Raw genomic sequence first — 57,671 nt, forward strand, 5'->3', positions numbered from 1 at the left:
CCACAGGCGGCAGAGAGCGTAAAAACCGAACTTGTTTTGGAAGCAGCGGCCAAAGCAGAAGGAATTCAGGTGAGTGAAGACGAACTAAATGAAGAACTGAAGAAATTAGGGGAACTTTATAAGCAGGATTCTGAAGCACTCAAGCAAAGTCTCGTCGCGCGCGGTGAGTTGGATTATTACAGGCAAAGCCTTATTAATGATAAAACAGTTAAATTTTTAGTAGAACAAAACGCATAAGACGGCGCGCGAAGGGAAATTCTGTGGTAGAGAGGTGAGAGGATGGCAAAATACAGTGATGAAAAAAATCAATTAAAATGTTCATTTTGCGGAAAGACTCAGGATCAAGTCAAAAAACTGGTTGCCGGCCCAGGCGTCTATATTTGTGATGAATGCATTGAGCTTTGTAACGAAATTATCGAAGAAGAGCTTAATGAAGACTTGGGCCTGGAAATCGGGGACATCCCCAAACCTAAAGAAATCCGGACTATTTTGGACCAGTATGTGATTGGTCAGGATGATGCCAAAAAGGCCTTGTCCGTGGCAGTGTACAATCACTACAAACGGATAAACCTAGGCATGAAAATTGACGATGTGGAATTGCAGAAGTCCAATATCGTCATGTTAGGCCCAACCGGGTCTGGCAAAACGCTGCTGGCCTCTACTTTAGCTAAGGTGCTGAATGTTCCCTTCGCGATCGCCGATGCTACTTCTCTCACTGAGGCGGGGTATGTCGGTGAGGATGTAGAGAATATTCTCCTTAAGCTGATCCAGGCGGCTGACTATGATGTAGAAAAGGCTGAAAAAGGAATTGTCTATATTGATGAAATAGACAAGATCGCGCGCAAGTCGGAAAATCCTTCAATCACGAGGGATGTCTCGGGTGAGGGCGTGCAGCAGGCCTTGCTCAAGATTTTGGAAGGAACAATCGCCAGCGTACCCCCGCAAGGAGGACGCAAACATCCGCACCAGGAGTTTATTCAGCTTGACACCACCAACATTTTGTTTATCGTAGGCGGAGCTTTTGATGGCATCGATAAGCTTATCCAAACCCGGATCGGGAAAAAGGTCATGGGTTTTGGCGCTGAGATCCAGAAGAAGAGCGATGTTAAGATCGGTGAGATTTTAAATCAAATCCTCCCGATGGATCTTTTAAAATATGGCCTGATTCCGGAGTTCGTGGGCAGGTTGCCCGTGATCGTAACCCTGGATGCTCTTGATGAAGATGCCTTAGTCCGGATTCTGACCGAGCCTAAGAACGCCCTGGTGAAACAGTACCAGAAGCTCTTAGAGCTTGACGGGATCGCGCTTGAGTTCAAAGACGATGCCCTGATCGCTATCTCTGAGGAGGCTATCCGGCGTAACACCGGTGCACGCGGCTTGAGAGCGATCGTTGAAGAAGTCCTGATGAATGCCATGTACGATCTCCCTTCGCGGACAGATGTGACCAAGTGTGTTGTAACCAAGGATGTCATCCTTAAGAAAGAAGAGCCCTTGTTAGTTACAGCAGATAAAGTTAAGAAAAGCAAAAAAGAGGAGTCAGCGTAAAGCCGGGTTAAACCCCGGCTTTTTTCCTTTAGATTGTTTCTCCCTTTTCCTGGCAATACTAATAAGTGGACATTGCCATGGGAGGGAAAAAGGTTTGAGTAGTTTAAGCGGAGTTGTCATGATCGTCCAACTGATCTTTGCAGTTGTGATCGGGTTGTATTTTTGGGGCATGCTCAAATCCCAGCAAGGAACGAAGGTAGCAGTTGAGCGGGAGTCCCGCAAGGAATTAGAGAAACTGGAAAAGATGCGCAAGATTTCTTTAACGACCCCGCTGGCTGAGAAAACGAGGCCGCTGCATTTTGAAGAGATTGTCGGGCAAAGAGAAGGGGTAAAAGCCCTGCGGGCAGCTTTATGCGGCCCTAATCCCCAGCATGTGATAATCTACGGCCCGCCCGGGGTAGGGAAAACTGCGGCCGCACGTTTGGTGTTGGAAGAGGCGAAGAAAAACTCCCTGTCCCCGTTCAAAGAGCATGCTCGCTTTACGGAAATTGACGGGGCTACAGCCCGCTTTGATGAGCGCGGGATTGCCGACCCCCTGATTGGTTCAGTGCACGACCCGATTTACCAGGGTGCAGGGGCAATGGGGATGGCCGGAATTCCCCAGCCAAAGCCAGGGGCAGTAACCAAAGCCCACGGCGGAATCTTGTTCATTGATGAGATTGGGGAATTGCACCCAATTCAGATCAACAAGCTCTTAAAAGTGCTCGAAGACCGCAAGGTTATCCTGGAGAGCTCCTACTACAGCTCCGAAGACCCGAACATTCCAGCCCATATTCACGATATATTCCAGCACGGACTGCCGGCGGATTTCCGCTTGGTCGGTGCTACCACCCGCAGTCCGGAGGATATTCCGCCGGCGATTCGCTCCCGCTGTATGGAAATCTATTTTCGGGCTTTGCTGCCCGCGGAAATCAGCGAGATCGCCCGTGGGGCTGCGGGTAAGATCGAAGTTCCCATCAGCGAAGCAGCGGTGGAAATTGTCAAGCGTTATGCGACGAACGGTCGGGATGCTGTTAACATGGTGCAGCTTGCGGCTGGCGTAGCTCAAACAGAAGGAAAAACGGAAATTGACTCCGCGATCGTGGAGTGGGTGGCCTCGTCTGGGCATTATGTACCGCGGCCGGATAAAAAAATTCCGCCCGAATCGCAAATCGGAGTGGTCAACGGACTGGCAGTGTACGGTCCGGATTTGGGTGTTCTCACTGAACTGGAGGTTACAGCTCAGCCGGTGGTAGCATCTGGCAGCGGCCAACTCCTGGTTACAGGGATTGTGGAGGAAGAGGAGCAAGGGAGTGGGGGCCACAAATTCCGGCGCAAGAGTATGGCTAAGAGCTCAATCGAGAACGTCCTAACTGTAATTAGGAGGCAAATAGGGATTGAACCTAAAAATTATGATATCCACGTCAATTTCCCTGGCGGCACCCCTTTAGACGGACCTTCAGCAGGGATAGCCATAGCTGTCGCCGTTGTGTCCGCTATCAGGCGGCAGCGGGTGGATCATCATGTGGCCATGACGGGCGAGCTTTCAATCCGGGGCAGGGTGAAACCGGTAGGGGGAGTCAGCGCGAAAATCGAAGCAGCTCGTCAGGCCGGCTGCCGCAAAGTGTTTATTCCCAAGGAAAACTGGGAAGAACGCTTTGTGGAGCTAGCAGGGGAAATGGAGATTCTCCCTGTCGAGGAATTGGCACAAGTTTTGGCCGAAGTCTTATTGGATGAGCCGTCAGCTGAGCGGCTTGAGCTTAGGCCGCCGCTGGAAGAAGTTCTCTCCCGTCTTGACTTTGCCAGGGGCAGTTTGCCTGAGCAAGGGAAAACATGTTAGAATAGTAAAAGATATAGAATGGCACACTAGTTTTAGTGTGCTTTTTTGATTACAGGGGGGATAGGCCTATGACCAAAAGACGCGAATTGCCGCTGCTCCCGCTCAGGGGAATTCTGGTTTTTCCTTATATGGTCATTCATCTTGACGTGGGCAGAGAGAGGTCAATCGCAGCCATAGACGAAGCGATGCTAGGAGACAGAATTGTGCTCTTGGCTTCGCAAAAGGAGACGGAGATTGACTCTCCGAATTCTGAAGACATCCATGGAATCGGAACTTTAGCCGAGATTAAACAGTTATTGAAACTCCCTGGAGGAACCATGCGGGTTCTGGTCGAAGGGATTTCCCGCGGACAGATTCATGAATATTTGCAGGAAGAACCGTTTTTCAAGGTGGAAATTGAGGAATATGAAGAGCAAGAGCCAGGCCGGACTCCGGATTTAGAGGCCTTAAGGCGCGGGGTGACCCACCAATTCGAAGAGTACGCCAAACTGAGCAAAAAGGTACCGACTGAAACGCTTGGGACTGTCCTGGCTGTGGAAGAACCCGGAAGACTGGCTGATATCGTTGCTTCCCATCTTAATTTGAAAGTTGTTGACAAACAGACAATCCTGGAAGCGGTAGATGTAGAAGAACGCCTTGAGCGTTTGACTGAACTGATTATGCGCGAGATCGAGATTTTGGAGCTGGAGCGCCGGATTGGCTTAAGAGTGCGCAAGCAAATGGAGAAGGCGCAAAAGGAATACTATTTGCGCGAGCAGATGAAGGCTATCCAAAAGGAGCTGGGAGATAAAGACGAGCGGCAGGCTGAGGCTGAAGAATACCGGGACAAGATCGCCAAGGCCAAGCTGCCCAAAGAAGCTGAAGAGAAATCTTTAAAAGAAGTTGACCGTCTTGAAAAGATGCCTCAGGCTTCGGCGGAAGGGACAGTCGTCAGAACCTATCTTGACTGGATCATTGCCTTGCCCTGGAGCAAAATGAGCAAGGATAAGATTGACTTAAACCGGGCGGAAGAGATTCTGAATGAAGACCATTATGGGCTTGAAAAAGTAAAAGAACGCATTCTGGAGTTCTTGGCAATCCGTAAGCTTACCCCGAAAATGAAAAGTCCGATCCTCTGTTTTGTCGGCCCTCCGGGTGTGGGCAAAACTTCTCTGGCTAAATCTGTGGCCCGCGCTTTAGAACGCAAGTTTGTGCGCATGTCTTTGGGCGGAGTGAGGGACGAAGCAGAAATTCGCGGACACCGTCGTACTTACATAGGGGCTTTGCCGGGGCGGATCATTCAGGGTATTCGTACTGCCGGTACCCGTAATTCGGTGTTCCTGCTTGATGAGATTGACAAGCTCGCTTCAGATTTCAGAGGGGATCCTGCTTCAGCCTTGCTGGAGGTTCTGGACCCTGAACAAAACCATACCTTTTCCGATCATTACCTTGAGGTGCCGTTTGACCTCTCACACACGCTATTTATTATGACGGCCAATACCCTGCATTCTATTCCCCGGCCTCTGCTCGACCGGATGGAAGTTATTTCCTTAAGCGGATACACGGAGGATGAAAAAGTAAATATTGCTAAGCGCTATTTAGTGCCGAAGCAGCTTAAGGCCCATGGTCTCAGCGCAGAGATTCTTTCCATGCCTGACGAAACTCTGGTTAAGCTGGTCCAGGGTTATACCCGTGAGTCCGGCGTGCGTAATTTAGAAAGGGAAGTGGCTGCTCTCTGCCGCAAGGTGGCAACACGGCTGGTGAGGAAAGAGTGGGCTCCGCATCCGCTGATGGAAAGTGATTTGGAAAGTTTGCTGGGCGCACCGCGCTTTCAATATCAGATGGCGGCCAATAATCCGGAAATTGGGGCTGTTACCGGCCTGGCTTATACGGAAGTCGGGGGAGATGTGCTGACAATTGAAGTAACGCCGTTGCCCGGTAAAGGAGCATTGACCCTTACCGGTAAGCTCGGGGATGTCATGAAGGAATCGGCCCAGGCGGGCTGGACATTTGTACGCGCTCATGCGCGTGAGCTGGGAATTCCGGAAGACTTCTATGACAAAGTTGACTTGCATATCCATGTTCCGGAGGGGGCTATTCCTAAGGACGGTCCGTCTGCGGGTATCACTATGGCTACAGCCATCGCTTCCGCTCTGGCCAAGCGGGCCGTGCGCTCCGATTTGGCGATGACCGGAGAGATCACTTTAAGGGGAAACGTCCTCCCTATCGGCGGGGTTAAGGAAAAGGTTCTGGCAGCCCACCGCGCCGGGATTAAAATCGTGCTTTTGCCGGAGAAGAACCGCAAAGATTATGAGGAGATACCGGAGAATGTGCGGGAACAGCTGAACTTCCATTTTGTCAAGCGCATGGAAGAGGTGTTGGATTTAGCTTTGCTTCCGGTAGCTGAGTCAGAGAAATACGTCAAGGGGCTTCCCCTTAACCCAGTCTTGGGACAGAGCGCACTCCCGAGTGGAGAACCTCGGATTCAAAAGCCGGAAGAGGATCAGGGTGTGCGTACATTTGAAGCGGATGGGATGGATGTCTGGTAAAATTAGACCTGAGTTCAGGTAGAAGATTTTGCGGCAACAGTGTAGTATATTGGGGAGAGAAAAAATGATTATTCGCAAGGCGGAGTATATTGCCTCAGCGGTCAACCCAGCCCAATACCCGGCCGGAGATGCGGTAGAAATTGCTCTGGCCGGGCGCTCCAATGTGGGCAAGTCTTCTCTTATTAACCGCTTCCTCGGTCGTCGCAATTTGGCGCGTACGGGTAACACTCCAGGCAAGACTCAGACGTTGAACTTTTATCTTATCAATGACAGCTGGTATCTCGTGGATTTGCCCGGATATGGGTATGCCAAGGTTGCCAAAGAAGTAAAGCAAACCTGGGGCCCAATGATGGAGAGTTATCTCGGGCAGAGAGAGAGGCTGGTGGCGGTGATTCAAATAGTGGACATCCGCCACGAGCCCAGCCGCGAGGATCGGGAGATGCATGCGTGGCTTCGGCAAAAGGGCTTGCCTACTTTGGTAGTGGCTACGAAGGCCGACAAAATTGCGCGGGGCAAGAGGCCTCAATACTTAAGCCTGATTGCAAAAGCGTTTGAACTGCCGGATTGGCACCTGATTATTCCTTTCTCGGCAGAAACGGGAGACGGGTTAGAAGAAGTTCACGAGGCGATCGAGGAGATCCTGACCTTTCAGGTGACAAAAGATAAAGGGGTACTGGATGAGGATGCGGAGGGCACGCACGAGGATTAGGAAGCAAGCCTGAGGGTTAGGAAGGCTTGCTGAGGGCGCAGATATCCCGACTTTAGTAAAAGGAGCAGGAGACTTTTGGAAGATGTAGCAATTCTCATACTCAGTTTGGGCATTATTCTCATCGGGGCTGAAGGGTTTACCAACGGCGTGGAATGGCTGGGACAGCGTCTCAACTTGGGAGCAGGTGCGGTCGGCAGCATCCTGGCCGCAGTAGGGACAGCACTCCCGGAAACGATGGTCCCGGTTATTGCTTTTCTTGGTGGGGGAGGGGAACAGAAGGCAGAGGTTGGGATAGGTGCAATTCTGGGAGCGCCTTTTATGCTCTCCACGCTGGCCTTTTTTATCGCAGGGCTGTCAGTCTTGATTTTCCGGAGGCATAACCGGCCACTTTTACTTGACCGCTCAGTTCTGCAAAGAGATTTGAGCTTTTTCCTTATTGTTTATTCAGTTGCTATTTTAGCATCCTTTTTGCCTAATCACTTTTTAAAAACATTAGCCGCTTTGGCTTTAGTGATTTTTTACGCAGTTTATGTATTTAGGACTTTGAGAGAGAGTAAGGGTGGAGGAGAGGAACACGAGAACCTGCCTCCTTTATATTTGGCACGCCGTTCGCACCATCCTGCAATGGGTGTGATCCTGGGCCAGATAGGTTTGGCTTTGCTCGCTATTGTCGCCGGGGCTCACGGCTTTGTGGGCGCAGTCCAGGAAGTTGCTGTTGTGACCGGCATTCCGGCCTTTGTGCTTTCTTTGATTATCACTCCCATCGCTACGGAACTTCCTGAGAAGTTTAACAGTGTGCTCTGGCTTCGAAGAGGCAAAGATACTCTGGCTTTAGGCAATATCACCGGGGCCATGGTTTTTCAAAGTTCAGTCATTCCGGCATTGGGGCTGCTATTTACCCCGTGGGTGCTTGATTCCCTGGCTCTTTTAAGCGCCGTGCTTGCTTTGGGTGCCGCTTTCATGCCTTATTTGGCTCTTAGGCGCAAAGGGGTTATCTTTCCCGCTTATTTGCTAATCGGAGGTGGGTTTTACCTGGTTTTTCTGGTGAGCGCCGTGCGCTTTCAGATCCACTGAGTTCGGCTAACAGCATGCCTATGAGGACGAGCGCCGCTCCGGCTAAGCCGCGGCTTGAAAGAACTTCCCCGGCCAGGAAAAAGGCAAAGATAGCGGAAAAAACCGGTTCAGAGGAAAAGATGATAGCGGTATGAGTAGGAGTGGTAAACTGCTGCATTTTGGTCTGGAGGAAAAAGGCTATGGAAGTGGCAGGAACAGCAGTGAGCAGGAGCCCGAACCAGGCGTAAGGTGTGAACTGCAGTGGTCCTTGGGGGTAGATTAGGCTGGCTCCCGTGCTTAAGATAGTTACGGCGAGAATCTGGGCTGCCGCCAAGACTGTGGCGTTGGTTCCGGGCGCGTAGCGCCCGACCAGGAATATATGCAGGGCAAAGCTCAAGGCACACAAGACTACCATGACATCTCCACGGTTAAGGGAAAATCCTTCTCCGAGGGAGAGCAGAGCAAGCCCGACGGCGGCACTGACGATGCCGAGAATGATTCCAGGTTGGGGGAGACTTCTAGTGGATGCAGTAACCAGCGCGGGCACGAGCACCACAGACATCCCGGTTATAAAACCGGCGTTGGAGGCAGTTGTGTACTGGAGCCCGATCGTTTGCCAGGCATACCCGGCAAAGAGGAAGATCCCGAGAGCCAGGCCCTGAAGGACAGCTTGCTTTTTTAGATGCTGACGCTGATACCAGACAAATGGGAGCAGGCTGAGAAAGGCCAGCCCGAAACGAATAGCGAGAAAAGGAAAAGGAGGCAGATCGGCAATCGCCTTTTTTACGACCACGAAAGTGGCTCCCCAGACTAAGGTCACCCCGATTAAAGACAAGTCGGCCAACTGCCGCCGGTAACGTTGCATTCGTTTGCTCCTTCCGATTAAGGTTGTTGGCTGCACAGCCCGAATCCTTCACCGCAAAGTGATTCTTTAGGGTTACGCGGCTTCGGCGTTTGTCTCCACCGGAGACAAACGTACCACGCGCCGGATGCTCGAACAGCGTGAAGCTGTTCGCCGAAGGATCGAGCTTGTCGGCTTCGCTAACGCATCCGAAACCCTTTTGTATTACTGCATGTGAACCGTCGGTGCGTCTTGACGCTACGCCGACTACGCTCGCTTAACGATTCCTCAGCCGTATAGCGGTCATTGAGAGTCAGCGGCTTCGGCGTCATTCTCCACTGGAGAGTGACGTCTCTGCTCAGACGGTTCGCTAAGCTTGTGCAGCCTTCCAACATTTCTATCTTTGTCTGTAGTGGCATTATTGGTTGACAAATTGGAAGCCGTTGCTTAAACGCAACGGCTTTGTTGATTGCGATGCTTATTTTAGTATACCTAATCTGGCGCTGGCTGAAAAGAGTTTGAACAGGTTTGTGGACGAAGTTGGGGTAAAGCTTTGCAGGAATCAGCCTGCTCCTCCTTCCGGCGGAGGGCCTTCGGGCATTTCGGGGACAGGGGGCATTTCAGGCATCATAGGCATTTCAGAGATTGGCGGGGCGTACTCCGGGCCGCAGAATTGCGCTTTGGCATCAGCCAGGCATTGGCAGTGGCGGGCTTCATCCGCTGCCATTTGGGTCAGAATCCCCTGGATTTCAGGAATCGGGATTTTCTGGGCCAACTCCAGATAATGGTGGTGGGCTTTGGCTTCGTCCTGGATGTCGAGCTCAAGGAGGGAACAGAGTTCAGTGGTGTAATTAATGTACTTAGCCCTCCAGTCTACCCAATGACCCCGGCTAAAGGCACCATAACGCGGGTCGACACCAAGATGGCACAGAGCAGTCCCGATTTGATCCAAGTGGTGTATCTCATCGTACGCGATTGGGCGGAGCAAGGAGTCGAATTCGGGACGGTCGAGGACGACAGCTTGGTAGAGGTAAGTAGTGATGGCAGTGAGTTCAGAGTCTTGGCCGGCGTAGATCTCGTACAGCCAGGCAGCGTAAGTAAAGTTTGGTTCAGGGATTTCGCCGGGCAGCGGTCCGTCCAGGTCTGCTAGCGGGAGCAAGAGCACCTGTCCGGGATAGATACGGTCAGGGTGTTTGAGATGGTTGAGCTTGATGATTTCTGTCATTTCCACATTGTAGGCCCTGGCGATCTTGTAGATTGTGTCTCCTGGTTGTACGACATAGCGTGCGTAGTTCATAATGATCCTCCTCGTTTGCTTTTTCACTTTACTATATTCGGAATCTAAAAGGGTGGCGAATGGATAATTGTGGCATATATTGGACAACTCCGCCGTAAATATTAGGGAATAGTTGCGGAGAGGAGGATTGTTTATGGGTACAGCAATTCTGCGGGGGATTAGTACGGCCTTGCTGGTGACGCTCCTTACGCTGCTGGGGGGAGTGCTGTGGGAAACAATGGGGCTTGGCGGGATCAGTGTTTCAAGTCTCGTAGACATTGGGTTATTTTTGAGTTGTTTAATTGGGGGCTACCGGGCGGGGAGAGACAGCGGGCATTGGGTTCTGGGCGGAGCGGCCGGCGCGGGCTATGTCGGGGTTAGCACCCTCCTGCTGGCATTGTTCGCTCCGGTAAGCGCAAGTGGGGTGGTGCAGGTTGTAGCAGAGGGGGCTTTACTTGGTGCCCTGGGTGGGGTCATCGGCGGGGGGATGGGATCTCCCCGAAGTGGACGCCGAGGTTGGCAAACCGGGCAAGAGTATGGGACTGATTATAGGCAAACCGGCAAGGAGCTTGATTACAGATACGATAGTAAGCAAGAGAGTTACAGCCACGAGGACCTGGAACGAAAATACAGGTACGAGGCCGCAGAACGTGATTACAGGTATGGTGACACCGAAGGTGATTACGGATACGACCCCTCGGAACGTGATAACAGGTACGATGAAGCAGAACGGGACGGAAACCGCGAAAGAGCGGACAGTGAGCACGGTTACAGGAATCAGGACAGCGATGTCCATCCGTGGTGGGAAGAGGAAATGGGCGGTATCAAGAGAACAGGCTAAGCATAATGCCGATAGCAGTACATACATGAATCGAACAATTGTTAGATATGCGTAAAGCCCGCTATTGCGGGCTTTACGCATATTATGGCAGGCAGGGTCACACACTAGAGACGACAGAGATAAATGAGAAAAAGTATTAAAGTAAACCTAGGGGGTGAGCTAAATAGACACAGCCCTCTTTATCATACTGTTTGCGGCAGCGGGTTCATTTGTTGGCGGGACTGTTCTAATAACAATCTTATTTTTTGGAGGTAAAGCCTTTTTCCGCACCATCGTCCAAAGAATCTTCTCATTAATAATTGGGAGGATTTTGCAAGACGAATACTCTGAAAATCTGACGGAACTCTGGACTGCCCTTGAGCGGGCTTCTCTGCGCAATGTTATCGAATTAAGTTTACGCGCCGAGGAGGGGAAAATAATTAAACGCCCGCTTGGTTCGCCCAAACCTTACTCCGGATATGATCAGCTTATGTTTATCCCGGCCCAGATGGCACGTTTGCCTATTGAAGGCGAAGTTCCGGTAGACATGAAAGTGACTCTGGGGCCGAAAGCTGCTAAACCGCTTGCTCTGGATATTCCGCTGATGATCTCAGGTATGGGCTACGGTGTGGCTCTGTCTGAGGAGGCGAAAATAGCTTTAGCCAGAGCTGCCAAACAGCTGGGCACGGTGATTAACTCGGGGGAAGGACCGTTTTTGCCTGAGGAACGGCAGGAGGCTGGCAAGTATATCTGGCAGATCGCGCGCGCCCCGTGGAGTAGAAATACGCAGGGGATTGCAGCCGCAGATATGATAGAGGTGCAAATGGGTCAAGGGGCCAGGATCGGCACACATTACCTTGATCCGGCGACGATTAAAGGAAAGGCACAAAAGCTGATGGGGATTTCCCCGGTCGAATCCGGTCGGGGAGGCTCGGTGATTGCCGGGATTACAAATCCTTGGGATTGGCCTAAGTATGTGGCAGACCTGCGGCAGGAAGCAGGAGGCAAACCGATAGCGCTTAAGATCATGGCTGGAGGGCATTTGGAACGGGACTTAGCTGTTGCCATCGAGGCGGGCTTTGACACCCTGGTGATTGGGGGGGCGCAGGGAGGTACGCATGGTTCATCACCCACGATGGAAGATGACTTTGGTATTCCTTCACTCGTGGCCTTGACCAAGGCGGTGCGGTATTTGCGCGAGCAAGGGGTCAGGCATGAAGTTAGTGTGGTAGCAGCCGGTGGATACTTTACACCGGGGGAGTGTCTTAAAGCCCTCGCTTTGGGTGCTGATGCCGTATATATGGGAACTGTGCCTTTATTTGCCTTGGTTCATAAGCAAATTGGCAAGGTGATGCCCTGGGAGCCTTTGACTCAGCTTGTTTACTATGATTCAAAATATAAAAGCCGCCTTGATCTTGATCTGGCGGCTAAGAGCGTTGTCAATGTGCTCAAGTCTATTGTCATGGAAATGGAAGAGGCAGTCAGAGGGCTGGGCAAAACATCTCTGGCTGAAGTCGGGCCCAATGATTTAGTTGCGCTGGATGCCTGGACAGCAGAGATTACGGGAGTAGAGCGCGTTAAATAAGCCTGAATTTGCGGGAGGCCGCTTGCAAATCCTGGGCGGCGTTGGAGAGTTCTTCGGTGGAGGCGTTAATTTCCTGCATCGAACTTAGCTGCTCAGTGCTGTTGGAAGCCACTTCCTGAGTCTGAGCAGTTGTCTGTTGACTGACAGCAGCAACTTGCGAGATTTCCTTGGTAATATGATCAGATCCGGCGGCGATTTGCTTGCTGAACCCGGAAACTTCTCCGATGTGGCGGTTTACGGTCTGGGTGCTTTCCACAATGCGGGTAAAGGCTTTCTGTGCCTCTTCAATAACTTGGGCACCGCTGAGGACGACTTCTTTTTCCTCATCCATACTGGAGATTGCCCGACCGACATTAAGGGTAATATCATGAATAATCTGTTCAATTTGGGCACTCGAATGGGTGGATTGCTCGGCCAGTTTGCGGACTTCTTCAGCGACCACGCTGAAACCGCGTCCATGTTCCCCGGCCCTGGCCGCTTCAATCGCAGCGTTTAAGGCTAAGAGGTTCGTCTGGTCGGAAATGGTCTTGATTGTTTCTACGATCGAGCCGATCGAAGCGGACTTTTCTCCTAATTCAGTAATGATGTTACCGGTTTCGGCTACCGTTTGATGGATATGGTTCATCTGGGCGCTGGTTTTAGCGATAGAGTTATTCCCGTCATTAGCAACATGCAGAGCCTGACTCGAAGCTTCGTCTGCAAGCAGGATGCTCTGTTCGATTTTTTGGATCAAAGCGGACATTTCCGTTATCGCTTCTAAAATCGCCTGCACGCTGTTGGCCTGGGCCTGGGAACCCAGTGCTACCTGGTTGATTGCCAAGGCTACTTGCTGGGCCGCCTGCGCGGTGGCTTCCGCCCGTTCGGAGAGAACAGAAGAAGAATCTGCAAAAATGTCGGCACTGTGGGAAATATTTCCGACCAGGGAGCGGAAACTTTCAAGCATTTTGTTTAGAGCTTGGCAGAGGTGGCCCACTTCATCTTGCTCGGTCATACAGTAGAGGTTGGGCGTAAGGTTCCCTTCCGCCACCACGGTCGCAAAGTCCACTCCGCGTCGAAGGGGTGTGACGGTTAAATACGCGATGTAGAGTCCGTAGAGAATAATGAAGCCACTGGCCACTGCGGTGAGAATTAATACGATTCCAATGTGGTGCTCAAGACTTGTGCCTTTTTTAACTAAATAGTAAACAGTTGACCCGGCAGCAAGCGTGATGAACGCATTAATCGTAAAGGCGATAATCAGTTTGGTAGCCAGACTCAGGTTGAACCACCAACGAACTATGCGTGAATGTCTGAAAAAGAATTGACCGAATCGTTCAAGGAAATCTTCCATGATGTACTCCTCCTATGTAGGTTACAGGATAATTTGAGATTAACTGGTGGATAATGTTCGGATACTCACTTATGTATACCATATAACGTTGCTTTATTTTACCATAACTATGTCCACGGGTCTTTGACACTTGCATTAAAAGAGAAATCCCTACAAGCCTTGAAAACAGGGCTTTTTTTATTGATAATCTGTCAAATTTGTCCTGGATAGTAGTGCGTAATGTTGCGTAATGTGGTATAATGTAAGGGATTGGAGGGATCCCTTATCATGAGGCTGAGCGTATCAAAGTCCAAAAATGCCATCTCGCTTTATGTCATACAATCTGTTTATGAGAACGGTAGGCGTTCTACTAAAGTTGTTGAGAAGTTAGGTACGATTGCCGAGTTACAAAAGAAACTAAATGGGCATGACCCCATTGAATGGGCCAAGTCATACATCGAGGAGCTTAATAAAAAAGAAAAAGAGCAGTCGCGTGAAATCATAGTCAAATATTCACCTTCTAAAGTAATTTCTAAAGACCATCAGCACCTGTTTAACGGCGGTTATCTTTTTCTGCAGCAGGTCTATCATGAACTTAATCTCCATAAGGTTTCTGCTGAGATATCAAAAAGACATAAGTTTTCCTTTGATCTGAATGCTATTTTGTCACGGCTCCTATACGGACGGATCCTTTTCCCTTCCTCCAAGCTCTCTACATATCTGCATTCCTCAAGGTTCATTGAGCAACCCGGTTTTGAACTACAGCATGTTTATAGGGCGCTTGAGGTCATTTCTAAGGAAATGGATTTTATACAGTCTTCTCTTTACCACAACAGTCTTAGGATCTCTAAAAGAAATACAAGCATCCTCTATTATGACTGCACTAATTATTTCTTTGAGATCGAACAGGAGGACGGCCTTAAACAGTATGGTGCCTCAAAAGAACACCGGCCTAACCCCATCATTCAAATGGGTCTGTTCATGGATGGGGACGGCATTCCCCTTGCTTTTAGCTTAAATAGTGGCAATACTAATGAGCAAGTAACACTTAAACCTCTGGAAGAAAAAATTCTTACCGATTTTAAACTTTCTAAATTTGTTGTTTGCACGGACGCCGGCCTGGCTTCCGTGAGGAATAGAAAATTTAACGACGAGGGCCAGCGAGCATTTATCACAACCCAATCGATTAAAAAACTGAAAAAACATTTAAGGGAATGGGCACTCGATCCAGAGGGTTGGCATCTTACGGATCATGATAAAACTTACGATATCACTAAACTTGATGAAGAAAGCTGCTGGGACAAATACTTTTACAAAGAACGCTGGATTAAAGAAGGTGATCTGGAACAAAAGCTCATTGTCACTTATTCCGTTAAGTACAAAAATTACCAACGTCAAATTCGCAACTCGCAAATCGAACGCGCTCAAAAGGTAATCGATACTAATCCCACCAAAATCTCAAAGAATAATCAGAATGACTATAAACGCTTCATCAAGAAAACCAGTTGCACATCTGACGGCGAAGTAGCAAGCAATGAAATTTATGCACTAAACACCGAATCTATTTCTGCCGAAGAGGTCTATGATGGATTTTATGCCGTTTGCACGAACCTTGAAGGCTGTGCGCAGGAGATTATCCGGATTAATCAACAGCGCTGGGAGATTGAAGAATGCTTCCGGATTATGAAAAGCGAATTCAGAGCGCGACCCGTATATTTGAGTCGCGAAGATAGAATTAAGGCCCATTTTACTACCTGCTTCATTTCGCTTATTATCTACCGATTACTGGAAAAGAAACTGAATAGTAAATTTACCTGCAGTGAGATCATTAACGGGCTAAGGGACATGAATTTCTACAAGGTCAAGGATGAGGGATATATACCCGTTTATACGAGAACCGATTTTACCGATGCCTTACATGGAACTTTTGGCTTCAGAACTGACTACGAGATAATAAAAAATAAACAGATGAAAAATATTTTTCGTGCGACAAAAGGATAGAAAATATTACTCACTTTTTTAAATCGCAAAAAAGCTTGGAAGTGCCGTGGGTACAACGTTTCCAAGCTTTTTGTAATCTTTAACTGTCAAAGATGAGATTTTACCATAACTATGTCCATTTGAGGAGGGGTAATGACGTAGATTTTGACAATGAATTAGACCCTGAGTATAATGTTAGTGTATTTAGGCAAAGAATTTAAGCAAGTAAACCTGATGAGCGTGAGGAATAGCGCACAAAGGCTGTTGCAGAGAGAAGGACCATATAGCTGGAAGGTTGTTCACAGTCGGCGCCAGGGTCGCACAGGAGGGGCAGAGGGGAATGGAGTACTCTCTGACGGGCAGCCCGTTAACGCGTAAGAGTGCCAGGAGGGTTTCTCTCTTGGTAAAAAAGGTGGTACCGCGGAGCTTTTCGCCCTTTTGGAGGGGAGGAGCTCCTTTTGATGTGTGTCAAATTAGGGATCGATCTTCAAAAAATAAACGCTTAGAACTTGTGAACAAGATTTAGGTGGTTGAAAGGAGTTCGGAAATAATGTCAGATGCAAAGAATTCGCCAGAGTTAGCTTCAGTGTATGATCCCGGCTCAGTGGAAGGGAAATGGTACCGTTTCTGGGAAGAAAGCGGTTTTTTCCGGGCGGAAGTTGAAGAGGACAAGAAACCTTTCAGCATTGTGATGCCCCCGCCCAATGTTACCGGTTCTTTGCACCTGGGACACGCGATGGACAGCACGATTCAAGATATCTTAACCCGCTTTCGGCGGATGCAGGGATACAGTACTTTATGGCTGCCGGGCACGGATCACGCCGGGATTGCCACTCAGGCTAAAGTGGAAGAACAGCTGGTTAAAGAAGGATTAAGCCGTCATGCTCTGGGACGGGAAAAGTTTCTGGAGCGGGTATGGGCCTGGAAAGAGCAGTACGGAGGCAGGATAACGCAGCAACTGCGCCGTCTTGGGGCTTCCTGTGACTGGTCGCGGGAGCGCTTTACCATGGATGAAGGGTGCTCACAGGCCGTGCGGGAGGTTTTTGTCGATCTCTATCACAAAGGTCTTATTTACCGGGGCAATTATATTGTTAACTGGTGCCCACGGTGCCACACCACGATTTCGGATATTGAAGTCGAGCATGTTGACCGGGAAGGGCAGCTTTCACACTTGCGTTATCCGGTTAAAGACAGTGACGAGGCCTTGGTGGTAGCGACCACCCGCCCGGAAACCATGCTTGGGGATACGGCGGTGGCGGTGCATCCCGAGGACGAGCGCTATCAGCACTTGATCGGGAAAACAGTTATTCTTCCCCTGGTTCAGCGGGAGATTCCCGTGATCGCGGACGAATATGTGGACAGGGAGTTTGGTACAGGGGCGGTGAAAATTACCCCGGCCCATGACCCTAACGACTTTGAGATTGGGCTACGTCATAATTTGCCGGAAGTAAAAGTGTTGGACAAAGAAGCGCGCATGAATGAGAATGCCGGCAAGTACCAGGGTCTTGACCGGTATGAAGCCCGCACCCGGATTTTGGCCGACCTGGAAGCCGAAGGGGCTTTGGTCAAGGTGGAAAAGCACGATCATGCCGTTGGGGAATGTTACCGCTGTTCTACAGTGATTGAGCCTATGGTGAGCAAGCAATGGTTTGTGAAGATGGAGCCTTTGGCTAAGCCGGCCATGGAAGTGGTGCGGGACGGCAGCCTTGAGTTTGTTCCCGAACGGTTTGCCAAGATTTATCTGGGGTGGCTGGAAAATATCCGTGATTGGTGTATCTCCCGCCAGCTTTGGTGGGGGCATAGGATTCCGGTCTGGTACTGTGAGGAATGCGGAGCGGAAATCTGTGCCAAAGATGATCCTGTCACTTGTCCCACTTGCGGGTCGCACAAGCTGGAGCAGGATCCGGATGTGCTTGACACCTGGTTTTCCTCTGCTTTGTGGCCGTTTTCGACCTTGGGCTGGCCTCAGTCAACTCCTGAACTGAAGCATTTTTATCCGACGTCTGTGCTCGTGACCGGTCGGGATATTATCTTTTTCTGGGTGGCGCGTATGATTTTTACGGCCTTGGAATTCCAGCACGAAGTTCCTTTCAGGCAAGTGATGATCCACGGGCTGGTGCTCGATGCCCAAGGCCGCAAGATGAGCAAGTCTCTGGGCAATGGAGTGGACCCGATTGAAGTCATTGAAAAATACGGGGCAGACACCCTCAGATTCATGCTGGTTACCGGAAATACCCCGGGCAATGACCTGCGCTTCCATCCGGAAAGGCTTGAAGCCACCCGTAATTTCGCCAATAAGATTTGGAATGCGTCCCGCTTTGTGCTCATGAACTTAGAAGATTATGAGGAAGGACCGCGCGGGGAACTCACCCTGGCTGACCGCTGGATTCTGTCGCGCTATCAGGCGACAGCCGAGGATGTCAGCAAAGCTTTGGAACGTTATGATCTGGGGGAGGCAGCCCGCTTGCTCTATGAATTTATCTGGAGCGAGTTCTGTGACTGGTATATTGAAGCAAGTAAAATTCGCTTGTATGACCGTACCGACACATCGCCCAGACACATAGCCCAGTCCGTGCTCTTCGAAGTCCTCGAAGGGACGATGCGTCTGCTCCATCCGTTTATGCCTTTCCTCACGGAAGAGATCTGGCAGCATCTTCCTCACAACGGGGAAAGTATTATGCTGCAACAGTGGCCTGAGGTTAGAAACTACTGGGATGCAACGGCGGAAAAAGAGATGGTTCTTAATATGGAGATTATTAAAGCAGTGCGCAACATCCGGGCGGAGATGAACGTAGCACCCGGGAAAAAAGCGGAGATCATCGTGGTGACTCAGGCTGAGCCGGAGGTTGTGCGCGCAGGAGCAGATATGATCAGGCATTTGGCAGGCGGATCTAAAATAGAGGTTGTGGCCAGCCTTGAACAAAAGCCCGCGCAAGCGGGGAGTGCCGTACTCCCGGGAGTGGAGATTTTCGTGCCGTTAAGAGGGCTTTTGGACTTGGAGAAAGAAACAGCCCGCCTCGAAAAGGAAATAGCTCAAGCTCTCAAAGAGAAGGAGCGCCTTGAGGATAAGCTTAACAACCCTGGCTTCGTGAGCAAAGCCCCGGCCGAGGTGGTAGACAAAGAGCGCGCGAAGCTGGAAAATGTGGCTCAGCGTAAAGCTTCTTTAGAAAAGCGGCTTGCAGAACTAAATAAGTAATATGTGTGAGTACTCAGGAGACAGGAACGTAAGTCTCCGGTGACGAGAATCTCCGGTGGAGATTCTCGCCGAAGGCGAAACTTGAGAGCAAGCTTTGCGTCTGAGGATGACTTACGCCGTTCGGCCAAACCCAAGAGAAATTCTTCCGGCCGAACGGAGCAGGAGACAGAATGAGTGAGCATATTCTTGAAGCATTCTGAATTCTGACTACTGAATTCTGAATACCTGAATAGTAACTAATATTTTAGCAAGGAGAAGGGTTTTGAAGATGGACGAGCGGGAGAGACAGATCGAGGAAAAATACCGGGCAGCCTTGGAGTATTTGGTAAGCCTTACGAAATTCGGCATGAACTTCGGTTTAGGCAGAATAAAAGAGTTGCTTAAGCGTTTAGGGAATCCGGAACGAGACTTACGGGTCATTCATGTGGGCGGGACCAATGGTAAAGGCTCGACCACAGCCATGATTGCCGAGATTCTGAGGGAGTCAGGCTATAGGGCCGGAGTGTTTACTTCCCCCCATCTTCACGATTATCGCGAGCGCATGGTGATTAACGGTCAGATGATTGCGCAAGAGAGAATTTCTGCCTTAGTTGAACGGTTACGTCCCCATTTAGAAGAGCTAGTGGCTAGCGGAGTCGAGCACCCCACGGAATTTGAGGTCAGCACGGCGATGGCCCTGCTCTATTTCGCTGAAGAAAGAGTAGATTTTGCCGTGATCGAGGTAGGCCTGGGCGGGGAGATTGACTCCACCAATGTGGTCTCTCCCCTTGTCTCTGTCATTACCAATGTCGGGATGGACCACATGGATTATCTGGGACCTACGCTTACGGATATTGCCAAGATCAAGGCCGGAATAATTAAACCTAATTCCGTGGCGGTGACTGCTTCCGACCGTCCTGAGGTTTTAGAAGTACTGCGCGCACAGGCCCGGGAAGCGGGTGTGCATCTCTGGCAGGTTGGGGAGGATGTGCGCTGGGAAAGCCGCTGGAGCGGGGAACTGGAACAGGAGTTTGACCTTTACGCTCTCCATGCTACCTATCCCAAACTTAGGCTAGGCCTAATCGGTCGCCATCAGCTTCAAAACGCAGCGACTGCGGTCACGGTGTGTGAGGTCTTAAACTCAGAATACGGTGCTGGGATTACCAGGGAAGCGATCTATGCAGCTTTGCGTAAAGTCGAGTGGCCGGGACGTCTGGAATTAATCTCGCTCAAGCCTAAGGTACTGCTGGATGGCGCGCACAATGTTGATGGAGCCACAGTCCTGGCAGAAGCCCTGCCTCTGTACAAGCGCACCCGCCTCATTCTCTGTCTTGGCATGTTGGCGGACAAAGAGAGAGAAAAGGTAGTGGACATGCTGGCGCCCCTGGCAGATGAAGTGATCATCACCAAGCCTGATTCCCCCCGGGCCGGTGACTGGGAAGCCTTGGCTCTGATCGCGCGCAACCACGGGTGTCCGGTCGAGTGCATCGAAAATCCCCGGGAAGCAGTGCTTGTGGGCCTGGCACGACTGGGGCCGGGGGATATGCTGTGTGTCACCGGTTCTCTCTATATGCTTGCTGACGCACGTGCATCCTTGCTGGAGGAGTTAAAACGCAAATACCTATAGAACTTAGATGAAAAAAAGATGGATTGAAATTATTAATACAAAACAGTTAAAACTATGTTAAAAAATTAACATGTTTTTAACACTGCCTGCGCTGCTTTCTGATAAAATACTGTCTGGATCAGTATTTACAGTAAACGGGTGGAGGTTTTTTATGTTTGGATTGGGAGGCAAGGAAGATAAATTCTATCAGCTGTTTCGCCAAAGCACAGAAGTCGTATGCTCAACCCTAAAAAAGCTGGAATCCCTCATGGATCAAAGCGGCGTTTCGGCTCAGGAAGCTGAGGAAGTCCATCGCCTTGAACACGAGGCTGACGGAATCACTACCCAGATCATCGACCGCTTGAATTCAACTTTTATCACCCCTTTGGACAGAGAGGACATTTATACTTTGGCCCAAAGCCTGGATGATGTCGTGGACTTTACCCAGGGCACGGTGGAGAGGATGATGCTTTACCGCACAGGCAAACCATCTCCAGCCACTCAAGAATTGGTCCACTTAGCTGTTGCTGCTACTGAGCAAATAACTCTCGCCTTCAGTGCCCTTAACAGCATCCATGCCAAAAAAGCTGATATTCTGGCTGCCACAGAAGAGATTTACAATTTGGAAAGCGCCGGGGACAAGCTCTATCGTCTGGAAATGGCCAGGCTCTTTGAGTATGAAAAAGATCCGATTGAGATCATTAAGTGGAAAGACATTCTCGAACATATCGAGACTATTCTGGACCATTGTGAGTTAGTTGCCGATCTCCTTAAAGGCGTGGTACTGAAATATGATTGACAGTGGTCTGGTTATCCTGGGAGTAGTAGTGTTAAGTGCACTGGCGTTTGACTATATCAACGGCTTTCATGATACTGCCAATGCCATTGCCACCAGTGTTTCCACGCGTGCGCTCACGCCTAGACGCGCGGTTTTGCTCGCTGCTGTCCTAAACTTGGTAGGGGCTTTATACAGTACAGGGGTTGCCCAGACTATTGCCAAAGATATCGTATCCCCAACAATAGCCACTCAGGAAGTGGTAGTGGCCGGTTTGTTTGCGGCTATCACCTGGAACCTGATCACCTGGTACTTCGGGATTCCCAGCAGTTCTTCCCACGCTATCATCGGCGGTTTAGCCGGGTCTGCCGCTGCTAAAGCAGGGTTTGGGGTTCTGCATTGGCAGGGGTTAGCCAAAATTATTTCCGCCTTGGTTTTCTCCCCGATTACAGGAATCATCCTTGGTTTTGTAATTATGAAAGGCTTGCAGCTGGCGGTGCAGCACGTGTCTCCGTCCCGGGTCAATCGCGGCTTTCGCAAACTCCAGGTGTTGTCGGCAGCCTTGCTTGCTTTTAATCACGGTTCTAATGATGCTCAGAAGTCCATGGGCATAATCACGATGGCTCTAATTGCCGCCGGAGTCCAGGCTCCGACCGTGCTGGCACCTCCTCTGTGGGTAAAACTGGCATGTGCTGTAGCCATGGCTGCCGGCACTGCTGTTGGGGGCTGGAAAATAATCCGTACGATGGGCGGAAAGATTTTCAAGCTTGAGCCGATTAATGGGTTTGCCGCCGATTTAAGCTCGTCGATCGTGATTTGGGGTGCGACCGTGTTCCCGGGATTACATCTCCCGGTGTCAACCACGCATGTTGTATCTGGCTCAATCATGGGAGTGGGCAGCGCTAAAAGGGTCTCAGCCGTGCGCTGGGGCGTGGCGCAGCAAATGCTCATGGCCTGGCTGGTGACAATTCCGAGCACGGGACTCATGGCAGCCCTGTTTTACTTTGTGATTTCGGCTGTGTTTTAGTTCACATAGGTATGGTGAGTGCAGACCGTTTTGCTTGGATGATAGCCTTATAAGGCTATCATCCAAGCATTTTTTATATGCCCTGGGCCAAAGTGGTCTAAATTATTGCCCGGTCACATATTTTTCAGTAAAGGTTGTCCTAGTGGAAGGAAAGGGGAATGGGAAAGTGAGACGGGCACCGCGCTTAGCAACGCTCTTCCTCGGAGGTTTGCTCTTGATTGTCCTGGGTCTGGCTGTGTGGGAAATGGGAGTGCTTTATGTCAAACTCGTGGCCCGTTCTACTCCTGTATCCGCACAAACAAGGAGTGAAGCAGGGGTTTTGTCTTTACCGGAAATCAGTTTTTGGACCTGTCAGACAGGGGTGTTCCAGCAGGAGGAAAATGCTCGTCGTCAGGTGCAAGCCCTGGCCCAGCAGGGGTGGAAAGCAGAGGTTGTATCAGCTAACCCTTGGAGTGTCGGGATCGGGTTTTCTTTAAAGCCGGAGGAGTTGCAGGGTTTACGCCGTGAGCTGAGTCGATTAGGTACAGAAACTGTGATGAAGCAGGTTGTGGTACCGGAACGTTCTTTTCGCATCAGTGGCAAGGGGGCTCAGGAAACGGCTGTAGTCCTTACCGGAGTCAATGCCCTTTTGCGTTCAGGGTATGCCCAGGGTTCCTGGGAAAAAAATATTCAAGCTATAGAACAGGGGATTTTCGGTAATACTATAAAAGAGTTTCAAACGTTGCAGCAGGCAATCTTAGAGGCGCAGGCATCAACGGGCACTAATGGGCCTCAGCAGGAGCTGTTACCTGTCTTTGTGCAATATGAGAATTTGCTTAATAATATGAGCGAACGCCGTAAATAATTGCTCAAAGATTAAAACCGGGCAAATTTCCGCCTGAGGGCTCGTGAGAAACTTAGTTCCAAAATTTATCTCCTAAAAATGGCAAAATAGATTGCGTTTTCGATAGATAGTGATATAATGAACAATAAAAAACTTGACTATTATCGGTGAGAAATGGGGGATCTTGTTGAAGACGCTGAAGATACCTGAGGCAACGATCATCCGCCTGTCTGTATATTCGCGCTACCTAACAGAAGTTGACCGTAAGGGAATTGTCACGATCTCTTCCGGAGAGATAGCAGAGGGAGTCGGCGTCAGCCCTGCCCAGGTGCGAAAAGATCTTGCTTACTTTGGAGAGTTCGGCACCAGGGGTGTTGGCTACAATGTCAAAGATCTCCGCAGGCATATCCTGAAAATTTTAGGATTGAGTGTTGACTGGAGCGTTACTCTGGTCGGGCTTGGCAATCTGGGCTTAGCTTTGAGCACATATAAAGGATTCCGCGAACGGGGATTTATTATCACAAGTATTTTTGACACTGATCCGGGAAAAATCGCAACCAAAATCAACGGAGTTGATGTAATGCCGTTAGAGCGCTTGGTTGAGGTGGTAAAGCAGAACCGGACGCAGATCGGTATTATTACTGTACCCTCCGCCGCCGCCCAAGATATCGCGGACATGATGGTTAAAGCAGGGGTTCAGGCAATCTTGAATTTTGCTCCGGTGGTTTTAAACGTACCTGCTGAAATTGAACTAAGGAATGTGGATTTGGCAGTTAACCTTGAGGTTCTAACTTTCAACATCGGGGCTCAGCGTTTCTAAAAGGCTTCTGCAAAGCCTTTTAGAAATGCTAAAAGGCGGATTAGTTCAGGGCAGCTCTGAATTTTCCAGTATTTTTCTTGAGCCAAAACTGTTGTATATAACATTAAGCTGTATTAGAATAAGCTTAATTGAGCCCGTGGAAGTTCAAAAGAACGGCCAGGGGCTTTTTAACTACATTTTTAATAGGTGTACCTTGATAAGTACGTATAGAGCTGTCCGAGGTTCAGCCGGGCAAGCTCTTATGCCTATGGTAAAAAAAGATCCGCTTGGAAATAGCGTGCGATTTAGGCTTGCAGAAGAGGGGAAGAGAGAAAATGACGCGGACAAAAGTTGTAGTATATGACACAACTTTAAGAGATGGAGCCCAAGGAGAAGGAGTGCATTTCTCAGTTAAGGACAAACTGCTCTATGTGCAGAAAATGGCTGAAGTGGGTATTCCCTACTTAGAAGCCGGGTGGCCCGGTGCTAATCCCCGCGATGAAGAGTTCTTTCAAGAAGTGAGCAAGATGTCTTTTTCCCAGACTAAGATCGCGGCTTTTGGCAGTACCTGTCGTGTTATGGAAGCGCCTGAGGAGAGTGATATCTTGGCTAAGCTTTTGGCTTCCGGAGCCTCCACGATCACGATCTTTGGCAAGGCGTGGGATCTGCATGTTCGCGATGTTCTGCGCGGCTCTCTTGTAGACAACCTGCGGATTATTAAAGAGTCGATCGCTTTTTTAAAAGCAGCCGGGCGCGACGTGTTTTTTGATGCAGAACATTACTTCGACGGGTTCAAAGAGAATCAAGGATATGCCTTAAAATGTGTAGAAGCCGCTATTGCAGGAGGAGCTTCCGTCATTATTCTCTGTGATACCAATGGCGGTGCTTTGCCCGAGGAAATAAAGGGGGCGGTCAGTGCTGCCAAAGTCCTGCCCGTGCCGGAACTTGGTATTCATGTCCACAATGACGGCGGCCTGGCCGTGGCCAACAGTATTGCTGCTGTTGAAGCAGGAGTTACGCAGGTGCAAGGGTGCTGGAACGGGTTCGGAGAGAGGTGCGGTAATGCTAACTTAAGTGTACTTGTCCCTCTGCTCCAGCTTAAAAAGGGGTATGAGGTCGTGGATGAGTCAGTGCTCCCTCAGATTACCCACCTGTCCCGGTATGTGGCAGACCTGGCTAATTACCCGTTTGACGAAAAACAGCCGTTTGTCGGGCGCAGCGCCTTTGCTCATAAAGCAGGAATGCATGTGGACGCTATTCTTAAAAACAGGCGCACTTTTGAGCATATTGAGCCGAGCCAGGTGGGGAATGAGCGCCGTATCCTGGTATCTGACCAAGCGGGTAAGGCTAATATCTGGGAAAGAATGCGCCGCGTTGAGCCGGAAATCCGCAAAGAGGACCCGCGGGTGGAAGTGGCCATGACTCAGATCAAGGAACTGGAGAATCAGGGATTCCAGTTTGAGACGGCTGATGGCAGCCTTGACCTCTTGTTTATGCGTGTCCTTGACAAGTTTGAGCCTCCTTTTCAGCTCCTGGAGTACCACGTCTGGAGTGACCCGTTGCGCGGGGAATTAGACTCGGTAGCTGTGGTCAAAGTCCAGGTAGGCTCGGATATTGTGCATATTGCCGCTGAAGGAAACGGACCGGTTCATGCCCTTGACCAGGCTTTACGCCAGGCTTTGCGCGGTTTCTTCCCGGTGATTGAGGCGTGCGAGCTTGTCGACTATAAAGTGCGGGTTTTAGATGGTGCCAGTGGCACGGAAGCGGTGGTCAGAGTGATCGTGCAAACGCACCTGGGGCATTCAGATTGGGGCACAATCGGAGTGTCTTCCAATATCTTGCGCGCAAGTGCCCAAGCTCTGCTCGATTCCCTCTACCTGGCGATCGGCAACGGGAATTAACTTATAAAAATTACAGAGGCAGGCCTAGCCGTACTTTACGGCTGGTTCTGTTTTTTTTCATATGAGCAATATTAATGTATAATCCTGCAAAAACTTTGATAAGAAGTGTTGCGCACTAGTTATTGAACATTGTATCATGTATACAAGAAGCCTTCACCACAAGTATTAAATTGAGAGCACTTAAAGTGGACGTGGTAATCCATAGGATTAGCAGTATTGCAGAGGGAGAAGGGGCATTTTGATGAGATTAGAAAAAGATTTGCTTGGGGTTCATGAGGTTCCGGATGATGTTTATTACGGAATTCAAACCGTACGGGCTAAGGGAAACTTCCCCATTACAGGGTATAGGCCGCATCATGAGCTAATCAAGACTCTGGCACTGGTCAAAGGAGCCGCGGCCGAAGCCAATACGCGCATCGGAGCACTTAGTAAAGAGATTGGGGAAGCAATCGTCCTGGCTGCCCGGGAAATTGTCGCCGGAAAATTGCACGATCAGTTCGTAGTCGATGTGATCCAGGGTGGTGCCGGAACATCCATGAATATGAATACCAACGAAGTGATTGCCAATCGGGCAATTGAACTTCTGGGCGGCTGCAAGGGTGAATACTCCAAGGTTCATCCTAATTCGCATGTGAATATGGCCCAAAGTACGAATGATGTGTTCCCGACCGCGATTCGAATAGCGTGTTTGACTGTAGCCCACGAGTTGCTTACAGCATTGGAAGAGCTACGGCAAGAGTTTGCAGACAAAGCCCGGGAATTCGACGGTGTGATCAAAATGGGGCGCACGCATTTGCAGGATGCGGTCCCAATTCGCTTGGGCCAGGAATTCTCTGCGTATGCCAAGATGCTGAGCCGGGATCTTAAGAGAATTGAGCAGGCAATCCAAGCCCTGCAGGTAATTAACATGGGGGCAACTGCTGTTGGTACCGGTCTTAACGCTGATCCGGAGTATATAGAGAGTGTGACCGAAATTTTAAGGCAGTGGAGCGGATTGCCCTTAAGCAGGGCTGAGGACTTGGTGGATGCCACTCAGAATACGGATGCTTTTCTTGAAGTTTCCGGGGCGTTGAAGACCTTAGCCGTAAACTTAAGTAAAATTGCCAACGACTTAAGGCTGATGGCCTCCGGACCGCGCACAGGGCTTAAAGAGATTAATCTCCCTCCTGTTCAGCCCGGCTCATCGATCATGCCAGGCAAGGTAAATCCTGTGATCGCGGAAGTTGTAAACCAAGTTGCGTTCCAGGTTCAAGGAAATGATTTTACGATTGCCTTAGCTTGCGGTGCCGGGCAATTGGAACTTAATGTGATGGAACCTGTAATTGTGTTCAATCTCCTGCAATCCCTCGATATTTTGCGTAGTGTCATCCGGGTGTTTCGGGAGAAGTGTGTGAGCGGGATCAGTGCGAATGTGGAGCGCTGCCGTGAACTGGTGGAAAACAGTGTGGGGGTAGTTACGGCTATCAATCCTCACGTTGGGTATGAAGTTGCTTCCGCAATCGCCAAAGAAGCGATCAACAGCGGTCGCCCGGTAAGAGAGATTGTGCTCGAAAAAGGGATGCTTTCTGAAGTAGAGCTGGATGTTATTCTTAATCCGTTTGAAATGACCGAGCCGGGGATTGCCGGAGCCAAGCTTTTGCACGAGCAAAAATAGCCCCGGGTAGCTGTCTAAAACTTGCGATTCAAGTCTAAAGATGTTAAACTGATGTTAGTTCAGCCAGGTGCGTACGGCCCTGGCTGCATTTCTATGGGTAAGGGGGTCGGAAAATGGCTGTTGGACGCAATTCCTCGGGAACTGGCAGAACGATTCTCCTTATTTTGACAGGAGCAGCTCTCGGGACGCTGTTTGGTTTTGGCCTGGAGAAATACGGCATTTTTGCGCCGTTTTTACGTCCTGCAGTTATCGACATCCCTTCGCACACTTACTTAGATTTTTTCTTTATGTCGTTTTCCTTTGGTTTTCGGTTGAATATCACTGCGGCTACTCTCTTGGGGGCATTGGGTGGGTATTACCTGTCAAGGAAGTGGTGACTGAATGTTCGTTCTCGCTTCATCTTCGCCCCGGAGGGCGATGTTACTAAGCGAGTGGGGATACAAGCCTGAAGTCATTGAAGTAAATGTGGACGAAACGCTCCCTCCCGGATTCGACCCGTATGAAGGTGTGGGGATTTTGGCCGCGCGGAAAGCTTTGGTCGGCCTCAAATTCTGGCAAGAATCCGGTGGCAACGAGGCAGATGTGGTCATAGGAGCAGATACAATGGTCGTACTGGAAAGACAAGCTCTAGGCAAGCCTAAGACCTCATACGAGGCTGAGCTTATGCTTGAATCTTTAAGTGGACGAGAGCATTTAGTCCTTACCGGCCTCGCTTTAGCCCGGGGAGATGGAGAAACAGTTGTAGCTGTGGCTGAGACTAAGGTTCGTTTTCGCCCGCTTTCCCACGATGAGATCAGAGTTTATGTCGAAAGCGGGGAGCCTTTGGATAAAGCCGGGGCTTATGGAATTCAGGGGAGAGCCCGTGAGTTCGTAGAGTCTTACCACGGATCTCTTAGCAATGTGATTGGACTGCCGATGGAACTCCTCTCGGACAAGCTCAAGGCGTGGGGGATTGATCAGACAGTTTGAGCCCTGCGCGAGGTGATGTATGAATTACAGGCTTAAAGATCTGCCTGCGGAACTCCTGCCGCGTGAGCGGCTGTATGCGCTAGGGCCGGAAGCACTCTCGAACAGGGAGGTGTTGGCAATCCTGTTGCGCACAGGGGTAAAAGGGGAAAATGTCCTCGATTTGGCTGAACGCCTGCTTGCTGACTCCGGGGGCTTATCCGGGCTCGCAAGGCTGACAGTGCACGAACTGGCTCAACTGCACGGTTTAGGCAAGGCCAAGGCCTCCGGACTCAAGGCCGCCTTGGAATTAGGAAGGCGCTTGGTCAGTAGTGATCCTGCAAGCAGACCGGTGATTAACTCGCCGCAGGATGTTGCCCACTTAGTGATGGAGGAAATGAGGCACTTCGACCGTGAGCATTTCCGGGTTGTGACGCTTAATACTAAGAACCATGTGCTCGGAATCTCGCCAATTTCGGTGGGATCCTTAAATTCATCCCTGGTGCACCCGCGGGAGTGCTTCAAGGAAGCGATTCGCCGCAATTCCAATGCGATTATCCTGCTGCACAATCATCCGAGCGGGGACCCCACTCCCAGCCGTGAAGACATTGAAGTGACCAAGCGGCTTGCTGACGGCGGCAAGATCCTGGGGATAGAAGTATTGGATCATGTAATTATCGGAGATAATCGGTATATAAGCCTTAAAGAACGTGGAATAGTATGAGAAGCACTTGAACTTAGAAAGGAGCCCATAACAATTATGTTCTTTACGAGAGATTTAGGAATCGATTTAGGGACAGCTAACACCCTCGTATATATGAAGGGGAAAGGGATTGTGGTAAGGGAGCCCTCAGTGGTGGCCATTGATGTCGAGAAGAAGACTCCCCTGGCAGTAGGAGATAAAGCCAAAGAGATGATCGGACGTACTCCCAGCAACATCGTAGCGATCCGGCCGCTTAAGGACGGAGTGATTTCGGATTTTAATGTAACGCAAAAGATGCTTAAATACTTTATTTCCCGGGCTCAGGGTTCAGAATCTCCTTTTGTGCGACCGCGGGTCGTGATTTGCGTGCCCTCCGGGGTAACTCCGGTGGAAGAAAGGGCGGTCAAGGAAGCTGCGCTGGCAGCCGGAGCCAAGGATCCCATCATCATGGAAGAGCCGATGGCTGCCGCTATCGGAGCCGGACTACCTGTGAGTGAGCCAACTGGAAATATGATCGTAGATATCGGGGGTGGAACCACGGAAGTCGCGGTAATCTCCCTGGGCGGGATCGTTACCAGCCGTTCAATTCGTGTAGCCGGGGATGAAATGGACGATTCTATCGTTGCTCACATCAAACGGCGGTATAACCTTATGGTCGGTTATCGCACGGCTGAAGATATCAAGACGGAGATCGGGTCAGCTTACCAGGCCGAAAAAGGAGTTAGCTACTCTGTACGCGGACGGGACTTATTGACAGGTCTGCCTAAGACTGTAGAAGTTACGGCGATAGAGATTGAAGAAGCGCTGCAGGAACCAGTGATGGCTATTGTGGAGGCAGTAAAATCCTGTCTGGAAAAAACTCCGCCCGAATTGGCCGCAGATATCATGGACAGGGGAATTGTCATGGCTGGGGGCGGATCGCTCCTGCGTAATCTGGACAAGCTCCTGGCTGATGAGACCGGAATGCCGGTGCATTTGGCTGAAGATCCGCTTTCTTGTGTGGCCCTCGGAACCGGGCGTGTGTTAGAGGACTCAGAAATCCTTAGAAAAGTGGCAGCTCTCCAAAAGAGCTAAGCTGAATCAAGGGACTTTTTTCAGGGGCCACTAAGCAGGGCGGGGAGGAAAGTCTGTGGGGAAAAGAGTGAATGCAACGGGAATCGCGGTTCTCGTTTTCTTTCTCTTGTTAGGTGTTCTCATCAGCATTCGCTTAACCGGTTTGGGCAGCCATTTTCCCAATCCCATTGGCGGGGCCTTGCAGCGGGTGTTCAGCCCGATCGAAAAGACCCTGCTCGGGGTGGGGAGCGGAATCAGGGACAACACACGGGCCTTATGGAGTTTTCGTGCAGTGGAGCAGGAAAACAAGGCGCTGCGTGCAAAAGTGGATCAGTTGACAGGGGACAATCTTAAACTTAAACAGGAGGTCCTGGCCGGGCTCAGGTTCCAGGCTTTGGACGAAGGGACGTTCCGTAGTCCGACTCTTGACAAATATAAAAAAGTAGGGGCAAGTATTATCAACCGTAATCCGACCTCCTGGTATCAGACCTTGACCGTAAACAGGGGGAGCAATGACGGGGCAAAACCTAACGACCCCGTAATAGCCCAACTAGGCCTAGTCGGCAAGGTTGTCTCGGTAACGCCGACCACAGCCGATGTCCTTCTGATTCTCGACGGGGAAGGCCAGGTGAGCGCCGTGGTACGCGGGAGCACCGGGGAAGGTACTTTTGGGATTGTGCAGGGAACGTACAAGCGGGGTTCCCGCCTCACGTCCGACGGCAATTTGCAGATGATGCTGCGTCGCGATGATAATGTTAATGTCGGAGATTTGGTTTTATCTTCAGGTCTGGGCGGGGTTTATCCCAAAGACATGCCCATTGGTAAGATTAAACAGGTGCAGTTGGACCGTACCGGACTTCTAAAGAGTGCTTTCATTGAACCGTTAGTTAACTTTGATTCCCTGGAAGAGGTTTATATTGTGACCGGAGGGAAGTGAATATTATGCGCTATGTGATCATTGCCCTCTTGTTCCTGCTTAGTCTTATCTTACCCGGCACAGTCTTTTATTTCTGGGACTGGTCAGGGATTAAACCGGATTTAATCATGCTCCTGGTTATTTACTTAGCCCTTCATCACCGTCTGCTTACAGGGGTGTTCTGGGGCATCGGTGCCGGACTTGTGCAAGACCTTTATTTAGGAAGATATATAGGAATGTATACCCTGACCTTGGCAGTGGTGGCTTTGTTCAGTGGTTGGCTATCCCAGCGCTGGTACAGGGACAATTTTCCACTTATGACCTTGCTTGTTTTCTTGGCTACCGCTCTGGGCCAGCTTTTGATCGGATTTTTGACCCTTGCAGCCGGTCTGGCTTGGTCCTTACAAGACATTCTGCGCCTCGTGCTGGGGATTGGGATTTATAACGCGGTTTTGGTTCCTATGACCTATCCCTGGATTCACCGTTCCTTTATGTATGGGTGGCTGCGTTACCGCCCGAAATACGAGCAATAGCTGTCTTAGATTAGGGAGTTGTATTGATGGAGGAGCAAGAACGGAAACTTTTTAGGTTGCGTCTGCGCGGACTTACGGTCGTAGTTATTCTCGTCTTTTTGATCCTGGGCTTTAACCTTTGGCGGTTGCAGATTGCTAAGGGTTCCTATTATAGTGAGATGGCGCGCACGAATTACACCCAGACTGTGCCTTTGCCAGCTACACGCGGGGATATCAGGGACAGCAAAGGCAAGCTTCTGGCTACGAGTGTGCCTAAGCTGGCTTTGACGCTGGACTGGCTTGAACTGCAAACTGCCAAAGGTTCGAAGTGGAAAGATGTTGTTAAAAGTCTGGCGCTATATATTAAAGAGGAATGGCCTAATCAGAACCAGTCTGTGAATTCGATCACAGAAGATATTCTGGTTATGATTCAAAACCACCAGTGGGAACGCTATCGTCCGGTTACAATTCTGACCGATGTGAGTGACAAGTTAAGAGCTGTGATTGCCGAACATCAGGAAGAACTGCCGGGCGTAAGTGTGGCAGCTTTGCCTGTGCGCTCCTATCCGGATAAGACAATGGCCGGCCAGATTCTCGGGTATGTGCGTGAAATCAGTGACGATGAGATCGCCCAGTTTAATAAAAACGCTCTGGCCCAAAAGGACGGGTTCAAGTACAGCCAGGGGGATTTAGTCGGCAAGATGGGCGTGGAAAAGACGTATGACTATTGGCTGCGGGGCCGTGAAGGGGTTCAGGTGGCTGAGGTCGATAGCAACAATCGTCCCATTGCCAAAAAGGTGCTTGAGCCGGCTGAAGTCGGCAAGACCGTGCAACTTACGATTGACGCTGATCTGCAGAAGGTCGTGGAGGATACCTTGGATGAGGTGATTAAGACTCAGGTGCAAAAGGAACATCCGGATGCCCAGGCGGGGGCAGCAGTGGTGATTGACGTCAATACCGGCAAGATCCTGGCAATGGCATCCCGGCCTTATATGGACCCCAATGACCTTATTGGAACGATTTCCGATGATATGGCTGACAAATATTTCACCAGCAAAGACGCAGCTTCGTTTAACCGCGCCCTGACCGGGCTGTATCCGCCAGGTTCTACCTATAAAATGATCACTGCGATGTCGGCCCTCCAGTCAAAAGTCACAACTCCTAACGAGTATGTGTACGATGATATCAGTTCTTTAGGCAGCAGAGATGCCCAGATCCAGGGGTTTGGGGAATGGGGCGGCATGAAATTCGGCAATGTTAATATGTATCAGGCCTTAGCCAAATCCTCAAACATTTACTTTCAAGTGATGGGACGGCGGGTCTTTGATGCTCAGCCGGAACTGATGCGCCAGATCTCGTATGAATTCGGCCTCGGTGTGACCTCAGGGGTGGATCTTCCCGGGGAAGCTAAGGGAATTGCTCCCTCTGAAGAGTGGAAAAAAGCCAATTACCAGCCTTCTTATGACAAGTTGCGTGAGCAGAAGCTGGCGGCGATTGACAGCGACTACAGTGTGCGCATAGCCCAAGCGCCGGATGATGAAAGTAAGAGCAAGCTGGGAAAAGAGCGCGACCGGAAAAAGACAGAGGTGGAAACCTGGTATAAACAAGTAATCCGGGAAAAGGTAGATTGGCATCTCTATGACAGTTTCAATAACTCTATCGGGCAGGGGTATAATGCCTATACTCCTTTGCAATTGGCCAATTATGTGGCAACGCTCGTCAATGGCGGGAAGCATTTCAGTCCGTATATCGTTGATAAGATTATTGATCCTGTTAACGGCTCAGTGGTTTTCGAAAATAAACCTAAAATCTTGAACACGGTCTCAGTTTCCCCGGATAATCTGGAAATCGTTAAAGCGGGGATGCGTGAGGTTACGCGTGGAGGCGGAACTGCCAATTTTATGTCTCTTGAAGTGCCGGAGTTCACCGGCGGAGGTAAGACGGGTACGGCGCAGATCGGGTCTAAGGATACCGTGGCAGAGAACCTTTATAACGGGATGTTTGTGGCTTTTGCCCCGTATGATAATCCGCAGATTGCTTTTGCGGGAGTGGTGGAATATGGCGGTCACGGTGGTAGTACGGCAGGTCTTGTCGCGAAAGCGGCTTTCATGCAGTATTTTGGTTGGAAGTCAACGAATGGGGGTTAAAAAACGAGGAAATTGGTCCTCGTTTTTTTCTTAAGTAAAAAGGGAAATTCCCTTAGTTTGTAGAATCTATTATGACGTTCGGAATTATGAAGAGCACTGGAGGATTTGATTTTTGACGCGGACGGAACATGTAGCCCTTAAAGGAACCCGTGACGGACTTATACTATATTTAGATCCAAGTGCAGCTATTGATGTACTAATGGACGAACTTGACCAACATTTGGGAGAATCAGCCGAGTTCTGGCGCGGAGCAGCAGTGCGCTGTTATGCGGGGGGCAGGGAGTACTCTTCTGAGGAGAAGGAAGGACTGGCCAGCCTCTTACAGAAGCACGCCTTGGAATTGAGCGGCTGGCTTAGCGTACCCGGTAAAGGCCCGGAAAGACAGGCTGTGGTCGCCCTCGAGCATGACCAGCGCGCTCAGGATGAGGGGCAGGCTGAGGGGAAGGCTCTTTTTGTAAAAAGGACGCTCCGTTCAGGGACAAGCATTCAATTCGAAGGACATGTGGTCATCATGGGAGATGTTAATCCTGGAGCGGAAGTGATTGCCACAGGCAACATCATTGTGATGGGAGCCTTGCGGGGAGTCGCGCATGCCGGTGCTACTGGAGACCGCAAAGCGATGGTAAGTGCTTATAACTTGGCTCCGACCCAGCTTAGAATAGCTGATTTGGTCACTCGGGCACCGAAAGATGAAGCGGGATCGGAGGGGCCTGAAGTTGCCCGGATTAAGGACAACCATCTAATCGTAGAAGGGGTTTAATCTAATCGATTACGTTTGAAAGGCAGGTCTAGGTATGGGAGAAGTAATAGTGGTGACATCCGGTAAAGGGGGCGTGGGCAAGACGACAACGTCTGCCAATTTAGGAACAGGGTTGGCATCTGCCGGGCATAAAGTGGTCCTGGTAGACACTGATATCGGCCTGCGCAATTTAGATGTGGTGATGGGACTGGAAAACCGCATCGTTTATGACATTGTGGACGTAACCAGCGGAAACTGCCGCTTAAAGCAGGCTTTAATAAAAGACAAGCGCTTTGAAAATCTGTACCTTCTTCCGGCAGCGCAAACCAAAGACAAAACGGCAGTGAGCCCGGAACAAATGCGGACTCTGGCAGCGGAGCTGAAGGAGGAATTTGATTTCGCGGTTATAGATTGTCCCGCAGGTATCGAGCAGGGCTTCCGCAACGCGATCGCCGGTGCGGATCGGGCCGTTGTGGTGACAACGCCTGAAGTGAGCGCAGTCAGGGACGCTGACCGCATCATCGGTCTTTTAGAAGCTAATGAGCTGCGCAACCCCAAGCTTATCATTAACCGCATCAGACCCCAGATGGTCAAGCGCGGGGATATGATGGACATCTCAGATATTCTTGATATCCTGGCAATTGAGCTTTTAGGTGTGGTGCCTGAAGATGAGAGCATTGTCATCTCAACCAATAGGGGCGAACCCGCAGTGACGGATCATTCCTCAAAGGCAGGGGAGGCGTACCGGAGAATCACCCGCAGGATTCGGGGGGAAGAAGTTCCCTTGATGAACCTCGATGTGCCTGATGGGCTTATGGATAGACTGAAAAGGCTTATAGGAATTAGGTAGCCATGGGCGCAGAGAGGAGGAATCCCCCTTGTTAGAATTCATCAGCCGGATGCTCGGCAGGGAAAACAGTTCCAGCAAAAATGTTGCCAAAGAGCGGTTGCGCCTAGTTCTCGTGCATGATCGGGCCACTATCTCTCCCCACATGTTAAATCAATTAAAAGAGGATTTAATCAAAGTTATTTCAAACTACATGGAAATTGACGAGGTTAATCTCGAAGTTAACTTAAACCAGGATGACCGGGAAGTTGCCTTGGTGGCTAATATTCCCGTCGTTAAAATGAAACGGGATTACGCTACCAAAGGGTAAAAAAGTATGAACATCTAAAGAAACCGGGCGGTACCCGGTTTCTTGGTCTTTAGAGCAAGCAATGTGGTATAATTAAAATGCTCTAATTAAGATAGATGAGGTATGGCTATGATCGATAGAAGGACATTGCGCAATATAGATTTTTTGCTGGTGCTGATTGTATTTTTGCTTTTAGGGGCCAGTCTCCTGATCTTAAGCACGGCTTCCATTAATGTTGTTAAGAACGAGCCTTACCATTATGTGGTATTGCAGGGTGTCTGGATTGGCAGCGGTCTGGTTTTGGCCTTGATGATGGCAGTGATCGATTACCAAAAGTGGCGGCGTTTTAGCTGGTGGATTTATGCTTTTAATTTGGGGTTGCTGCTCGCCGTGTTTTTTGTTGGCTCGGAAGCTAAGGGTGCTACCCGCTGGATTCCGGTTACTTCGACTTTTGGCATTCAGCCTTCAGAATTTGCCAAGATCTTTATCATTATCACTTTTGCAGATTTTCTCGCGCGCAGGGAGGGCAAACTCAACCGTTTTCGCGACTTTATCCCCCCTTTTCTGTATGTAGCCGTACCGATGGCCTTGATTTTCAAACAGCCTGATTTAGGCACGTCCCTGGTGTTTGTCGCTATTTTTATCGGGATGATGTTCATTGCAGGGGCCAATCCCTGGAAATTCGGCGGGCTTTTGTTTGGAGGGGCGGCCATTCTGGCTGTCGCCCTTTGGCTGCACTTTTCCACCAACCTGCCGGGCTGGCTTCAGTTTGCGCAGGGGCTTCCTCTGCCCCTGAAAGATTATCAATTACAGAGGCTGACAATATTCATGAATCCGATGGCTGATACTTCCGGCGAAGGTTATCACATTATTCAGTCCCTGTGGGCCATCGGTTCCGGGGGTCTATGGGGCAAGGGGTATCGCAGCGGGACTCAGGGGCAGCTTAACTTTCTGCCTGAGCACCATACAGATTTTATCTTTTCTGTATTTGGGGAGGAATTCGGGTTTGTCGGGACGGTTACGCTGCTTTTTCTCTTTTGTATCTTGATCGTGCGCGCCGTTGGTATTGCTGTCAGAGCCAGGGATCTTTACGGCATGCTCATTGCGACAGGGATAATTTCCATGTTTACGTTCCATATTCTGGTGAATGTGGGCATGACTTCAGGGATTATGCCGGTGACCGGAATCCCGCTGCCTTTGATAAGCTACGGCGGGAGCACGATGTGGGCGAACATGATTGCGCTCGGGCTGCTTCTGAGCATTAATCTCAGGCGTGAGAGGCTAATGTTTTAGGAGGACTCAAAAACTAATGAACCGTAAAAGTGGACAAGACCACTCTTTACGGTTCTATTTTTTTAAGAATTGGCGTAATCTTGAGTAAACGAAATTTGTCCTACAGAGGGGGTGAAGGTGTTGAACCCGTTTGAACGCTGGGATGATTGGGAATGGGAGCGGGCCGCGCACGAGGTGGGCAAAGAACGGGGTTATGCCCATAACCGGCAGGAGGGGCAGCGGGCTCCTTCAAGCCGGTTCCGCTGGGGAAATTTGAGCTGGACAGGCAGGCAAAAACGCACCCTCATGGCTGCCTTATTTTTTCTAACTGTATTCTTCAGCGCCAATAACAGCGATCCGGTTTCCAAAGCAGTCCACGGAATTTACCGCACGGCTATGGACTCAGGGAATTTTTACACGGCCTTAAATGGCATGGCTAAAGAAGCCGTAGGCTTGGGCATATCTCCTCAGAGCATGCCGGTGGATGTGAAAATGCAGGGGAAATTTCAGCCCCCTGTATCAGGTCCGGTGATGGCGGAGTTTGGTAGCACAGACTCTCAAGGGCGGGTGCATAACGGAATTGACATCAGCAGCGCTTTGGGGACGCCTGTGGCTGCACCCTATGCAGGAGTGGTGGTCCTCGTAGGGGAGGAGTCCCAATTAGGGAGGCTCGTTAAATTAGACTTTGGGGATGGATGGACAGCTGTGGTCTCGAACTTCGGCGATATCGCGGTTGCCCAGGGGCAGCGGGTGGAAAGAGGGCAATACCTGGGGGCTGTGGGGCTGTCCGCTGCTCTCAAAAAGCCGTGGCTCCATTTTGAATTGCGCAAGAACAGCAAGGCTGTAAATCCTGTACCTTATCTAATTCCACGAGCGAATTAGAGATTCACACTGATAGGATAGCATTTAAGCGGGCAGGTGGTCGTTGTTGGAAGTGGGGAAAATAGCCGGAATTCAGGTGCGCATTCACCCGAGTCTCCTTATCATGTTGGCTTTATTCGGGGTCCTGGGCTTACTGGCCCAGGCTCTTATGGTCTTTGCGCTGGTGCTGGGGCATGAAGTTGCTCATTTGCTGGCAGCGAGGGCTTTTGGCTTTAAAGTCATAGGCTTGGAACTGTTTCCTTACGGCGGGACCGCGTACTTTGATGATCTTTTCGAAGGCAGGAAGTGGGAGGAAAGTATGATGGCTCTGGCAGGGCCATTCTTCAATCTAATCCTGCTGTTCGCCGCCCAGTTTGGGCGCTGGGAGGGGCTCCTGTCGGGAGCATGGGCCGAAGATTTTGTGAGGTTTAACTTATATTTGGCGGCTTTTAATCTCCTGCCGATTTTGCCTTTGGATGGCGGGCGGGTAGTGAGGGCAGTCCTGGCCGAAAGCCTGGGGTTTGTGCGTGTCACTAAGAGTCTGGCCTGGGCCGGCAAGCTTACCGGTGTAGTCTTTGCTCTTGTCGGGCTGGCTTGGGCCGCTAAAGGTGCTTGGAATGAAGGTCCGCTTACGCTGATAGTCCTCGGAGTTTTCTTCTGGCTGGCAGGGAGTAAGGAAGTAGCGACTGCAAGAATAACTTTTTTAAGGCAGTTAAGCCACAAGAAAGAGGAACTGGTCGCCAAGGGACTCATGAAAAGCAAGTGGGTAACAGCCCGTGCGGATACACCGGTCGTTCGAATTGTCGAGGAACTTACTCCGGACAGGTACACTCTGATCTCACTGGCTGATGAAGAATTTGAACTGGGCAAAACTTTGACCGAGAGCCAAGTTTTAGAAGGGATGCTGCGCGAAGGGATATACTATCCTGTAGGGAAGCTATAAGCCGCTGTGGCAAGCTGCCTTGCCGAGACAGTCCACTGGACTGTCTCGCACCACGCGCCGGATGCTCGAACAGCGTGAAGCTGTTCGCCGAAGGATGAGCTTGTCGACTTTGCTACCGCGCCAAACCTTTGGGTAATACCTGATGTGCGCCGCTCCTGTGCCGTCCTGGCACCCGCGGCATCAGTCCATCCTTGGACTAGTCCCGGTGGCGCGGCTTAACGCTTCGTCGCCTGCGCTCACAACGATTCCTCAGCCGTATAGCAGCCCTTGAGAGTCGTGACTCTCCACTGGAGAGTTACGTCTCTGCTCGAACGGTTCGCTCTGCAAGGCAACTTGCCTGTTCCCGTATAATGGAAAACTGCCTTCATCTGTCTCAGTCTAAAACTGGAAATCTTCTCCTGACTGTGCTATAATAATAATTCATAGTTTCGAGTATTACCTTAGGAAATTCTCGATAGGAATTATTATGACTGGCACGAGGAGGCAGGCTTTCCGAAATGAGCATGATGACCGCGGCGGGGATTCGCCAGCAGATAGAGCGGTTTTTGCCGCAAGTGTCCAAACCTAACCGGTATTTAGGAACGGAATGGAATTCCATCCATAAGGATTGGGATCAAACCACTGTACATATGGTTTTTGCTTTCCCCGACGTTTACGAGGTCGGGATGTCCCATCTTGGTACCCGCATTTTGTACCATTTGGTTAACTCTTTTCCAGAGTTTGTGTGCGAGCGTACTTTTGCCCCCTGGGTGGACATGGAGGAAAAGATGCGGGACAGGGATATCCCGCTCTATGCTTTGGAATCTTTTCGCCCATTAAAAGAGTTTGACGTGGTAGGATTTACCTTGCAATATGAGATGAGTTTCAGCAATATCCTAAACATGCTTGACCTAGCCAGGATTCCGCTGCGGACCGCTGCGCGCACAGAAGAAGACCCGTGGATCATTGCGGGCGGACCGTGCGCCTATAACCCGGAGCCACTGGCGCCGTTTATCGATTTCTTTCTGATCGGGGAGAGCGAGGAACAACTCCCGCAAGTCCTTAAACTGATCGAAGAGCAGAAGGAGCAGCCGCTTGGTCGCCAGGAGTTCCTGCACAGAGTGGCTCAGGTACAGGGAGTGTATGTCCCTGAACTTTATCAAGTTTCCTACAAGCCTGATGGCCGCCTGGAGAAAATATCTCCGGTTACGGGTGTGCCCGCAGTGGTAGAGAAAGCGCTTGTTACCGACCTCGATCAAGCCTTTTTTCCCACCAACCCGATTGTCCCCTATATGGAAATCGTGCATGACCGCATGATGCTCGAAGTGATGCGCGGGTGCACGCGGGGCTGCCGTTTCTGCCAGGCGGGTATGATTTACCGCCCGGTGCGCGAACGCTCCCCTGAAATACTGCTTACCCAGGCTGAAGAGCTAGTGCGCTCTACCGGGTATGAAGAAGTGTCCCTTACTTCCCTTTCGACCGGGGATTATACCTGCGTGCAGCCTGTGATCCGAGAGATTATCTCGAAGTATGGTCCGCAGAGGATCGGGGTGTCCCTACCATCGCTTAGGCTTGATTCCTTTGACGTTAAGCTAGCAGAGGAAGTGCAAAAGGTTCGTAAATCCGGCCTTACATTTGCCCCGGAAGCGGGGACCCAGAGGCTTCGGGATGTAATCAACAAAGGGGTGACTGAAGAAAACCTGCTTGAGGCGTCCGAGACAGCTTTTAAGGCGGGTTGGTCTTCGATAAAACTTTATTTTATGATTGGCCTGCCTACGGAAATGCAGGCTGATCTGGACGGAATTGCGGACTTGGCTAAAAAAGTGGCTGACTTAGGCAGTAAACAAGGCCGCCGCAATGTGAAGGTAACCGTGTCAACCAGTTCGTTTGTGCCCAAAAGCCATACCCCGTTCCAGTGGGAACCTCAGGAAGGAATGCGTTCCCTTGAGGAAAAGCAGCAATATCTGCGCACGAAATTAAAGGACAGGCGCATTAAATATAATTACCATGATGTGAACACCAGCTTCTTGGAAGCGGTATTTGCCAAGGGAGACAGGCGGCTGGCGGAGGTGCTGGAGTGGGCATTCAGGCAGGGCTGCCGCTTTGACGGCTGGTCAGAGCAGTTCCGGTATGACACCTGGCTTCAGGCTTTTGCTGAACTCGGAGTAGATCCCCATTTTTACGCACACAGGACCCTGGATTATGATGATGTTTTGCCCTGGGATCACTTGGACAGCGGGGTGAGCAAACGCTTCCTCATGGAGGAACACCACCGCGCCCTCCGGGGCACACGGACTTTAGATTGCCGCCAGGATGACTGCACAGGGTGTGGAATCTGCCCGGGCAGAGGGGTTCAGGTTGATTTGAAAGGGTGAATGTGATGAAGGTGAGAATAGCCTATAGCAAATTGGAAGAATCCAAATACATCGCTCATCTTGATCTGGCCAGGGTCTTTGAACGCGCGATGCGGCGGGCTGGGGTTCCCGTGGCGTATTCCGAAGGGTTTAACCCGCATCCTAAGATTTCTTTCGGTTCTGCCCTGGCAGTAGGGGTTGAGGGGGAGAAAGAGTATGTTGATGTGGAACTGCAACGGGAAATGGACATCGGGGAGGTCTTAGGAAGGCTTCAGGAACAACTGCCTAAAGGGATCAGGCTTCTTGAAGGCAGAGTTGTGGCACCGGGAAGCAAAGCCTTGATGGCTGTCTTGAATTCTGCGAGCTATCGGGTGCGCCTGGCGATGGCCTTGCCCATAACCTATGAGCGCTTGCAGGAAGCTCTTGACGCTTGGCTTGCGCAGAAACATGTTACTTATTCCCGCTACAGCAAAAAAGGTCCGACTGAGAAGGACATTAGACCTCTGGTCAAATCCCTCACAGGAGAGATCAAAGGAGAGGAAGTTTTCCTGGAACTAGAAGTCGAAGTTGGTTCCCAGGGAGGAGTCAGACCGGAAGAAGTGATGCGCAGCCTGCGCGAGTTGGAAAACTTGCCTTTGGATTTAGATAGTATTTACATCAAGCGGACAGGGATTTACGTGAGTTATCAGGGGCAAAGTTTTTCTCCCTTTGAACATGAAGACTTTGAACTGGACCGTTCAAAGCGGGAGGCCAGATGACCGAAAGGCTCTTAGGGGGAGCAAAAATTGAAAGAAATTATCTTAGAAGGACAGGATAAACGTCTGCGGGCCGCCCTTTTTGAAAACGGAGTGTTGATGGAAGTGTTTGAGCAAGAAGGGGAGCACTCGCGGCTGGTGGGCAATATCTACAAAGGGCGGGTAGAGAACATTCTGCCCGGGATGCAAGCGGCCTTTGTCGACATTGGGCTTGAAAAGAACGCTTTTCTCTACGTCGGGGATGCAATTCCCCAGCGCTACCTGGAAGAGGAAGAAAGCGCTAGTGCCCCTAACCAGGTGCGGGTTGAACTCATATTGAAGTCGCGTCAGGAGCTTTTGATTCAGATTCTGAAGGAACCTGTCGGAACCAAAGGGGCGCGTATTTCCACCAACCTTACCCTTGCCGGGCGGTACGTGGTGTTAATGCCTAACCTGGATTATGTAGGGGTATCCCGTAAAATCCAGGAGGGTGAGGAACGGGAACGGTTGCGCGCTTTAGCCGGTACCCTCAAGCCTCCAGGGATGGGGATAATTGTGCGTACGTTGGCGGAAGGTTTGAGTGAAGCTGAGCTTGAACATGATATTTCCCGGGTGGCTGAGCTGTGGGCGGGGATTCAGTCCAAGATTCCGCATGTGTCTGTGCCCGGGCTGGTATATCAGGATTTAGACTTAGTGGAACGCCTGGTGCGGGATTTGATTGATCGGGATGTGGAACGGATAACGGTTGATCAGGAAAGTCTGGCTTCTCTCCTGCGCTCGTCCCTACGCGCAATCGGGCATGCTGCTGCAGGTGCCGTGTGTGTGGAGGTGCGGGGGAAGCTGTTTGAACACTATGATGTGGATTATGAGATCAAAAAGGCTCTCCAGCCCAAAGTATGGCTGAAAAGCGGCGGTTATCTCGTGATTAACCAGACTGAGGCTTTAACTACGATTGATGTTAATACCGGCAAGTATGTCGGCAAACATTCCCTCGAAGAAACAGTTCTACATACTAATTTGGAGGCTGCGGGAGAAATCGCGCGCCAGCTTCGGTTGCGCAACCTGGGCGGAATTATAATTATCGATTTAATTGACATGACCCTGGAAGAAGACAGGCAGCGGGTACTCGAGACCTTAAGTTCATACTGCGGGCAGGACAAGATTAAGTGCGACGTGCTCGGGCTTACCCGCCTTGGACTGGTGGAAATGACGCGCAAGAAAGTCGGGCAAACCCTGGCAGACCGTTATACTAAGCCCTGCGCATCCTGTGGTGGGAGCGGACGTACGCTTGTGTCCTCCTTGACGGGAATAATGCCACAGACTCCCCTTTTAACTTAAAAGGGAGAGTTTTTTTGTACCGAAGTATAAAATAGTAGTTCTAAAGAATCCCTCAAAATATTACCCCTGTTGAGCAAGAGACCATCTGTTTCAGACATAAAAAATTATAATAAAGGAAAACTTTTGCATATGTCGAAAATAATCTTGAGGTGATATAATGCTAGCCAAGGAACTTATGGAGCAAGCAAAAGTTATATTAACACCCGATAATTATGTTACTGATGCTCTTCCAATATTGCAAAAAGTAGGTTTAACCTGTTCCCCGGTTCTCGAAAATGGAGAATACTTGGGCATGTTGTCTTTAAGTTTCATAACGCTCGCAGCATTACAGCAAAATAAATTTATCAAAGTCAGAGAAGTTGTTGACTTAAATTGGCCTGTTGTTTCTCCAAATACTTTGATAGAAGAAATAAATGATTCTGTTGTAGAACTATTTCCGGTAACCACCGATAAAAAACTCCTTGGAGTTTTGCCTATAACCAGAGTATTTAGGGCTTTGCAACTTCAACTAAAAAGTCAATTTAATGCAAATAAAGTTCTTGAAGCACTTATTGATTCATCGTATGATGGTATTTATATTACTGACGGTCAAGGAATTACTTTGGCAATTAACAAAGCTACGGAACGTATTACAGGCCTGTTTGCAAAAGACTTAGTTGGAAGAAACATGAAAGATCTTGTTAAGGAAGGAGTATTTAGTGAATCTGTTACCTTAAAAGTACTTAAAGAGAAAAAATCAATTACTTTAGTTCAGCGCTTAATCAATGGCCGTAGAACATTAGTGACCGGTAATCCGGTATTTGATGCAAACGGGGAAATCATTAGGGTAATTACTAATGTACGAGATACGACTGAATTGAATAGATTACGTGAAGAACTTGAACAGTCCCGCCAATTAACTCCCCTGCGGATAAAGGAAATACAAATCATTGATATCGTTGCTCAGAGCAAAGAAATGTTAGATGTTTTAGATCTGGCACTTCTCGTAGCAAGAGTAGATACTCCTGTTCTAATATTAGGAGAAACTGGAGTAGGAAAAGAAGTAATTGCCCAGCTGATTCACCGTGGAAGTAGTCGCCATGAAAAAGGTTCGTTTATAAAACTTAACTGCGGTGCCATACCTGAAGAACTGTTAGAATCAGAATTGTTCGGGTATGAGTCGGGGGCTTTTACCGGAGCCCGCAAAGAAGGAAAGCCAGGCATTTTCGAACTTGCCAACGAAGGGACCCTGTTTCTAGATGAAATTGCGGACCTACCTCTAGTGTTACAAGTCAAGTTGCTACGAGTTCTTCAAGATCAGGAATTTATGCGTGTTGGCGGTATTAAACCAATAAGGGTAAATGTAAGGATACTAGCTGCCACAAACAAAGACTTGGAAAAACTAATTCAAGCCGGCGAATTTCGCGAGGATCTTTTTTACCGGATGAACGTAATTCCCATCTATGTTCCACCCTTAAGGACTAGAAGGGAGGATATTAGCTCCCTATTAGATCATTATTTACATGTTTTTAATAAAAAATATTCTGTTAACAAAGAATTCTCAGAGCAGTTTCGTTCAGACCTCATTTCGTATAACTGGCCAGGCAATGTACGCGAATTAGCAAACCTGACGGAAAGGCTTGTTATTACCTCAAGAGAAAATACAATTTCACTTAACCATTTACCTTCTGAATATAGAAAAGCTTTCAAAGTTAACGAAGACATTAAAATAACCGACATGTCATTAAGAAAGGGGATTGCCAACCTTGAAAAAGAATTGATAACAAGGGCACTGCATACTTATAGAAGTACCTATAAAGCTGCTAAAGCTTTAGGCATGAGTCAATCCTTCGTTGCCCGTAGAGCAAAAAAATACGGATTATCAAATTATAATGACAGGGAGACTTATTGAGTCTCCCTGTCATTATAATTTTAACGCTATTAATAAAGCAAACTCTTAAGTGTTAAGCAATTCTTAATGCCCACAAGACTTGCTAAAAACTATTGATACTTAAAAAGAGCTCTGATCAGGGCTTTTTTTAAGTCTCAATAGTTTGGCACAGAACTTGCTAGATTATATTCAGTAGATTTCAAATATTTATTCTTAATTGACCATTAAATATTTTCGAAATTGGAGGTGTTAGAAACTGAATGTGATCCAATTTTGGAAACAAATAAAGAGGAGGGTAATAAAAGTTGGGACGTAAAATTAAAGTGGCATCAGTCCAAGCTGCGCCGGTGTTTATGGACAAAAAAGCAACAATTGAAAAATTTTCTTCACTCATTGAGGAGGCTGGCAAGGAGGGAGCAGAACTAATTGTCTTCCCTGAAACCGCCATCCCAACTTATCCGTATTGGAGAGGCAGTTTTGGTTACACTTCTCCCGAAACCGCCAAATTATGGCGCGATACAGTAATTGAATTCTATAATAACTCGATTTTAGTTCCTAGTAAGGATACCGAATTACTCAGTAAAGCTGCGGCTAAAGCAAACGCTTATTGTGTAATAGGAATTAACGAAATCGATGATCGTGCAGGAAGTGCTACGCTTTACAATACGATGCTCTTCTTAGACCGCAGGGGCAGTGTGTTGGGTAAGCACCGGAAGTTAATGCCCACTCACCAAGAAAGAATTTTTTGGGGGCGCGGAGATGCCAGCGATGTCACGGTATTTGAAACAGACATCGGGCGCATCGGTGGTCTAGTCTGTTATGAAAATCATATGACTCTAGCCAAAGCAGCACTTGCTATGAAAGGTGAAGAAATTCATACAGCCTCATGGCCGGGATGGTGGAACTACGTTGGAGAGAGCAAAGCTGTAAAAGACATGTCCGGAACAGTAGGACCCCTCCATATGTGTGATATTGATTCAGCAGTGCGGGAATACGCTTTCGAAACTCAAACTTTTGTCATTAGCTCAAGTATGTATATGACGGAAAATATGGTGCCAGATACTTTTCCTTATAAAAAACAAACAAATTGGAATTGGGCCGTAGGTGGGAGTTCAATTGTAAATCCCTTTGGGATGTATCTTGTTGAACCGGTTTTTCATCAGGAAACAATAATTTATGCAGAGATTGACCTTGATGATAGAATCGTAGCTAAAAATATCTTTGATGCTATGGGTCATTACACACGCTGGGATGTATTTTCCCTTCGTATAAGGCAAAGTGATATCTCCCCTGTTGAATCAATGAATGGACACACTGAGCGCGGTCAAATCACTTATAACACATTAGAAGAAATTGCTGCAAAATGCAAGGTACCTATGGATAAACTCGATGAAATTGTCAAAGAACTTGCCAAAAAACAACTAATAGTAAATTAAGGACATAGTGAGAAAGGAGTTTTATACAATGAGACTGAGAAAACACAGCGGACATAAATTGTTATCAATATTATTAATCTTGGTACTTATACTTGTTTCTACAGGTTGCGGAAACCAGCAAACTACGGGAGGCGGGGGAGACTCTAAAGACATTAAAATCGGAGTACTCTTACCTTTAACCGGCGCACTTGCCAAGATTGGCGAGAATAATAAAAACGGTTATGAGCTTGCTGTTAAAGAAATTAACGAAAAAGGTGGAATTAAAGCGCTTGGTGGAGCTAAGTTAAAACTCGTATACGGAGATAGCCAAGGTAAACCTGATGTTGGAGTCAGTGAAACGGAACGATTAATTCAGAATGAAAAGGTAGTCTTAGTAACCGGGGCATTCCAGAGCAACGTTACGATCCCTACGACTCAAGTTGCTGAACGATTACAGACGGTCTATTTGAACCCCGTTGCTATCGCAGACTCGATTACTAACCGTGGATTCAAATATACTTTCCAGATTAATGCCAAAGCTAGTTGGTTCGCTCGGGATCAAGTAAACTTCCTTGATTACGTTGCCAAAGTTACGAACAAAAAGCCACAAAAGGTTGCTCTTTTATACGAAAATACAGATTTTGGACAATCTACTGCTGCGGGTCAAAAGAAATACTTAGCTGAAAAAGGTTATGATATTGTAGCCGATGTTTCTTATCCAGCAGGTGCCGCTGATCTTACAACAGAATTGTCAAAAATTAAAGTTGCTAATCCGGATGTTGTGCTACAAGTTTCTTATATAGCCGATGCAATCCTTATTGCAAAAACAAAGGACCGTTTAGGAATAAAGGTTCCCTTTGTAGACAGTGCCGGTGGTTCTGCTGACCCCGCCTTCATCCAATCAGTAAAAGAATTAGGTAACGGATGGTTTACAATCAATCAATTTAATAAAGATCTTCCCGGGTCCAAAGAACTAAATGATAAATTTAAGGCTGCATATGGAACCGATATGAATGGACACGCAGCGCTTGATTACCAAGCGATGTTTGTACTTAAAGAAGTATTAGAGAAACAAGCTTCTGTTGACAAAGAAGCTATTCGTAAAGGTTTAAGCGAAATCCAGATGGGAGCAGGGCCTAGCTTAATTATGCCTTATGAGAAACTCAGCTTTAATTCAACAGGTCAAGCTTCTTCAAGTCTGATCATCACTCAGATCCAAAATGGCGAACATGTTACTGTTTGGCCAGAAAAATTTGCTACAGTAAAACCTAACTTTTATAACTAACCAATGCCCCGTCAATTAAAGAAGGCATAACCATAGATTTTACTCTATGGTTATGCCTAACAAATAACTTACAACAAAGGGGGGCTATTCGTGCAAACACTAATATTTCAAAGTTTGGTCATGGGGATTTTACAGGGAAGCATTTATTCTTTAATAGCAATGGGGCTTAGCCTTATCTTTGGGGTAATGAAAATTATTAATTTTGCCCATGGTGAATTCCTTATGGTTTCAATGTATGCTTCCTTTTTCCTTTTTACTTTTTTTAATATCGATCCCTATTTATCAATTGTGTTCACCATTCCTTTTCTTTTTGCTTTCGGGGCACTAATCTATTGGTTTCTTATCAAACCTATTCTGAAAGCTCCTGAAAGCAGTCAAATACTGTTAACAGTAGGCATCGGATTGATATTACAAAATCTTGCCCTTTCCCTATTTTCGCTTGATTACCGGACTATTTCCCTTGATTACGCACAAATAAAGTTTACACTAGCAGGTGCTGTTATAGGCCTGCCGTATCTCATCGCTTTTATAATTTCCGGGTTAGTGGCTTTAACACTATTTTATGTTATGGGAGAAACAGAATTTGGTCGCCAAATCAGGGCTGCTGCCGAAGATCCTGATGCCGCTTCCCTGGTTGGAATCAATGTAAAACGAGTATTCACTTTATCTTTCGGCTTGGGAATTGCAAGTCTAGCTGTTGCGGGAGGAGTACTGGTTCCCCTCTATTACACATCTCCAGAAGTTGGTGCGCTTTTTTCCTTAAGAGCCTTCGTAATTGTTGTTTTAGGGGGAATGGGAAATATGACCGGGGCTTTTTGGGGAGGGCTAATCATTGGATTAGTGGAAGCTTTAGGTTCAATAATTATGCCGGGTTCTCTGGCCCCTATTTTAACATTTATTGTTTTCATTGCTTTGCTGGCACTTAGACCACAAGGGTTATTCGGAGGTGCAAAGCTATGATAACCGGAAACAAATTTACTATTCTTTTTCTGATGAGTTTCGGAGCTATTTTAATAATTGCCCCTGCTTTCGTAAGTAGTTATGAGTTAAACACTTTATTAATGATGTTATTCTATGGATATTTGGCAAGCTCTTGGAATATTGTTGGCGGATACGCTGGCCAACTTTCTTTAGGTCATGCCCTTTTTGTTGGGGTAGGTGCTTATTCTTCAACTTTTTTATTTATTCAATTCGGACTTACTCCCTGGATAGGAATGATTATTGGAGCCCTCCTAGCCACCCTTTTAGGCGCTTTTTTAGGGTTTTTAAGCTTTCACTATCAAATTAAGGGACCATATTTTGCTTTGGTTACTCTGGCTTTAGCTCAAGTGTTTCTCTATCTGACCCTTAACATAAAAAAGCTAGGTGCAGCCAGCGGGTTAATAGTACCTACAAAAGGGAATGCTCCTCTTTTATTCCAGTTCCAGAACAGAGTTATTTACTACTATATAATGCTTATTATGCTTGCTTTAGTCATTGGAATTACAGCATTTATCCTTCGGCGTCGTATAGGATATTATTTCCTAGCACTCCGCGAAAATGAAAGTGCCGCTCAAGCCTTGGGGATCAATGTGATGAAATATAAAATCTTTGCAGTAGGGCTCAGCGCATTCTTTTCTGCCATAGGTGGAAGCTTCTATGCTCAATATTTTATGTTTATTGATGCTCCTTCAGTCATGGGGTTAGCCCTTTCTACTGATATTGTAATTTTTGCTGTGATTGGCGGTGTTGGCACTCTCCTTGGTCCTTTAATCGGTTCCGTTGTATTAGTAACGGTTGGAGACTTCACCCGTTCACTGTTTGCTTCAACCCTTTCCGGTAGTGGTTTAAGAAGTATTCACGTGATCGTATACGGTATCTTTTTAATTTTCATAATTCTATTTATGCCCAAAGGTATTGTTGGTTGGATCAAAGATTTAATTGTATCTAAAAGGGGGAAAGCAAAAGGTGTTGCTGTCAGCGGAAAACTTAACTAAGGTTTATGGTGGTTTAGTAGCAGTTAACCATTTGTCTTTCCACGTAGAAGAAGGGGAAATACTCGGTGTGATAGGCCCTAACGGAGCAGGCAAAACCACTTGTTTTAGACTGATTTCCGCCTTTGAATCCCCCACCCAAGGAAGAGTTATTTTCAAAAATCGAAAAATCTCTGGAATGCGTCCTGACCAAGTATGCAAACTTGGGATGTCGCGTACCTTTCAGATCACGGAGCCTTTTCCAAATATGACTGCCTTAGAAAATGTAATGGTCGGGGCTTTTATCCGTTATCCATCCACTCGTGCAGCCACTCGAAAGGCAGAAGAAGTATTAGAACACATGGGAATGAGCCCAAAGGCCCATATTGCTGCCAAAAACTTAACCCTAGCAGACCACAAGTTATTGGAAATCGCCAAAGGATTAGCCACTGAACCGTCCCTTATGTTACTCGACGAAGTAATGGCCGGGTTAACACCAACAGAGGTCGAAGAATTAATTGCTCTTATTAAACAACTGCGTGACTCTGGAACTACTTTTCTTATGATCGAACATGTAATGCAGGCAGTTATGGCCCTTGCAGACCGGGTTGTGGTCTTGCATAATGGTGAAAAAATTGCAGAAGGCTCTCCGTCCACAGTTACCTCAAACAAAGAAGTAATTAAAGCTTATCTAGGAGAGGAGGGGGTTACAATTGCTTGAAGTTAAAAACCTAAATGCCGGGTACGGACGGGTACAAGTGCTGGCAAACGTTTCTCTCCAGATTAACCAAGGCCAAATTATTTCCATTTTAGGAGCTAACGGTGCGGGTAAAAGCACTCTCATAAAATCAATTTCCGGCTTAGTACGTCCAGCATCCGGTAAAATTCTTTTCCATGGTAAGGATATAACTCATTTGCCTCCTCATCAAATTGTCGCCGTCGGCATCTCCCAGTGCCCTGAAGGCCGAAGAATATTCGGGCAAATGAGTGTCTTAGAAAATCTATTGGTCGGAGCCTCTCATTCTGAAGTTAAAAAAGACCGTTCCCAAACCCTCAAAGAAGTTATGGATATTTTTCCCCGACTCAGAGAACGAACCAATCAAAAAGCAGGCTCGCTTTCAGGTGGCGAGCAACAAATGTTAGCTGTGGGAAGAGCTTTAATGGCTAAACCACAATTATTACTTTTAGACGAACCCTCCTGGGGGTTGGCCCCTCTTTTAGTATCTGAACTATTTAATGTAATTAGACAGCTAAATCAGAAAGGGCTTACAGTGGTTCTTATTGAACAAAATATTCAACAAGCATTAAAAATTTCCCATCACGGCTTTGTCTTAGAAAATGGCCGCCTAGTTCTGGAAGGAACCGGGGATGAATTGCTAACAAACTCCGAGACAAGAAAAGCTTATCTAGGAATGTAATAGAGACTTGCTAATACCCAATTTGTTCTTCTCAGTGGTGAATTTGATAGTACTACCTGCGCAGTTTTGGCTTGTAAAGAATTTGGAAATGAAAATATTATTGCGCTGACATTATATTATGGACAAAAACATGCTAAAGAAATTGAGTCTGCAATAGCCGTGACCCCCAGTGTTTTAAACACTGCCCATTATATCATTAATTACCCGGATCCTTGCCGGTAGCGAATTGCCTGCAGGGATATGTTCAGGCCAAAGAGGCTCAACCTATAGCAATGAATTCTATGTGCACTGTATTTGCGGAGTCGGAAGTGATCAGTCTCTTGGCCAACGGCAATCCCAAAGAAGAAGTGGTAGCCGGGCTTTTTAAAAGTACGGCCAAACGCCTGGCCTGTTTTGCTGAAACCCTGGGGAAGCCCAAACCATTGATCCTTTCGGGCGGAGGGGCACATTATGCTCTGGCTGGCTCGCTATTTGGAACAAGACCTCTGCTCTTTTGTATGCGATAGATTTCTTGAACGACATTTTCATAAACTGATAGATAGTATATAATGAAGAAAAGAATTACCTTGATTTGAAGAATAAGAGCTATTAGGAGGCCAACCACAATGCTACGGAGATTTAAGGTTATCCTGGAACAAAACGCAAGCGGTGGCTTTACCGTTACTGTACCTGCACTGCCGGGATGTGTTACTCAGGGGAGAAACCGCGAAGAGGCTCTGGAACATGTTCAGGAGGCCATAGGTGGTTTTCTGGAAGCACTGCAGATTGAAGGACTACCGATCCCTGAGGGTGATCTAGATATAGCGGAAGTGCAAGTGAGTTATGGGCAATGAGCAGAATGCCGAGAGTAGAGGGAAAAGACGTTGTTAGCGCTATGAAAAGGGCGGATTTCCGGATTTCTCATATCCGGGGCAGTCACCATTATTTGCGTCGTGCGGATGGTAACCTGGTTTGTGTGCCAGTACATGTCGGCGTTATTCTAGACATAAAAACGCTAAAGAGTATTCTGGAACAGGCTGGATTAACCATAGATGAACTTATCGAATTACTCTAAGCGACAAACAAAAACGAGCCGCTTATTCCTTGAGAACCCAAAGTAGAGGCCTATGGTTTGGTACTGGTAAAAGCCGGTCTGTCTCCAGAAAAAAATAATTGAGGTTGGCATGAACAATTTTTATTATGTTAGCAGGAAATCTGAATTGAATGGAGAATCATAGCTGTACGTTCGTAGCTGTACGTTCGGCTAAGGAAATCTACTCCCGATAGAGAATCGGCAAGTTAATCAAGAGAAAAGCGCCGTAGACCGCCCATGGAAGCGAAAGTTCCTCGGGTTAAGCTTCTATACCGGCAAACAGGTCGGCATTCGTCGCGCGCCCAAGACTATCGAACGGCTAAAGAACGATTTAGCCTTTTGAACTTTTCGGGGCTAAATACCTAAGCTCGTTTCCGGGAAATTCCTTGTTGAAGCGAAAGACATTGCGCGGCTTGCCTTTGGTTGTAATTAGTTCCTTACCTGCCACTTCAATCACCTGGTGGGCGGCCAGATGCTGTAAAATGCGACGGGCGTTGCGGATGCTGGTGGAGAGCACTGTTGCCACATCATACGCCGTAAAGAATTCGCTTTTCATATCGAGAATCGAGCGAATTGACTTCTCAAGCAAAGTCGGGCTTAAGCCGGACCTGGATGCCAGTTCCAGTAAAGCAGGCTCAGTAATACTTAGCCTGCGGGGGGCTGCACTCGCTGTCCCCAGAGGCCCGAGGATTGATTTGTTGGGCAGGCAGACAAAGCAGGAATTGTCAGCGGTTTCCCGTGACTTCTGCAAAGCGATTCTGGCATGGTAACCGGCGATGGACGCGGTGTTGGCGATACCCACACCCAAGTGCAAAACGAGCGAAGTCTGCTCCAAAAGTGTGCCTAAAAGGGGCATTAAGGTCAGGGAATCCGTCAATTTTTCAAACAGCTCGCGCGTAGTTACGATCACGAACTGGTCGCGCACACTGCGGGTAAGGTTTCCTTCTACTTCTTGCGTAAACTTGAGAATTTTTCGCTCCAAGTCCAGGAGTTTCTCATGGATCTGCACGGTAGTTAATGACATTTCATTTACAAGCGTGGCTTCGATCATCACCACGACCAATTGATTCGCTTTGTTAATGACACTTGTGCTAATAAGTTGCGCTCTTTCCAGGGCATCCAGGACGGCAGAGCGCGGGGTAGTGATACGGACGACCGGCACTCCTGCTTCAGTAAGCTTTTGATAAGCAGACTGCAAGCAGGTAAAGGCCAAGGTCGTTTTTTGTTCGCGGTAAAGTTTAGCATGGAAATCGATAAATGCTTCGTTAGAAATAGGGTTGCTGTATTGGAGCGCATACAGTTCTTGTGTCTCAAGTCCTAATTCGCTTAAAGTCTCTTTGACTTCATGCTTGGTAATCGTGTCGATGCTGATGCGGCTAAGATCCGCCCCGTTTTGTACGGCCTTAAAGAAAGCCTTAAACAATGCTTTGCCGCCGGAGGGTATATAAAACATCGGAAATTGATTCTGGTATACCTCATATGCCCTCATGTACGGGATCGGCCCGGTGAAGAGCACGCCGTCAAAATATCCGGAGCTGGCGGCGACCGTGGCAACAGCATCTTCCGATGATGTGTATGGCCGCGGAATTAAGTTAAGGTTTTGAAACAGATCTGCGAATTCCATGACAGCTCTTACATTGTCTTCTGGTCCTACAATGAGCAGGCGGAAGTTGTCTTCCACACTAAGATCCTCCTTCGCCGGGCATGTGCGTTAATCAGCTATGTTCTTATTAATTATAACTACTCCGCTAACTTAATGTAAAGGCGGACAATTCTCAGACGGATGATTCTCATACCCTGATTAACCGATGACGGTTTGCACAAATTTTACAAAAATTTATGGGTGTCGGCAGGAATTTCACCGAGGATGTCGTATAATATCATTAACGGAAGACTTACGGTAAAATGCCGTAAATAATTTTAAGAGGAGGTTTTTTACATTGAGCGCATGGGACAGACTGAAGTTTCTCATTTTTGGCGCACCGATGGAAGGGGAAGATGATATCCGGCCTTTTGGTATGGATAAGCGCAAGTACAACTTGCTTGATATCTTCCTTATCTTTTCCGGAACGCAAATTGCGATTTCCTTTTTTGTGGTCGGTGCCGGGACTGTTCAAGGACTTACGGTGTTGCAGGCTTTTGTTGCGGTTTTTCTTGGTTATGGCATTGTCGGTGGCCTTATCGTGGGTTTTATCGGCAAAATTGGGTTCAATGAAGGGATACCGACCATGGTTGCTACCCGTTCCGCTTTTGGTATCCGTGGGTCCATCCTTCCCGTCATCATTACATTTATTGAGTTAACCGGTTGGACTGCGGTGCAAGTAGCTCTGGGCGGAAGCGCCCTAAATACCTTGATCGTGTCTGTGAACCCGGCTTTACAAAGCAATGCCACGCTCATTATCTCGGTAGTTATCATCGGCTTGGCCACGCTTTTAATTGCCACCCGCGGTGGGCGGACCATTAAGAAGATGAGCGATTTAGTTGTGCCAATTTTGATTATATCGCTCATTTATGTTGCTTACATTGCCATGGGCAAGTATTCTTTTGGTGAGATTCTCAATATGAAAAACGAAGGGACTAATACGTTCCTCTCAATTTTTGACGTCATGATCGTCAGTGCTTTGACCTGGGCACCGATGGCTGCGGATTATACCCGGATGGGAAAAACGAGCAAGGGTTCCCTGTATGGCGTGTGGTTGTCTCTCCTGATCATTACCCCTGTCATCCACATGATCGGGATGATTTCCGCTGTCGGTTTAGGAGTGCCAAACCCACTGACTGCGCTCGGATCCGGTATTGGCAGCCTGATCGCTCTCTTTATGATTCTGTTTGCGACTTTAACCACTTCCGTGCTTATTCTGTATTCTACAGCTATGGCCGGAATTAACATGATGGAGTCTTTTGGCAAAAAGGTTCCCCTGTGGGCCGTAGCAACGGTTGTAGGCATTCCCGCTATTATCCTGGCCACCAAACTTGAAGTCGTGTTCTTCGTCATCCCGTATCTCGATTACCTGGGCGGTCTGCTCGCTCCGCTGTTCGGGATTATGATTTTTGACTATTACTTTACGAATCGCGGCAAACTCAGTACGGATGATTTGTATAAAGAGTCCGGAAGGTACTGGGGCCAAGGCGGGTTTAACGTCCCTGGCTATATCTCCTGGATCGTGGGCGCAGTGTCTTACTTCTACTTGCTGAAGATGGTTAGACCCTATCACTCCTGGGTTATCGTTTCTCTCATTTCGTTAGTGTTGTCCGGGATAATTTATCTTATCTTGAAGAAGAAACCTGTGTCCCAGAATGCCTGAGAACGTGACTTAGTGGTAAAATAACCGAACGCTGGGTGGCCTAAAATCTAGGTCACCCAGCAATACAAGATTTGTTCGTAAAACGGTTGAGCTGGAGGATTAATTGGATGGTTATAAATTATGAAAAGAATTTGGTTAGCTATCTAACAGAGAGAGAGTATCCAAGCTTGCAGCCGCAGGAAGTGGAACGCTTAAAAGCCGTTTTACTACATGACCTCGTTGTCGGAGATTGGGGCTATACCAGCCGGGAATATCGGGCGGTCGAGCCTCTTTATACTAAAGAAAAGTTTTTGGACAGGGTGTTGCTTACAGCCTTGGCTTTTTCGGCCAGAGCTTGTGAGGATTTTTACGGAGCCAACCATTTTGGACCGCTGATTATCCCCAATGCCCTCTTATTCGGAGCAGAGCATGAGATTGGCGGAGACAAGCTTTTACGGGCGCTGGCAGTAGGATTTGAGACCGGGATTATTTTAAGTGACCAATTGGGAGCAGGAGCAGGTGCTCGGGGTTTTAGGGGCACGCCGGTGTTCGGCATTGTGGCCGCTGCTGCCGCCGTCGCTTACGCTTCCTCAGCTAAGCATGAGGAGTTTGCCCGCATCCTGGCTCATGCCGCTGCTAATGTTTTCGGCCTCGGGAGTTCACTTTTGGGCGGAACGGATGAGTGGCGCTATCAAGCGGCTCTGGGGGCGTACCATGCTGCTTTCGCGGCGCATGTGGGACTTAAGGGTCTGGAAGGCGGAGAAATTTATATTACCGGGGAGAAAAAATTTGCCGGTGTGTTTGGCGGACAAACCGAACTTAACCCCCCGCAGGCACGGTTTGGCTTGTCATTGCTAAAACTAGGAGTTAAACGCCATCCTGTTCATATCTTTGCTTTGAGCCCGGTGGAAGCTGCCGTGCGTCTTGCGCAAAGTCATGGACCCTTTACTGACGGAGAGACTTTAGGGGTAAAAGTAAGGGTTCCAGCCAAACAAGTGCTGCCGTTTAATCTGCAAACAGGGCCGTATTCCATCATTAACCAAGCGATTGTAAGCATCCCCAGCAATGTGGCCATAGCTCTGCATCACGGCAAGTACGAGTCTGAGCTTCTTTCTTGGGCCAATCATCCTGAAGTGGTACGGATTGCCTCGAAAGCACAAATTATCCCGGATTCCGGCTTACAGGAGTATGAGGCAGAATTAGAGGTTATAACAACCAAAGGAGTGTACACGGAGAGGGTTGCCAATCCTTCGGAACTATACTTCCCGACTCTGGCGCAGGAACGCGCACTTCTACTTAAAGAGGCACCAATACGGGGAATTAGTCCTGAGAAGGTAAGCCGCCTGGCTGGAATCATTGAGCAGATGGAAGCCGGAAGCTGTGAGGAGATATTAGCGGAGATCTAACGGATCTGAGCGTGCAATCAGTTTAGTCTCTAATTTAAGAAGTGTTTCCAATAATAGTTGAATGATAATGGGTCAAACTATCAAGATTCAGTAGGAAATAAGGGAGTGTGAGAAATGTCTAAAGCCTATTCACGGTTGTTTTCACCGCTTAAGATAAAGAACTTGACTTTGCGTAACCGCCTGGTTTTGCCGGGGCTGATCAGTAACTTTGCCACGGAAAACGGGGAAGTGACAGACCAGCTTATTGCTTTCTTACAAGCACGCGCACAGGGAGGGGTAGGGCTTATTTTCCTGGAGAGCGTGTTTGTGGATTGGAGCGGCAAGGGTACCCCGCGCGAAGTCGGGATTCACGATGATTCTTTAATCCCGGGGCTTAAGCGTTTAACCTCTGCGATGCATGAGGCCGGGGCGAAGATAATGCCTCAGCTGATCCACTGCGGGCGGCAAATGACTTCTGCCTTTTCCCGCCAACCGCTCTTGGCACCTTCCGCTATACCCGATCCGGTTGTGGGTGAGATGCCTGAAGAAATGACGGTCACCGAGATTAAGCACATGGTCGGGCAGTTTGCCCAAGCGGCAAAGCGGGCGCAGAAGGCGGGCTTTGACGGAGTGGAGATTCACGCGGGGCATGGCTATTTAATTTCGGAGTTTCTCTCCCCGTATGCGAACAAGCGCACGGATGAATATGGGGGCGGCCTTGAAAACCGCATGCGTTTCCTTAAAGAAGTCGTAGAGAGCACTCGGGGTTTGGTGGGTGTGGACTATCCGATTGCCTGTCGTCTTAATGCGGAAGAATACGTGGCTGAAGGCATTCATGTTGAAGAAGCGGCAGAAATAGCGAAGATGCTCGAGGATCTCGGAGTCGACCTTATTGATGTTTCTGTCAGTGTCAAGGAAAGTTACCACTACTTGTCTGTTACTTCCGGGGAACCGGTGGCTAACCAGGCGGAGATGGCATCCGTGATCAAAAGCAAGCTTAGGATTCCGGTCGTGACTGCCGGGCGGGTTATTACGCCGGAGATTGCGGAAAACATCCTGGCTCAAGAACAGGCTGACCTGGTGGCTGTTGGGCGCGGTCAGATTGCTGATCCGGAATTCGGGTACAAAGCTTT

At 48.6% G+C, this 57,671-nt stretch carries 50 protein-coding genes and 1 pseudogene (2 of these 51 cut by a window edge); 47 read left to right on the forward strand and 4 right to left on the reverse strand.

The window, feature by feature from the left end:
- From tig to ACYQ2N_RS13560, 6 genes are all read left to right on the forward strand, one after another.
- On the forward strand, window positions 1–237 hold the 3' end of the coding sequence (tig, locus tag ACYQ2N_RS13535) for a trigger factor (protein ID WP_459999779.1). 1,056 nt of this gene lie to the left of the window's left edge; the window shows 237 of its 1,293 coding nt (coding positions 1,057–1,293); the start codon falls outside the window, past its left edge; its stop codon occupies window positions 235–237.
- Window positions 238–279: 42 nt separating this feature from the next.
- Window positions 280–1,545, forward strand: coding sequence for an ATP-dependent Clp protease ATP-binding subunit ClpX (gene clpX / locus ACYQ2N_RS13540; protein WP_459999780.1), 1,266 nt, complete (start codon window positions 280–282; stop codon window positions 1,543–1,545).
- A gap of 118 nt (window positions 1,546–1,663) precedes the next feature.
- Complete coding sequence (gene lonB, locus ACYQ2N_RS13545; RefSeq protein WP_460000542.1) at window positions 1,664–3,364, forward strand: ATP-dependent protease LonB; 1,701 nt, start codon at window positions 1,664–1,666, stop codon at window positions 3,362–3,364.
- Window positions 3,365–3,432: 68 nt separating this feature from the next.
- A complete protein-coding gene (gene lon, locus ACYQ2N_RS13550; protein WP_459999781.1) occupies window positions 3,433–5,892 on the forward strand; it encodes an endopeptidase La in 2,460 nt (819 codons plus the stop codon).
- A 64-nt stretch (window positions 5,893–5,956) separates the two neighbouring features.
- Window positions 5,957–6,601, forward strand: coding sequence for a ribosome biogenesis GTP-binding protein YihA/YsxC (yihA, locus tag ACYQ2N_RS13555; RefSeq protein ID WP_459999782.1), 645 nt, complete (start codon window positions 5,957–5,959; stop codon window positions 6,599–6,601).
- Between the two features lie 75 nt (window positions 6,602–6,676).
- Window positions 6,677–7,675: a sodium:calcium antiporter gene (locus tag ACYQ2N_RS13560; RefSeq protein ID WP_459999783.1), complete on the forward strand. Its 999-nt coding sequence runs from the start codon at window positions 6,677–6,679 to the stop codon at window positions 7,673–7,675.
- Here ACYQ2N_RS13560 and ACYQ2N_RS13565 read toward each other — a convergent pair.
- Window positions 7,593–8,519: a DMT family transporter gene (locus tag ACYQ2N_RS13565; RefSeq protein WP_459999784.1), complete on the reverse strand. Its 927-nt coding sequence runs from the start codon at window positions 8,517–8,519 to the stop codon at window positions 7,593–7,595. The two genes, ACYQ2N_RS13560 and ACYQ2N_RS13565, sit on opposite strands and share 83 nt — an antisense overlap.
- 538 nt (window positions 8,520–9,057) lie before the next feature.
- Window positions 9,058–9,792, reverse strand: a complete 735-nt coding sequence (locus tag ACYQ2N_RS13570; protein ID WP_459999785.1) for a LysM peptidoglycan-binding domain-containing protein — start codon at window positions 9,790–9,792, stop codon at window positions 9,058–9,060.
- Between the two features lie 133 nt (window positions 9,793–9,925).
- Between ACYQ2N_RS13570 and ACYQ2N_RS13575 the strand changes: the two genes are divergently transcribed.
- On the forward strand, window positions 9,926–10,612 hold the full coding sequence (locus ACYQ2N_RS13575; protein ID WP_459999786.1) for a TIGR04086 family membrane protein: 687 nt from the start codon (window positions 9,926–9,928) through the stop codon (window positions 10,610–10,612).
- A gap of 163 nt (window positions 10,613–10,775) precedes the next feature.
- Window positions 10,776–12,176, forward strand: coding sequence for an FMN-binding glutamate synthase family protein (locus ACYQ2N_RS13580; RefSeq protein ID WP_460000543.1), 1,401 nt, complete (start codon window positions 10,776–10,778; stop codon window positions 12,174–12,176).
- Here ACYQ2N_RS13580 and ACYQ2N_RS13585 read toward each other — a convergent pair.
- Window positions 12,169–13,506 carry a methyl-accepting chemotaxis protein gene (locus ACYQ2N_RS13585; RefSeq protein WP_459999787.1) on the reverse strand — a complete coding sequence of 446 codons (1,338 nt, stop codon included), beginning with the start codon at window positions 13,504–13,506 and terminating at the stop codon, window positions 12,169–12,171. The genes ACYQ2N_RS13580 and ACYQ2N_RS13585 overlap by 8 nt on opposite strands.
- 267 nt (window positions 13,507–13,773) lie before the next feature.
- Here ACYQ2N_RS13585 and ACYQ2N_RS13590 point away from each other — a divergent pair, with 267 nt between their 5' ends.
- From ACYQ2N_RS13590 to ACYQ2N_RS13765, 36 genes and pseudogenes are all read left to right on the forward strand, one after another.
- Window positions 13,774–15,486: an IS1634 family transposase gene (locus ACYQ2N_RS13590; RefSeq protein WP_459997420.1), complete on the forward strand. Its 1,713-nt coding sequence runs from the start codon at window positions 13,774–13,776 to the stop codon at window positions 15,484–15,486.
- Between the two features lie 529 nt (window positions 15,487–16,015).
- Window positions 16,016–18,661 (forward strand): valine--tRNA ligase, encoded by a 2,646-nt coding sequence (locus ACYQ2N_RS13595; RefSeq protein WP_459999788.1) that lies wholly within the window; start codon window positions 16,016–16,018, stop codon window positions 18,659–18,661.
- A 268-nt stretch (window positions 18,662–18,929) separates the two neighbouring features.
- Window positions 18,930–20,267 (forward strand): bifunctional folylpolyglutamate synthase/dihydrofolate synthase, encoded by a 1,338-nt coding sequence (locus ACYQ2N_RS13600; RefSeq protein WP_460000544.1) that lies wholly within the window; start codon window positions 18,930–18,932, stop codon window positions 20,265–20,267.
- A gap of 151 nt (window positions 20,268–20,418) precedes the next feature.
- Window positions 20,419–21,045 carry a DUF47 domain-containing protein gene (locus tag ACYQ2N_RS13605; protein WP_459999789.1) on the forward strand — a complete coding sequence of 209 codons (627 nt, stop codon included), beginning with the start codon at window positions 20,419–20,421 and terminating at the stop codon, window positions 21,043–21,045.
- Window positions 21,038–22,048 (forward strand): inorganic phosphate transporter, encoded by a 1,011-nt coding sequence (locus ACYQ2N_RS13610; RefSeq protein ID WP_459999790.1) that lies wholly within the window; start codon window positions 21,038–21,040, stop codon window positions 22,046–22,048. The genes ACYQ2N_RS13605 and ACYQ2N_RS13610 overlap by 8 nt, the downstream gene beginning before the upstream one ends.
- A gap of 166 nt (window positions 22,049–22,214) precedes the next feature.
- Entirely contained in the window at window positions 22,215–22,892 is a 678-nt protein-coding gene (locus ACYQ2N_RS13615; protein WP_459999791.1) for an SPOR domain-containing protein, read from the forward strand.
- Between the two features lie 166 nt (window positions 22,893–23,058).
- Window positions 23,059–23,691, forward strand: a complete 633-nt coding sequence (locus tag ACYQ2N_RS13620; protein ID WP_459999792.1) for a redox-sensing transcriptional repressor Rex — start codon at window positions 23,059–23,061, stop codon at window positions 23,689–23,691.
- Window positions 23,692–24,005: 314 nt separating this feature from the next.
- Entirely contained in the window at window positions 24,006–25,571 is a 1,566-nt protein-coding gene (gene cimA / locus ACYQ2N_RS13625; RefSeq protein WP_459999793.1) for a citramalate synthase, read from the forward strand.
- Between the two features lie 241 nt (window positions 25,572–25,812).
- Window positions 25,813–27,225, forward strand: a complete 1,413-nt coding sequence (aspA, locus tag ACYQ2N_RS13630) for an aspartate ammonia-lyase (RefSeq protein ID WP_459999794.1) — start codon at window positions 25,813–25,815, stop codon at window positions 27,223–27,225.
- 113 nt (window positions 27,226–27,338) lie between these two features.
- Window positions 27,339–27,602 (forward strand): DUF4321 domain-containing protein, encoded by a 264-nt coding sequence (locus ACYQ2N_RS13635; protein WP_459999795.1) that lies wholly within the window; start codon window positions 27,339–27,341, stop codon window positions 27,600–27,602.
- Window positions 27,603–27,606: 4 nt separating this feature from the next.
- Entirely contained in the window at window positions 27,607–28,194 is a 588-nt protein-coding gene (locus ACYQ2N_RS13640; RefSeq protein WP_459999796.1) for a Maf family protein, read from the forward strand.
- A gap of 19 nt (window positions 28,195–28,213) precedes the next feature.
- Window positions 28,214–28,894, forward strand: coding sequence for a RadC family protein (gene radC, locus ACYQ2N_RS13645; protein WP_459999797.1), 681 nt, complete (start codon window positions 28,214–28,216; stop codon window positions 28,892–28,894).
- 36 nt (window positions 28,895–28,930) lie between these two features.
- The gene (locus ACYQ2N_RS13650; protein WP_459999798.1) at window positions 28,931–29,947 is read left to right on the forward strand and encodes a rod shape-determining protein; all 1,017 of its coding nucleotides are present in this window, start codon (window positions 28,931–28,933) and stop codon (window positions 29,945–29,947) included.
- Between the two features lie 55 nt (window positions 29,948–30,002).
- Window positions 30,003–30,863 (forward strand): rod shape-determining protein MreC, encoded by an 861-nt coding sequence (gene mreC / locus ACYQ2N_RS13655; protein WP_459999799.1) that lies wholly within the window; start codon window positions 30,003–30,005, stop codon window positions 30,861–30,863.
- Between the two features lie 5 nt (window positions 30,864–30,868).
- Window positions 30,869–31,375 carry a rod shape-determining protein MreD gene (gene mreD / locus ACYQ2N_RS13660; RefSeq protein WP_459999800.1) on the forward strand — a complete coding sequence of 169 codons (507 nt, stop codon included), beginning with the start codon at window positions 30,869–30,871 and terminating at the stop codon, window positions 31,373–31,375.
- Between the two features lie 26 nt (window positions 31,376–31,401).
- Window positions 31,402–33,501: a penicillin-binding protein 2 gene (gene mrdA, locus ACYQ2N_RS13665; RefSeq protein WP_459999801.1), complete on the forward strand. Its 2,100-nt coding sequence runs from the start codon at window positions 31,402–31,404 to the stop codon at window positions 33,499–33,501.
- Window positions 33,502–33,613: 112 nt separating this feature from the next.
- Window positions 33,614–34,261, forward strand: a complete 648-nt coding sequence (gene minC / locus ACYQ2N_RS13670) for a septum site-determining protein MinC (RefSeq protein WP_459999802.1) — start codon at window positions 33,614–33,616, stop codon at window positions 34,259–34,261.
- 34 nt (window positions 34,262–34,295) lie between these two features.
- Entirely contained in the window at window positions 34,296–35,090 is a 795-nt protein-coding gene (gene minD, locus ACYQ2N_RS13675; RefSeq protein ID WP_459999803.1) for a septum site-determining protein MinD, read from the forward strand.
- A gap of 28 nt (window positions 35,091–35,118) precedes the next feature.
- A complete protein-coding gene (minE, locus tag ACYQ2N_RS13680; protein WP_459999804.1) occupies window positions 35,119–35,397 on the forward strand; it encodes a cell division topological specificity factor MinE in 279 nt (92 codons plus the stop codon).
- Between the two features lie 108 nt (window positions 35,398–35,505).
- Entirely contained in the window at window positions 35,506–36,669 is a 1,164-nt protein-coding gene (rodA, locus tag ACYQ2N_RS13685) for a rod shape-determining protein RodA (protein ID WP_459999805.1), read from the forward strand.
- A 120-nt stretch (window positions 36,670–36,789) separates the two neighbouring features.
- Entirely contained in the window at window positions 36,790–37,530 is a 741-nt protein-coding gene (locus ACYQ2N_RS13690) for a murein hydrolase activator EnvC family protein (protein WP_459999806.1), read from the forward strand.
- Window positions 37,531–37,576: 46 nt separating this feature from the next.
- Window positions 37,577–38,452: a M50 family metallopeptidase gene (locus ACYQ2N_RS13695; protein ID WP_459999807.1), complete on the forward strand. Its 876-nt coding sequence runs from the start codon at window positions 37,577–37,579 to the stop codon at window positions 38,450–38,452.
- A gap of 497 nt (window positions 38,453–38,949) precedes the next feature.
- Window positions 38,950–40,806, forward strand: coding sequence for a TIGR03960 family B12-binding radical SAM protein (locus ACYQ2N_RS13700; RefSeq protein WP_459999808.1), 1,857 nt, complete (start codon window positions 38,950–38,952; stop codon window positions 40,804–40,806).
- A gap of 5 nt (window positions 40,807–40,811) precedes the next feature.
- Window positions 40,812–41,543: a TIGR03936 family radical SAM-associated protein gene (locus ACYQ2N_RS13705; protein ID WP_459999809.1), complete on the forward strand. Its 732-nt coding sequence runs from the start codon at window positions 40,812–40,814 to the stop codon at window positions 41,541–41,543.
- 27 nt (window positions 41,544–41,570) lie between these two features.
- Window positions 41,571–42,857, forward strand: a complete 1,287-nt coding sequence (locus ACYQ2N_RS13710; protein ID WP_459999810.1) for an Rne/Rng family ribonuclease — start codon at window positions 41,571–41,573, stop codon at window positions 42,855–42,857.
- 157 nt (window positions 42,858–43,014) lie between these two features.
- Window positions 43,015–44,748 (forward strand): sigma 54-interacting transcriptional regulator, encoded by a 1,734-nt coding sequence (locus ACYQ2N_RS13715; protein WP_459999811.1) that lies wholly within the window; start codon window positions 43,015–43,017, stop codon window positions 44,746–44,748.
- Window positions 44,749–45,032: 284 nt separating this feature from the next.
- The gene (locus ACYQ2N_RS13720) at window positions 45,033–46,163 is read left to right on the forward strand and encodes a carbon-nitrogen hydrolase family protein (RefSeq protein ID WP_459999812.1); all 1,131 of its coding nucleotides are present in this window, start codon (window positions 45,033–45,035) and stop codon (window positions 46,161–46,163) included.
- Window positions 46,164–46,191: 28 nt separating this feature from the next.
- Complete coding sequence (locus tag ACYQ2N_RS13725; protein WP_459999813.1) at window positions 46,192–47,427, forward strand: ABC transporter substrate-binding protein; 1,236 nt, start codon at window positions 46,192–46,194, stop codon at window positions 47,425–47,427.
- Window positions 47,428–47,517: 90 nt separating this feature from the next.
- Window positions 47,518–48,387, forward strand: a complete 870-nt coding sequence (locus ACYQ2N_RS13730) for a branched-chain amino acid ABC transporter permease (RefSeq protein WP_459999814.1) — start codon at window positions 47,518–47,520, stop codon at window positions 48,385–48,387.
- Window positions 48,384–49,403, forward strand: a complete 1,020-nt coding sequence (locus tag ACYQ2N_RS13735) for a branched-chain amino acid ABC transporter permease (RefSeq protein WP_459999815.1) — start codon at window positions 48,384–48,386, stop codon at window positions 49,401–49,403. Before ACYQ2N_RS13730 ends, ACYQ2N_RS13735 begins: the two co-directional genes overlap by 4 nt.
- Window positions 49,375–50,100 carry an ABC transporter ATP-binding protein gene (locus ACYQ2N_RS13740; protein ID WP_459999816.1) on the forward strand — a complete coding sequence of 242 codons (726 nt, stop codon included), beginning with the start codon at window positions 49,375–49,377 and terminating at the stop codon, window positions 50,098–50,100. The genes ACYQ2N_RS13735 and ACYQ2N_RS13740 overlap by 29 nt, the downstream gene beginning before the upstream one ends.
- On the forward strand, window positions 50,093–50,797 hold the full coding sequence (locus ACYQ2N_RS13745) for an ABC transporter ATP-binding protein (protein ID WP_459999817.1): 705 nt from the start codon (window positions 50,093–50,095) through the stop codon (window positions 50,795–50,797). Before ACYQ2N_RS13740 ends, ACYQ2N_RS13745 begins: the two co-directional genes overlap by 8 nt.
- A 33-nt stretch (window positions 50,798–50,830) precedes the next feature.
- Window positions 50,831–51,019 (forward strand): annotated as a pseudogene (locus tag ACYQ2N_RS13750) (7-cyano-7-deazaguanine synthase); the annotation flags it as partial.
- A 50-nt stretch (window positions 51,020–51,069) separates the two neighbouring features.
- Window positions 51,070–51,303 (forward strand): BadF/BadG/BcrA/BcrD ATPase family protein, encoded by a 234-nt coding sequence (locus ACYQ2N_RS13755; RefSeq protein WP_459999818.1) that lies wholly within the window; start codon window positions 51,070–51,072, stop codon window positions 51,301–51,303.
- Window positions 51,304–51,402: 99 nt separating this feature from the next.
- The gene (locus tag ACYQ2N_RS13760; protein ID WP_459999819.1) at window positions 51,403–51,630 is read left to right on the forward strand and encodes a type II toxin-antitoxin system HicB family antitoxin; all 228 of its coding nucleotides are present in this window, start codon (window positions 51,403–51,405) and stop codon (window positions 51,628–51,630) included.
- Window positions 51,627–51,851 carry a type II toxin-antitoxin system HicA family toxin gene (locus tag ACYQ2N_RS13765; protein WP_459999820.1) on the forward strand — a complete coding sequence of 75 codons (225 nt, stop codon included), beginning with the start codon at window positions 51,627–51,629 and terminating at the stop codon, window positions 51,849–51,851. Before ACYQ2N_RS13760 ends, ACYQ2N_RS13765 begins: the two co-directional genes overlap by 4 nt.
- A 349-nt stretch (window positions 51,852–52,200) precedes the next feature.
- Here the strand turns inward: ACYQ2N_RS13765 and ACYQ2N_RS13770 are convergent, their stop codons facing one another.
- Window positions 52,201–53,550, reverse strand: coding sequence for a BRO-N domain-containing protein (locus tag ACYQ2N_RS13770; RefSeq protein ID WP_459999821.1), 1,350 nt, complete (start codon window positions 53,548–53,550; stop codon window positions 52,201–52,203).
- A gap of 259 nt (window positions 53,551–53,809) precedes the next feature.
- Between ACYQ2N_RS13770 and ACYQ2N_RS13775 the strand changes: the two genes are divergently transcribed.
- From ACYQ2N_RS13775 to ACYQ2N_RS13785, 3 genes are all read left to right on the forward strand, one after another.
- A complete protein-coding gene (locus ACYQ2N_RS13775; protein ID WP_459999822.1) occupies window positions 53,810–55,174 on the forward strand; it encodes a purine-cytosine permease family protein in 1,365 nt (454 codons plus the stop codon).
- A 107-nt stretch (window positions 55,175–55,281) separates the two neighbouring features.
- A complete protein-coding gene (locus tag ACYQ2N_RS13780; protein ID WP_459999823.1) occupies window positions 55,282–56,559 on the forward strand; it encodes an MmgE/PrpD family protein in 1,278 nt (425 codons plus the stop codon).
- 114 nt (window positions 56,560–56,673) lie between these two features.
- A protein-coding gene (locus ACYQ2N_RS13785; RefSeq protein WP_459999824.1) for an oxidoreductase crosses the window boundary here: on the forward strand, window positions 56,674–57,671 show its 5' portion. Its footprint extends 865 nt past the window's final position; only the first 998 of its 1,863 coding nucleotides appear in the window; it begins with the start codon at window positions 56,674–56,676; its stop codon lies off the right edge, out of view.

This window comes from Paradesulfitobacterium aromaticivorans, from assembly GCF_054657415.1.

Coding starts and splice junctions, on each gene's coding strand:
- clpX (WP_459999780.1), top strand. CDS start 280: ATGGCAAAATACAGTGATGAAAAAAATCAATTAAAATGTTCATTTTGC.
- lonB (WP_460000542.1), top strand. CDS start 1,664: ATGATCGTCCAACTGATCTTTGCAGTTGTGATCGGGTTGTATTTTTGG.
- lon (WP_459999781.1), top strand. CDS start 3,433: ATGACCAAAAGACGCGAATTGCCGCTGCTCCCGCTCAGGGGAATTCTG.
- yihA (WP_459999782.1), top strand. CDS start 5,957: ATGATTATTCGCAAGGCGGAGTATATTGCCTCAGCGGTCAACCCAGCC.
- ACYQ2N_RS13565 (WP_459999784.1), bottom strand. CDS start 8,519: ATGCAACGTTACCGGCGGCAGTTGGCCGACTTGTCTTTAATCGGGGTG.
- ACYQ2N_RS13570 (WP_459999785.1), bottom strand. CDS start 9,792: ATGAACTACGCACGCTATGTCGTACAACCAGGAGACACAATCTACAAG.
- ACYQ2N_RS13575 (WP_459999786.1), top strand. CDS start 9,926: ATGGGTACAGCAATTCTGCGGGGGATTAGTACGGCCTTGCTGGTGACG.
- ACYQ2N_RS13585 (WP_459999787.1), bottom strand. CDS start 13,506: ATGGAAGATTTCCTTGAACGATTCGGTCAATTCTTTTTCAGACATTCA.
- ACYQ2N_RS13590 (WP_459997420.1), top strand. CDS start 13,774: ATGAGGCTGAGCGTATCAAAGTCCAAAAATGCCATCTCGCTTTATGTC.
- ACYQ2N_RS13595 (WP_459999788.1), top strand. CDS start 16,016: ATGTCAGATGCAAAGAATTCGCCAGAGTTAGCTTCAGTGTATGATCCC.
- ACYQ2N_RS13600 (WP_460000544.1), top strand. CDS start 18,930: ATGGACGAGCGGGAGAGACAGATCGAGGAAAAATACCGGGCAGCCTTG.
- ACYQ2N_RS13605 (WP_459999789.1), top strand. CDS start 20,419: ATGTTTGGATTGGGAGGCAAGGAAGATAAATTCTATCAGCTGTTTCGC.
- ACYQ2N_RS13610 (WP_459999790.1), top strand. CDS start 21,038: ATGATTGACAGTGGTCTGGTTATCCTGGGAGTAGTAGTGTTAAGTGCA.
- cimA (WP_459999793.1), top strand. CDS start 24,006: ATGACGCGGACAAAAGTTGTAGTATATGACACAACTTTAAGAGATGGA.
- aspA (WP_459999794.1), top strand. CDS start 25,813: ATGAGATTAGAAAAAGATTTGCTTGGGGTTCATGAGGTTCCGGATGAT.
- ACYQ2N_RS13635 (WP_459999795.1), top strand. CDS start 27,339: ATGGCTGTTGGACGCAATTCCTCGGGAACTGGCAGAACGATTCTCCTT.
- ACYQ2N_RS13640 (WP_459999796.1), top strand. CDS start 27,607: ATGTTCGTTCTCGCTTCATCTTCGCCCCGGAGGGCGATGTTACTAAGC.
- radC (WP_459999797.1), top strand. CDS start 28,214: ATGAATTACAGGCTTAAAGATCTGCCTGCGGAACTCCTGCCGCGTGAG.
- ACYQ2N_RS13650 (WP_459999798.1), top strand. CDS start 28,931: ATGTTCTTTACGAGAGATTTAGGAATCGATTTAGGGACAGCTAACACC.
- mreD (WP_459999800.1), top strand. CDS start 30,869: ATGCGCTATGTGATCATTGCCCTCTTGTTCCTGCTTAGTCTTATCTTA.
- mrdA (WP_459999801.1), top strand. CDS start 31,402: ATGGAGGAGCAAGAACGGAAACTTTTTAGGTTGCGTCTGCGCGGACTT.
- minD (WP_459999803.1), top strand. CDS start 34,296: ATGGGAGAAGTAATAGTGGTGACATCCGGTAAAGGGGGCGTGGGCAAG.
- rodA (WP_459999805.1), top strand. CDS start 35,506: ATGATCGATAGAAGGACATTGCGCAATATAGATTTTTTGCTGGTGCTG.
- ACYQ2N_RS13700 (WP_459999808.1), top strand. CDS start 38,950: ATGAGCATGATGACCGCGGCGGGGATTCGCCAGCAGATAGAGCGGTTT.
- ACYQ2N_RS13705 (WP_459999809.1), top strand. CDS start 40,812: ATGAAGGTGAGAATAGCCTATAGCAAATTGGAAGAATCCAAATACATC.
- ACYQ2N_RS13715 (WP_459999811.1), top strand. CDS start 43,015: ATGCTAGCCAAGGAACTTATGGAGCAAGCAAAAGTTATATTAACACCC.
- ACYQ2N_RS13725 (WP_459999813.1), top strand. CDS start 46,192: ATGAGACTGAGAAAACACAGCGGACATAAATTGTTATCAATATTATTA.
- ACYQ2N_RS13735 (WP_459999815.1), top strand. CDS start 48,384: ATGATAACCGGAAACAAATTTACTATTCTTTTTCTGATGAGTTTCGGA.
- ACYQ2N_RS13755 (WP_459999818.1), top strand. CDS start 51,070: ATGAATTCTATGTGCACTGTATTTGCGGAGTCGGAAGTGATCAGTCTC.
- ACYQ2N_RS13760 (WP_459999819.1), top strand. CDS start 51,403: ATGCTACGGAGATTTAAGGTTATCCTGGAACAAAACGCAAGCGGTGGC.
- ACYQ2N_RS13765 (WP_459999820.1), top strand. CDS start 51,627: ATGAGCAGAATGCCGAGAGTAGAGGGAAAAGACGTTGTTAGCGCTATG.
- ACYQ2N_RS13780 (WP_459999823.1), top strand. CDS start 55,282: ATGGTTATAAATTATGAAAAGAATTTGGTTAGCTATCTAACAGAGAGA.